Source organism: Pseudomonas sp. GM50, from assembly GCF_000282375.1.
GTDB lineage: Bacteria > Pseudomonadota > Gammaproteobacteria > Pseudomonadales > Pseudomonadaceae > Aquipseudomonas.
On the sequence record NZ_AKJK01000106.1, the window covers coordinates 1 to 40,573 of the forward strand.

Sequence of the window (40,573 nt, forward strand, 5' to 3'; positions counted from 1 at the left end):
GTCGCTGCCGGCGCGCACGCCGACCACTGCACCACCCACCGCTGGGCCGTCGGCACCGAGCACATCATTGCCCAACACATTACCGCTGACCGTCCCGCCCTCCGCCACCGAGACGGCATCGGCATGAGCGGTGGGTACGTCATCGACGATGTTGATCACGATGGTACTGGTGACGCTGTTGCCCAAGGGATCGGTCGCTTGATAGGTGAAACTTTCACTCAGGGTATTGGGCCCGTCGTTGGCGTGGGGAGTGGTGGTTGGTGGGGAGGTCAGGGTGTAGGTGTAGCTGCCGTCGGGGTTGAGCAGGATTTGCCCATAAGTCCCGGTGGCGCTGCCAACCAGGGTGTAAGTGATCGCGCCAGTGGTGCCCGTGACCGCACCGACCAGCGTACCGGAGCCGGTTTCACCGGTGTTGCCAGGCTCGCTGCCGGTGACCGTGCCCGCTACCAGGTCCTGGCCATCCTTGGTCAAATCCAGGGCTTTTTCGTGAACCGTTACGTCGCGATCGCTGGCCGCTACGAGGGTGCAGTCGGCCACGTTAATGGTGATGGTCGTGGTGCTTTCATCGCCATCGGCATCACGCACGGTGTAGGTGAACACGTCCGTGGCGCCCGGCGCGCTGACCGAGTTCGGGTTGCTGTGGTACACGGCATTGCCGTTGGCATCCAGAGTCAGGTAGCCATAGGTGCCGTTGATTTGCGTATTCAAGCCGCCGATGGCTGACGTCGAAGTGTCGCTGCCGGCGCGCACGCCAACCACCGCACCACTGAGTGCAGGGCCGTCGGCGCCACCGACGTCATTGTTCAGCACGTTGCCCGAGGCCGTTGCGCCCTCGGCTATCGTGGCGTGATCAGGGTTGGCGGTGGGCAAGTCATCGACGATGTTGACGTTGATTTGACCCAATGCCGTGCTGCCGTCGACGTCGGTGGCGACGACGTTGAGGTTCTCGATGATGCTGTTGGCGCCGTTGGCGTTCGGGTGGGTTTCGTTATCCGTCAGGGTGTAGCTGTAGCTGACTACACCGGTGGTGCTGTTGAAACCGCTGATGGTCAGCGTATTGCCGAGCGCAGTGACAATCGATTGCGGGAAACCTGCGGCCACGCCACCGGTGACCACCGCGATGCCGCCCACGGTCAGGGTTTGTAAACCGTCGAGGGCGGTGACGGTGAAGGTGCCGCTCTGGGTCAAGGCCGGGGTGTTGGGGTTGGTGCCGTCGCTGAGGTTTTTTTCGTAGACGGTGAGTTCGCCGCCGTCGACGTTCAGGCCATCGAGGGTCACTGGGTCATCGTTGTTGTGAATCTCCAGCACCAGGTTCGCGGTGCTGGTATCGCCGTCGGCATCCGTCAGGGTGTAGGTGAAGGTTTCCGTGGCACTGCCGTCGCCATGCAAGGCTTTGAAGTCGGCATCGCTGGTATTCAGGGTGTAGGTGTACGTACCGTTGGGGTTGAGCACCAGCGTGCCGTAAGTACCGTTGAACGTGCCGCCGATGATCGGCCCGCTGTCGGGGCCGGTGGCAACACGGTCGGCGCCCTGGATGTCATTGGGCAGCACGCTGCCGGTCAGGGTCAGCAGGGTTTCGGAGGCGGTATTGGCGTTGGTGTCGTCGATCGCTTTGGGTACATCGTCAGTGATGTTGACGTCCAGCGACCCGGTGGCGGTATCGCCGTTGCTGTCACTCGCGACCACCGTGAACTGTTCGCTGAGGCTGTTGGCGCCGTCGCCAGCCGAGTGCGTTTCGTTGCCAACCAGGGTGTAGCTGTAACTCACCACGCCGGTGGCCGGGTTGTAGCCGGTGATCGTCAGGGTGTTGCCCAGTTGAGTGGTGATCGACTGCGGAAAACCGGCGGGCACACCGCCACTGATCACGTTGATCCCGCCGATGCTCAGGCTGGTCAGCCCGTCAGCCGCAATGACGGTGAAGGTGCCGTTTTGAGTCAGCGCTCCGGGGTTGCTGGCCGAACCGTCCGCCAGGTTGGCTTCATTGAGGGTCAGTTCGCCTCCCGCCACCGCCAGGCCAATGAGGGTCACCGGGTTATTCGGCGTAGCTGCACCGCCTGCGCCGCCTGCACCGTTGTCGCCGTTGTCCGGATCCCGGCGCTCCAGGGGGAATTCGGGAATACCGTTGAAGCCTGCGGTGGGGAAACCAATGATGGGATCGACCCGGCCCGCCACTTCCTCCAGCAACACAAAACTGTGACCGCCGCCCAGTGCGCCACCGGTCCCGCCCGTTGCGCCCGGTCCGGCGGCAGTGGCTTCACCTGTTTGAGTCGGGTCGGCGCCGGCGGCAATGGCTTTTTGCAGTTGCTCGACATCGGTCAGTTGCGCCTGGCTCGGCGTTACCGCATCGGCGGTCTCCACGTGCGGGACCTGATGCGCCAGTAATTGGGCCGTCATCTGCAGGCTGCTGTCACGCCCCAGGGTCAGCTCCTGGCCATTTTGCAGTTGCACCGCCACCGCGCCTTCGGCCCCGGTGACCAGTTGCTCGCCGGCAAACAGCCGATCGCCCTCGACCAGGGTGCGTCGGGTGCCATCACCCGCCACTGCGTACACCTGACCGATGACCTTACTGACGATACCGATGAGCGTTGCCATGTGCATTTCCTCCGCTGCCAACTGCTGTCGGCATCCTGTTTGCGCAAAGACGTGCTCATGGTTCAGGCAGGTTGTCTGGCGGATTGTTTGCCGAGAAAGCGTTTACCTGAGGTAAACCGCTGCCTCCCGACGCTTTCGCCAGGCATGTCGCTCGCGAGGGGGATTTATGGATCGGGATAAAACCCTCTGCAATCAATGGCATCGGGGTCCACTTCCAAAATAACCGGCCTGCGAACAATGCGTAACGGTTTTGAATCACTCGAGCGACAAAAAATTGTCACCTGAAAACCGTCTCGCTTCCCTCCCCTCCAGCACTTCTTCGCCCTGTGTCGAAAAGTGAATGGAACTTTTCTAAAGCCCGTCGATGCTCTGAGAGCTCACAAAAACAAGGCTTTCGCATTGAACAATGTGCTGGATTTTTCAGAGCGCATAAGTTTTTTTCGGCATAAGACTTATGAGAAATCCTTCTTAGCTTCTCCTCAGGATGTTCTTAGCTCTGTTGTAACAAGCGTGAGACGGTTTCGCTTAAAAATAACGTCAAATATTTGGCGACCAAGTAAGTACCATCAGGAATCAGGGAGAGGCATCCATGCGCGTTTTAACCCCCCTCTGCAGCGCGATTTTGCTGGCCATGGCCTGCACTTCTCAGGCTCAGGCGATGTCATTGACCGAGGCGATCCAGAGCACCATTGCGACCCACCCGGAACTGGCGTCGCGGGTCGACGCCCGGCTCTCGGCCGACGAGCAGATTAAAGTCGCCAAAGGGGGCTTCTATCCATCGGTGGATTTGAACGCCGGCTACGGGCGCGGGTACAGCGATAACACCACCACTCGGGCGCAGGGCAATCACCACACCGAAATCCTCACCTACACCCAATCGGAACTGCGCCTGCGGCAGATGCTGTTCGACGGCTTCAACACCTCCAACGAGGTCGCGCGCACCAAAGGCGTGGCCAACTCGCGAGCCTATTACGCTCAGGGCACCGCCCAGGATCTGGCCCTGCGCACCATCGAGGTGTACCTCGAAGTGCTCAAGCGCCGCGAACTGGTGACCCTGGCCAAGAACAACCTGCAAGCGCACATGCGGGTCAACGACCAGATCGGCCTGCGCACCCAGCGTGGGGTCGGCAGCAACGCCGACTCCGACCAGTCCACCGCTCGCCGGGCGCTGGCGCAAAACAACCTCGACACCGCCGAAGTCGATCTGGCCGATGCCGAGACGAATTTCTACAGTGTCGTGGGGCGCATGCCCGATGAACTCGAAGCGCCGCCATCGACCCGTGGCGAATTGCCCGCCACCCTGCCGGAAGCCCAGCAGAGCATGGTGGAAAACAACCCGTACCTGAAATCCGCCCAGGCCGATGTGCAATCAGCCGAAAGCCAGTACGAAGTCGCCAAGTCGCCGTTCTACCCGCGTTTTGACGCTGAAGCAGCGGTGGGCGCGAATAATAATATTCAGGGTGATAAAGGCCACGACAACGAATGGCGAGTGGGTGTGGTGATGAACTACAACCTGTTCCGCGGTGGCAGCGACAAGGCCCGGCTGGCCTCCGATGCGCACCAGATCAACCAGGCGCTGGACATCCGCAACAACGCCCTGCGCCAGCTCAACGAGAACATCCACCTGGCCTGGAACGCCATGCTCAACGCCAAGAAACAAACCCCGACCGCCCGTGAATACGCCGAAACCACCACCCGTGTGCGGGCCGCGTATCAGGATCAGTTCGGCCTTGGTCAACGGACCTTGCTCGACTTGCTCGACAGTGAAAACGAACTCTACAACGCCAACCGTCGCTACACCGAAGTGCGCTACACCGAGGAGTTTTCGATGTACCGCGTGCTGGCGAACATGGGTCAGTTGTTGAGCAAACAACGGGTGGTGCTGCCCGCCGATGCGATCGCCGCCACCGAAGTGAAAAACGAAGCTCGCTTGCCTGAACTGAAATGAAGTAGCTCAACGTGACCAATTGTGGCGAGGGAGCTTGCTCCCGCTGGGTTGCGCAGCAACCCCGAACACCGATTGAAGATGAAGACAGTGTGAGTGCTGCGCACTCAAGCGGGAGCAAGCTCCCTCGCCACAGGCAATCAATATGACCAGCATGGAAACCGGCAATACGGGTGTCGATCCGCGTCTGAGCTTCGATGACCCGCTTCTGGACGGTCTGTTGATCCTCTGCAAACTTCATGGCGCCACGGTCAGTCGCGCCAGCCTGAGTGCCGGGCTGCCAATGGCACACCAACGTTTGAGCCTGGACCTGCTGCCGCGCGCAGCGGCCCGGGCCAGTTTGCAGGCACGTGTGTTGCGCCGTGAGTTGGGGGAAATTTCCGCGCTCAACCTGCCTGTGATGCTGATCCTCAACCATGGCCGCTGCGCAATCTTGCGTCGCTTCGGCGATGACGGTCAGGCGCTGATTCTGCCGAGCGAAGCCGACGGCGGAGAACAATGGGTCAGCACGGACGAGCTGACCGCCAACTACAGCGGCCAGGCCTTGTTCGCCCGGCCGCGGCATGAACTCGAAGACTTGCGCGCGCCGTTGGTGCCGCGAGTGGAGGCGTGGTTTCGCGACACGTTGAAGTTGTCGAAGTGGCTGTACAGCGATGCGATTCTGGCGAGTTTCCTGATCAACCTGCTGGGCCTGATGGTGCCGCTGTTCGTGATGCAGACCTACGACCGAGTGGTGCCAAACCAGGCCACTTCAACGTTGTGGGTGCTGTCGATCGGCTTGCTGATCGGCACCGGTTTCGAACTGGTGCTGCGGGTGGTTCGCGCGCACTTGCTGGACACCGCCGGGAAGAAAACCGACGTGATTCTTTCGGCGACGTTGTTCGAACGTATCACCGGCATGGCGATGAAAGCGCGGCCAGCAACCATCGGTGGTTTCGCCCAGAGCATTCATGATTTTCAGGGCCTGCGGGAATTTCTCACCGCCGTCACGCTGACCAGCCTGATCGACTTGCCCTTCGCGGTGTTGATGCTGGTGGTGATCGGCCTGCTCGGTGGCTGGCTGGTGGTGATTCCGCTGCTGGCCTTCCCCATCACGATCATCTTTGCCATGGTGATTCAGGCGCGCCTGCGCGACACCGTGCAGAAGAGTCTGAGCCTCGGCGCCGAACGCCAGGCCCTGCTGATCGAAACCCTCGGCGGCCTGGAAACCCTCAAGGCCTGCAGTGCCGAAAGCGAACGCCAGCACAAATGGGAAAGTACCCACGGCGCCCTCACCCGCCTCGACAGCCATGCGCGCAACCTCTCAGCGCTGGCCACCAACGGCACGCTGTTCATTCAGCAATTCTGCGGCATGGCGACCATCGTCGCCGGGGTCTACAGCATCATCGCCGGCAACCTCAGCGTCGGCGCGCTGGTGGCGACCTACATGCTCGGCAGCCGCGTGCTCGCGCCGCTGGGACAGATCGCCGGGCTGATCACCCGTTATCAGCAAGCACAATTGACCATGAAAAGCACCGATGCGCTGATGTCGCTGCCGCAAGAACGTGACGCCAAACAGCGGCCATTGGAGCGCACGCAACTGCAAGGCGCACTGGATGTCAGCGGCGTGACGTTTCACTACAACGGCCAGAATGCGCCGGCCTTGGCCAACGTCAGCTTCAGCATGAAACCGGGCGAACGGATCGGCATCATCGGCCGCAGCGGTTCGGGCAAAAGCACGCTGGCGCGGCTGGTGATGGGTTTCTATGCGCCGGAAGAAGGCCAGTTGCTGCTCGATGGCCTGGACCTGCGACAACTGGACGTCGCCGACCTGCGTCAACAGATCGGCTACGTCGCCCACGACCTGCCATTGCTGGCCGGCAGCCTGCGCGACAACCTGACCCTCGGCGCGCGCTACATCAGTGATGCGCGGATGCTTGAAGTTGCCGAACTGACCGGCGTCACCGAGCTGGCTCGCCAACATCCACAAGGCTTCGACCGGCCGGTGGGTGAGCGCGGTCAGTTGCTGTCGGGCGGGCAACGGCAAGCGGTGTTGCTGGCCCGCGCGTTGTTGCTCGATCCACCGATCATGCTGCTCGACGAACCCACCAGCGCCATGGACAACAGCAGCGAAGACGTTTTGCGGCAAAAACTCCACGGCTGGATCCAGGGCAAAACCCTGCTGTTGGTCACTCACCGCACCTCGATGCTCAGCCTGGTGGACCGGTTGGTGGTGCTGGACAACGGGCGGATCGTCGCCGACGGCCCGAAAGAAGCGGTCATCGATGCACTGCGCAAGGGCCGTGTCGGCTCTGCGACGGTTTAGGGGCACAAACACATGACCTGTGGTGAGGGGGCTCGCCCCCGTTGGGTCGCGAAGCGGCCCCAAAGCCATTCACCCCGTTGTATCAGACAGACCGAGTTGGCAGGTTTTACGACTGCTTCGCAGTCGAACGGGGGCAAGCCCCCTCGCCACAAAGCTCCATCGCCTCAGGTTTGTGTTCGGCTTTGTTTCTCTTAACTGACGGGTATTGCCCATGTCTGCTCAAACACCGGATTCAGCGGCCCGAAGCTACCTCGGCAGTTTCAGCAAAAGTGCCGAAAGCGAATTCATGCCGGAAACCGCCGGCGCCTCGTTGCAGGATTCGCCGCGCTGGTCGCGGATCACCGTGTGGCTGGCAGCGGCGCTGCTGATCACCGCACTGGTCTGGGCCAAGTTCGCCGTGTTGCAGGAAGTCACCACGGGTGAAGGCAAGGCGATTCCGTCGAGCAAGATTCAAGTGATCCAGAACCTGGAGGGCGGCATCGTCACGGAAATCTTCGTGCGCGAAGGGCAAATGGTGAACAAGGGCGACACCTTGCTGCGCCTGGATGACACGCGATTCCTGTCGAACAAGGGTGAAAGCGAAGCGGATCGCTATGCACTGACCGCGCAGGTCGAACGGCTGTCCGCCGAAGCGGAAGGCCGGCCATTCAAGCTGTCCGCGGAAGTCATCGCCAAGGCGCCGCAAGTGGCCGAGGACGAACGCTCACTGTACGAACAACGTCAGCGCCGACTGGCCAGCGAACAACGCACGTTGACCGAACAACTTCGGCAGAAAACCCAGGAGCTGGCGGAATTCCGCTCCAAACAGGGGCAGTTCAGTTCAAGCCTGGCGCTGCTGCAACAAGAGATGAACATGTCGGCGCCACTGGTGGGCACCGGAGCGGTTTCGCCGGTGGAAATCCTGCGACTCAAACGCAGCGCGGTGGAAATCCGCGGCTCGCTGAATGCCACGACACTGGCGATTCCCCGTGCCGAATCGGCGATCAATGAGATCAAAAGCAAGATCGACGAGTCCGAACAATCCTTCCGTTCGGACGCGGCAAAAGAGCTGAATGAGAAACGCACCGACCTGTCGAAAATCACTGCGACGAGCATTGCCATCGACGACCGGGTGACGCGCACCACCGTGGTGTCACCGGTTCACGGCATCATCAAAGTGCTGAAGGTCAACACCATCGGCGGCGTGGTCCAGCCGGGCAACGACATGGTGGAAATCGTGCCGCTGGAAGACAACTTGCTGATCGAAGCCAAGGTCCGGCCTCAAGACGTGGCGTTCCTGCACCCGGGCCAGAAAGCCATGGTCAAGTTCAGCGCTTATGACTACACGATTTACGGGGGGTTGAGTGCGAAGCTGGAGCTGATCGGGGCGGACACCATCACCGATGACAAGGGCAACAGCTTTTATCTGATTCAGGTGCGCACCGACAAAAATCACTTGGGCGGGGATGTGAAACCGCTGCTGATCATTCCGGGGATGGTGGCGACGGTGGACATTATTACCGGGGAGAAAAGTGTGCTGGATTATCTGCTTAAACCGGTGTTGAAAGCTCGGACCGAGGCGATGCGCGAGCGATAGTGATAGTGATAATCCAGATACTGCGGTGATTGGTCCGGCCTCTTCGCGGGCAAGCCTCGCTCCTACAGGTTATTTGTCGTGTTCAACGTTTGCGACCACACAAATCCTGTAGGAGCGAGGCTTGCCCGCGAAGAGGCCCTCAGAAACAACAACTATTTCGGCCCATGATTGCGCTGAAAAACCTCCTCCCCCATCGCCGCAATCTGCCCCTCGATCAACGCCTCGAACGGTTTTAACAACGGCTCAAAACTGACGGGTGACTCAAGCGTCTGCAACGCCTGCACAATCGCCTCCACCGTCGACAACGCCCCAGGCCCCGGGGCCTTGCGCAAGCGATAACGCGACACCCCGCCCTCGGCCAATGTCACTCTGGGCAACGCCGCCAACAACGGATTGAGGTGCAGCATTTTGCGCGCCTTGCGCCAGGTGCCGTCCGGGACCACCAGCAATAGCGGTTCATCATTGGTGGTGTAAGCCTGCAACGGTTGCGCATCCTCGGCGGGAAACAGCAGCCGCGCCTGATAGCCCGGCTGATTCAACAGCGCCGGCAAATCATCGAACACCTCGCCGACGATCAACTCGGCATTCTTCAACCCCAACGCGGCCAACCGCGCGGTGTTCAGCGCGTGGTTCACTTCGCTCGGATGCTGAAGCAGCAACACCCGAGTGCGGCTGTCGAGGCTCGGGATCAGCGGGCACAGGCAATGGGTTTGTGGACGCAGGCAGCGTGGACATTGGATTCTGGACATCGTCTCAAGCCTGATTCAGTTGTGCTTTAAGCAGATCACGAAAGGTCTGGATCAGCGGTTCGCGGCTGCGGCCACGGCGCACGATCATCGAGAACGGCGCCTGATAACCGAACGTCGCCGGCAGCAGCACCCGTAAATCACCTTTGTCGGCCCACGCCTGGGCGTAGTGCTCCGGCAGGTAACCGATGTAGGCGCCGGACAGCACCAGAATCAGCTGGGCTTCCATACTTTCCACGGTCGCCGCGCTGTGTTTGAAACCGTGGCGGGCCAGTTCGGCCTGGCTCCAATAGCCGCGACCGACCATGCGCTGTTGGGTGATGACTTGCTCGGGAATACGCCGCTCGGTGAACAGCGGATGGCGACTGCTGCAATACAGCCAATGTTGCTCGCGGTACAGCGGCATGTAGACCAGACCGCTCATGCGCGTGGAAAAGGCACCGATGGCCAGGTCGAGGCGGTTGTCCTGCACGCCCAGTTGCAACTCGTAAGGGCTCATGACCGACAGATGCAAATGCACCGCCGGGTGCTCCTGACTGTAGGCGCCAATGGCTTCGGCGAAGGGCAAGGCCTTATCGCTGACGGTGGAGTCGATCACGCCCAGGTTCAAAGTGCCACGCAGCTCGCCTTTGAGGGCGGCGGCGTATTGTTCGAAACCTTCGAGTTCCGCCAATAGACGCAGGGTTTCCTGATGGAACAGCTCACCCTTGCTGGTCAGACTGAAACCACCGCGACCGCGATGGCAAAGCACCAGGCCCAAGGCCGCTTCGAGCTGGCTCATGTAAGTGCTGATCGCCGAGGTCGAGAGGTTGAGCTCTTGCTGGGCGTTGGCGAACCCCTGATGGCGAACCACGCTGACGAAGATGCGCAATAGTTTCAGGTCGGGTAAAGCGTTGGCCATGGAGACTCCGGTTGCAAGGTAACGCGCGAGGCTTTTGTGGCAATGGAGATCACTGTGGCGAGGGGGCTTGCCCCCGTTGGGTCGCGAAGCGGCCCCAAAACCATTCACCCCGGTGGAATCAGACAGACCGAGTTGGCAGGTTTTACGACTGCTTCGCAGCCGAACGGGGGCAAGCCCCCTCGCCACAGGGGGTCTGTGCACGACGGCAAGTCTATCGCCACCCTCGCCATTAGTTTAGAAAAATCTGAACTAAGTATTTGCCCGTAGCGATTCTTCCCGGTCACTACATTTCGCAGAATCGGCCCACAGCGGTGCCCGTCTCTCCCCGAGCGCGCAACCGACATAAATAAAACAACGACGATGAGGCCTTACCCGTGGACAAGATTCTTCACCAACCACTGGGCGGCAACGAAATGCCGCGCTTCGGCGGCATCGCCACCATGCTGCGACTCCCCCATTTGCCATCTGCTGCTGGCCTGGACGCTGCCTTTATCGGCATCCCACTGGACATCGGCACCTCCCTGCGCCCCGGCACCCGTTTCGGGCCGCGTGAAATCCGCGCTGAATCGGTGATGATTCGCCCGTACAACATGGCCACCGGCGCCGCGCCGTTCGACTCGCTGTCGGTTGCCGACATCGGTGACGTGGCGATCAACACGTTCAACCTGCTGGACGCCGTGCGGATCATCGAAGAGGCCTACGACAATATCCTCGAACACGATGTGATCCCCATGACGCTCGGCGGCGATCACACCATCACCCTGCCGATCCTGCGTGCCATCCATAAAAAGCACGGCAAGGTCGGCCTGGTGCACATCGACGCCCACGCCGATGTGAACGATCACATGTTCGGCGAGAAGATCGCCCACGGCACGACCTTCCGTCGCGCTGTAGAAGAAGGCCTTCTGGATTGCGACCGCGTGGTGCAAATTGGCTTGCGCGCTCAGGGTTACACCGCTGATGACTTCAACTGGAGCCGCAATCAAGGTTTCCGTGTGGTTCAGGCTGAAGAATGCTGGCACAAATCCCTGGCACCGCTGATGGCCGAAGTTCGCGAGAAAGTCGGCGGCGGTCCGGTGTACCTGAGTTTCGATATCGACGGTATCGACCCGGCCTGGGCACCAGGCACTGGCACCCCGGAAATCGGCGGTCTGACGACCATTCAGGCGATTGAAATCGTGCGCGGCTGCCAAGGCCTCGATCTGGTCGGCTGCGATCTGGTAGAAGTCTCGCCAGCGTACGACACCACCGGTAACACCTCGCTGTTGGGCGCCAACCTGCTGTACGAAATGCTCTGCGTACTGCCGGGCGTGGTCCATCGCTGAGGATCGGTCATGAGCGAACGTGATCAGGTACTCAACGCCGCCGCCGAGCTGGTATCGGCCTTTGCCTGTAACGATCGCGAAGCTTACTTCGGCGCATTCAGCGTTGATGCCAGCTTCGTGTTCTACACCCTCGAGCAGCCCCTGCTGTCGCGCGATGCCTATCAGGCGTTGTGGGACACCTGGCGCGCCGAGGACGGCTTCGAGGTGCTGTCATGCACCTCGAGCAACGCCTTCGTCAGCCTGCAAGGTGACGTGGCGATTTTCATCCATGACGTAGCCACCGAGCTGCGTATGCAAGGGGAGCAACACTTCAGCCAGGAACGCGAGACGATTGTTTTCAAGAAACAGACGTCTGGCCAAGAACAACAAGGCCTATGGCTGGCCTGCCACGAACATTTGTCCGCAATGCCGGAAGGGCTGCCACCCCCTTAGCCAAACAGGTGACGCTCACACACGATGAGCGCGCCTTTATGATCGGAGCAGATCATGAATAACAACAACAAAGACCAAAGCCTTACGCAAATCGAAACCCACGGGGTCGAACAGATCCCGGACAACGAACGCACCGCCGGCCCGACGGACTTGTTCCGGATGATCTTCGGCGGTTCCAACACCTTTGCCACCGCCGTGCTCGGCAGTTTCCCGGTGCTGTTCGGCCTGTCTTTCCAGGCGGGCGTCTGGGCGATTGTGCTGGGCGTGTTGCTGGGTTCGCTGATCCTTGCGCCGATGGGCCTGTTCGGTCCGCTTAATGGCACCAACAACGCCGTGTCGTCCGGTGCACACTTTGGCGTGCATGGGCGGATCGTCGGTTCGTTCCTGTCGCTGCTGACCGCCATCGCCTTCTTCTCGCTTTCGGTGTGGAGTTCGGGCGATGCGTTGATCGGTGGCGCGAAGCGCTTGATCGGCCTGCCGGAAACCGACCTGACCCTGGGCCTGGCCTACGGTCTGTTCGCGATCCTGGTGCTGACGGTGTGCATCTACGGTTTCCGCTTCCTGCTGTGGGTCAACAAGATCGCGGTGTGGAGTGCCAGCCTGTTGTTCCTGCTGGGCATCTTCGCCTTCGCCGGTCCTTTCGATGTGAACTACGCCGGCAGCGTCAGCCTCGGTCAACCGGGTTTCTGGGCGGCCTTCATCGGCGCTGCGCTGGTAGCGATGAGCAACCCGATTTCCTTCGGGGCGTTCCTCGGCGACTGGTCGCGCTACATCCCGCGTGACACCTCCAAGCGCCGGATCATGGCTGCCGTGGTGATCTCGCAGGTCGCCACCTTCATCCCGTTCCTGTTCGGCCTCGCCACCGCCACCATCGTGGCGATCAAGGCGCCGGACTACATCGCGGCCAACAACTACGTCGGCGGTCTGCTGGCGGTGTCGCCGAGCTGGTTCTTCCTGCCGGTGTGCCTGATTGCGGTGATCGGCGGCATGTCCACCGGCACCACGTCGCTGTATGGCACCGGGCTGGACATGTCCAGCGTGTTCCCGAGAGTGCTGTCGCGGGTCAAGGCAACGTTGCTGATTGGCGTGATGTCGATTGCCTTCATCTTCATCGGGCGCTTTGCGGCGAACCTGGTGCAGAGCGTGTCGACCTTCGCCGTGCTGATCATCACCTGCACCACCCCGTGGATGGTGATCATGATCATCGGCCTGCTGGTGCGTCGCGGCTTCTACTGCCCGGATGACCTGCAAGTGTTCACCCGCGGCGAGAAAGGTGGCCGCTACTGGTTCACCCACGGCTGGAACTGGCGCGGCCTGGGTGCATGGATCCCGAGCGCGCTGGTGGGTTTGTGCTTCGTGAACCTGCCGGGGCAGTTTGTCGGCGTATTGGGTGATCTGGCCGGGGGCATCGACATCTCCCTGCCGGTGACACTGGGCCTGGCCTCCGTGGTGTACCTGACGCTGCTGAGCCTGTTCCCGGAATCGTCTGCGGTGTTCGGCCCCAGTGATCCACGCAGCAAGGGCGCACGCACCATCGCAAAACCTGAAATACGTCAGCCAGCCTGACACCGACACCCCTGTGGGAGCGAGCCTGCTCGCGATGACTGCGGCACATCCGACATTGATGTGACTGATAAATCGCTATCGCGAGCAGGCTCGCTCCCACAGGGGCCGGTCCACAGAACCATCTTTGTTTCACCATAAAAAAGACAATCGGAGACACGCCATCATGGCTTTGGATTTATTCGTCGTACTCATCTACGCCGCCGCGATGCTGATACTCGGCTACTACGGCATGCGCAAGGCCAAGACCAACGAAGACTTTTTGGTCGCCGGTCGTAACCTCGGCCCGAGCCTGTACATGGGCACCATGGCCGCTACCGTTCTGGGCGGCGCATCTACCGTCGGCACCGTGCGCCTGGGCTACGTCCATGGCATCTCCGGTTTCTGGCTCTGCGCGGCCCTCGGTTGCGGGATCGTGGCGCTGAACCTGTTCCTCGCCAAACCGCTGCTGAAACTGAAGATCTACACCGTTACCCAGGTGCTGGAAAAACGCTACAACCCGATGGCCCGCTCCGCGAGCGCGGTGATCATGCTGGCGTATGCGCTGATGATCGGCGTGGTCTCGATCCTGGCCATTGGCACCGTGCTGCAAGTGCTGTTCGACCTGCCATTCTGGCTGTCGGTATTGGTCGGCGGTGGCGTGGTGGTGATCTATTCGGCGATCGGCGGCATGTGGTCCCTGACCCTGACCGACATCGTCCAGTTCGTCATCAAGACCGTGGGCCTGATGTTCATCCTGTTGCCAATCTGCCTGTACCGCGTCGGTGGCTGGGATGAGTTGGTGTTGAAACTGCCGGCAACCGCCTTCAGCTTCACCACGATTGGCTGGGACACCATCATCACCTACTTCATGATCTACTTCTTCGGGATCCTGATCGGCCAAGACATCTGGCAGCGTGTGTTCACCGTCAAGAGCGCCAAAGTGGCTCAGGTCGCCGGTACATTCGCAGGCTTCTACTGCATCCTTTACGGACTGGCCTGCGCCCTGATCGGCATGGCCGCTCATGTGCTGATCCCTGACCTGGACAACGTCAACAACGCCTTCGCCGCCATCGTCAAACTGTCCCTGCCGGACGGTATCCGTGGCCTGGTGATTGCGGCTGCCCTGGCGGCCATGATGTCCACCGCCAGCGCCGGCCTGCTCGCCGCCGCCACCACCCTGACCGAAGACCTGCTGCCGAAACTGCGCGGCGGTAAACAGTCGAGCCTGGCGGTCAACCGCCTGTTCACCCTGCTGACCGGCATCGCCGTGCTGGGTATCGCGCTGGTGGTGAACGACGTGATCAGTGCCTTGACCCTGGCCTACAACCTGTTGGTGGGCGGCATGCTGATCCCGCTGATCGGTGCAATCTTCTGGAAACGCGCAACCACCGCCGGCGCTATCGCCAGCATGGGCATGGGCTTTGCCACCGCGCTGCTGTTCATGGTCAAGGACGGTATGGACGCCAACACCCCGATCTACTATAGCCTCGGCGTAGGTCTGGTGAGTTTCGTGGCGGTCAGCTTGCTGTCCCGTCGCCCGGCAGTGGTGGCGAGCGCCGCCTAAGCTTTCCATGACGACTTGATGCTTTCTTCGACGGGTGTGGTGTCGGTTGCCACACCCGTTTTTTTTCGCCTGAAGGAATCTGCTTATGAAGATCGTCAGCCGCGATCAGTGGTTCGAGGTCAAACAGCTCAGCGACGGCATCCGCCTGATTCACGAGCCTTACATTCGGCCCTTTTACCGCTGCAACCTCTGGCACATTCAGGGGCGTGACAAGGATTTGCTGCTGGACAGCGGTTCCGGGCTGGTCAGCCTGCGCGAGCAATTGCCGTGGATCACCGAACGACCGCTGGTGGCAGTGGCCAGCCATTGCCATTTCGACCACATCGCCGGGCATCACGAATTCCCCGAACGGCTGGTGCACCCGGCCGAAGCACAGATCCTCGCCGAGCCCGACGGCGACAATACCCTGAGCAAGGCTTTCGTCGGTGACGACATGTTCGAGGCTCACCCCGATTGCCCGTTGTGCTACGCCGAATACCGGGTCAAGGCCGCACCGGCCACGGGTTTGATTGAAGAAGGCGACGTGCTTGATCTCGGTGATCGGGTCCTGCAAGTGCTGCACACACCGGGGCATTCACCGGGCGGCATCAGCCTGTTCGAGGCGGCGACCGAAACCCTGTTCAGCGGCGACATCATTTATGACGGGCCGCTGATCGAAGACGCCTACCATTCCAACCTCGACGACTACGCCCGCAGCCTGCAACGCTTGCGCGCACTGCCGATCCGCACGGTGCACGGTGGGCATTTCGGGAGTTTTTCCGGGGAATATTTGCGCACGATGATTGACGAGTGGCAGCGCCGACACGCCTGAAGCCTGCTGTACTCAGCACCAGGGACAACAACAATAACGCCCTCGAAGAACAATCATGACAAGAGACGCCGTTCGTACAGCCGTGCACCGCCTCATCAGCCGTCTGCTGGAGGGCCGGGAAGACTTCGACGACAACACCCGTCTGGTGCAGTTGGGATTGGATAAAGAAGATATCGAAGATCTGATTTTCCATCTGGAAGATCAGCTGGGTTTGACGGCGTCCACCGCCGAAGAAGACCGAATGCTCAAGACTGCGACGACCGTCGACGACTTGAGCCGGTTTTTGATTGAGATCGGGCGGTATTGAGACCGGTTGCCATATACATCTTTTGTGGCAGATGCAGTCACCCGTGGCGAGGGGGCTTGCCCCCGTTGGGCCGCGAAGCGACCCCAAAACCATTCAGCCTGGTTGAATCAGATAGACCTCGTCAGCAGATTTTACGACTGCTGCGCAGTCGAACGGGGGCAAGCCCCCTCGCCACAAGCAAGCCCCTCGGGCAAGTCTCCTTGCCACGGCAAGCCCGCTTGCCAGACAGGTTCAGGCGTTTACCGGCGGCGCTGCTGGCGGCGACGTTGTTCGTCGTCGGTGCGAATGGGTATGGGTTGCAGAGGCGGTTCGATCAAACCGAGTGCGACACCCAGGTCATGCAGCCAGTTTTGGATTTTCTCTTTCATGATGCCCCCCTTCAGGGTCGTGCCGAGCGGCCGAAGTTCTGTAGCCCCTTCGCACTGATAATAGTCCGAAGTCCTACGCAATGCTCGCCCAAGATCGCAATGATCTGTTACTAAATTGATCCAAATCCCAGACCGCCCGTTCAAGCGATTGCCTGGGCCTGAATCGCTGCCGACGGATACACCGCCTGCTGCTGCTCGATCCATGCATTCAGGTTGGCCCCGACCATGCCTTTGCGCCACATCAGCCAAGTGGTCGCGCTGGCGAACGGCTCGGCCAACGGGTGCACTGCCACGCTTTCGCGCCCCGGCAGGCTGGCGAGCATCGACTCCGACATCAGCGCCACGCCGGAGCCGGCAATCACACAGGCGAGCATTCCCGGATAGGACTCGATCTCCATCGCCCGGCCCATGGCCGCGTGATCATGGGCGAACCAGGCTTCCAGACGCATCCTGTAGGAGCAGCCCTGGCGAAACGTGAACACCGAACGTCCTTCGACATCCAGTGCGCTGCGTACGGGCGGATGATCGGCCTCGCTGATCAACACCAGCCGTTCGTCGCACAACGGCACGCCGTCGAGCCCGGCCAGTTCCAGCGGACCGTCCACCAGCGCCGCATCGAGGCGCCCGGTGAGCAGACCTTCGAGCAATTCGCCGCTGGGGCCCGATTGCACTTGCAGGTTCACCGCCGGATAGCTGCGGTGATAACGCGCCAACAGCTCTGGCAGGTGAATTGCGGCGGTGCTGTACATGGTGCCCAGTACGAAATCCCCGGCCGGTTGCCCGCCCTGCACTGCCGCATGGGCTTCGTCGTGCAAGGCGAACAGCTTGGCGGTGTAGTCCAAGAGGACTTTTCCCGCAGGTGACAACTGCAAACGCTGACGCTCACGTACGAACAGTTCGACACCGAGTTGCTCTTCGAGCTGCTTGAGCCGGGTCGACAGGTTGGACGGCACGCGATGCAAGCGTTCAGCAGCGCGGGTAATGGAGCCCTCCTGCGCCACCGCCTGGAAGATCCGCAATTGGCTGAATTCCACGCCATTCTCCAAATAAGAACAAGTTTCTCACTATTATTCATTTTTAAAGAAAGTCAATCAGTCCTAGCCTGACGGTCATTGATCCTCGGAACGGAACTCAGACCATGTCCCCTCTGATTCGCTTAACCGCCAGCTTCATCGCCCTGATGATGGCCATGGGCATCGGGCGTTTCGCCCTCACCCCACAACTGCCGCACTTGCTCAGCGAAGGCCAGATCGACCTGACCGCCGCTGGTCTGATTGCCGCCGCCAACTACCTCGGCTACTTCGTCGGCGCGGTGGATGCGATGTTCGCCCGTCGTCCCGATCAGGTTCGTCGACGCTTGTTTGGCGGATTGTGGCTCTGTGTGCTGCTGACCCTGGCCTCGTTCTGGGCCGACGGGTTCTGGTCGCATCTGGTGCTGCGTTTCGGCACGGGCGTGGCCAGCGCCTGGGTGCTGGTGATGATTACCGCATTGAGTCAACCGCTGGCAGCGGCGGCCGGTCGTCCACGGCTCGGCGCGCTGGTCTTTGCCGGGCCGGGTCTGGGGATTTTTCTGACGGGATTGCTGGCCCTGGGCTCGAACCTGCTGGGGCAGACGTCCGCGACCTTGTGGCTGGTGTATGCCGGTGTGGGGCTGGTGATGCTGCTGGGAATTCTGCCGTTCCTGCCGCAACCGGCCGCCCTTTCTACGGCGACCCTGTCTGCCGTCACATCGGGTGCCCAAGGTGTCGGACGTTTACCGGTGATCTATGGGTTATACGGTTTGGGCTACATCATCCCGGCCACTTTCCTCTCGCAAATGGCCAGCGCGCAGTTTCATGGGCAATGGCAAGCCGATCTGTTCTGGCCATGCTTCGGCCTGGCGGCGGCAATCGGGGTGGTGTTGGTGAGCCTGCGTCGGCACAACCCGAATGCCACTCGCCATTGGCTGATGGCAACGTTGTGGCTGCAGGCGGCCGGGGTCTTCGCCTGCCTGTTGGGCAGCGGTGCCGGCCTGACGTTGGGGGTGATCTTGTGTGGCGGACCGTTCCTGGCCTGCATGCAACTGGTGATGCAACGCTCCCGGGAACTGGCGCCCCATGCCACCCAGCGCAACGCCGGGCTGCTGACCGCGTGCTTCGCCGTGGGTCAGCTCAGCGGGCCGTTGCTGGCCGCGCTGAGCAGTCATTTCAGCGGTGGATTGCAACCCGCGCTGGTGATCGCCGGCAGCGGTTTGCTCATCGCAGGAGGTTTGTTGCTGCGCCCGGTCAGGGTTGCCCAAGCGCTTTGCGCAAACGACGGCGGACCCACTGTTCTGCACTCACAAAAGTGATCCCGAGCAGCACCAGCACCGCGCCGATCACGAAGTTCAGGCTCAGTTCTTCGCCCAGCAGCACCACGCCGAACGTAACGCCGAAGAGCGGCGTCATGAACGAAAACACCGCCAGGTTCGCCGCCAGATAACGGCGCAGCAGCCAGAACCAGGTCAGGTAACTGAAGAACGACACCACCAACCCTTGGAACAGCACGCTGGCCACGGCAACAGTGGTCAGGCTGACATGGGTGACCTGCCCGCTGAGGATCGCGATCAACAGCAGGCCGACGAAGCCGACAATCAGTTGATAAAACAGCGTCAGGGTCACCGGCGCTTCCGACAGACGCGAGGCGCGCACCACTACGGTGGTCGCGCCCCACGACGCGCCGGCCAGCACGCCCAACGCATCGCCCATCAGCATGCGGTGGTCGAGGTTGTCCCACGACACGCCACCGGCAAACGCAATGGCAATGCCGATGAAGGCGAGAAAAATACCCAGCCACTGCACCGGTCTTAAACGCTCACTCGGCAGCAGCCAATGCACGCCCAGCGCGGTGAAAATCGGCGCGGTATAGAGGAACACCGACATGTGCGCCGCCGTGGTCAATTGCAGGCCTTCGGAAATGAAAAAGAACTCCAGGCCAAACAACGCACCCGCCAGCAAGCCGCCGCGCCAGGTACTGCCGACCTGATCCCAACCGCCCTTCCAGCAGATCAACAATCCTACGAGCAATGCGGAAATACCCGACCGCCCCGCTGCTTGCATGACCGGCGCGATGTCGGGCGCGGCCCATTTGATCATCACCTGCTGCACGCCCCAGATCAGGCATAACCCGACCATCACTTGCAGGGCAAACCCATCGGCGCTACGCCGGGTGGCGCTCACCGGAACACCTCGACAACACAATCCATGGCAGTGACTCGACAGTAAAAGCAAAGCCCCGACCTTCTGGCTGAGCAGAGTGCCGGGGCGAAAAATTATGCCGTCGATTATTAACCAGATGGACAGAAAAAGGTGTCTGCAAAAGACCTTTAAATCGCCGCTTGCGTCATCCCGCTACGACCAGCGCCGCCGACTGCTGTGCCTGCTCGCGCTTGGCCAGCGCGAAGTACAGGACGCCGCCGAGAAAGCAGCCCGTGAACCAGGCAAAATTGGCCATTGGCTGCAGAACTGGAATGAAGGTGATCGCCACGCCCATCAGGGTGGCCGGAATCAACGCCTTGACCGCCGTCCAGTTGATCCCGCCGCTGTAGTAATAACGTCCGCTCGGGCCGTCGTTAAACAGCGCATCGACGTCGATCTGCTGTTTTTTGATCAGGTAGTAATCCACCAACAGAATCCCGAACAGCGGCCCGATGAACGCCGCCAGCACGTCGAGGGTGTAGTGAATCACTTCGGGGTTGTTGAACAGGTTCCACGGGGTGATGAAAATCGAAGCCACGGCGGCGATCATGCCGCCGGCGCGCCAGCTGATTTTGCTCGGGGCGACATTGGCGAAGTCGAACGCCGGGGACACGAAGTTGGCGACGATATTGATGCCGACGGTCGCGGTGACGAAAGCAAAGGCGCCGAGCAGCACCGCTACGCTGTTGTCGATGCGTGCCACGGTGGCGATCGGATCGTGAAGCATTTCACCGAACACCGGCAAGGTGCCGGAAACGATCACCACGGTCACCAGCGAGAACGCCAGAAAATTCACCGGCAGCCCCCAGAAATTGCCACGCCGCACGTCGTTCATGCTGCGGCAGTAGCGACTGAAATCGCCGAAGTTCAGGGTCGGACCGGAAAAGTACGACACCACCAATGCCGTTGCCACGATCACTTGGCCGAAAGCTTCCCAGCCAGACAGGGATTTTTCCGCCAGGGTGAAGCTAATGTTGCTCCAGCCGGCCTGCCAGACGATCCAGCCGGCGAGCAGGAACATCACGCCGTAGACCACCGGGCCAGCCCAGTCGATGAAGCGGCGGATCGACTCCATGCCAGTCCAGAACACCAGCGCCTGAACGAACCACAGACTGAGGAAACCGAACCAACCGAGGTAGGACAAACCGGCAAAGTGCGGTTCGGCGTAGGCCGCCATTGAAGGAAAAAAGCGCAGCACGACAATGATCAGGGCACTGGACGCCAGGTACGTCTGAATCCCGTACCAGGCCACCGCGATCAGGCCGCGGATGACCGCAGGAATATTCGCCCCGAACACACCGAATGCCAGTCGGCAAATCACCGGGTACGGCACCGCGGCTTGCTGACTCGGCTTGGCCACCAGGTTGGCAATCAATTGCACGATGCAAATCCCGCCCAGCAACGCAATCAATACCTGCCAACTGGCCAGCCCAAGCGCAAACAGGCTGGCGGCGAAAACATAGCCGCCGACGCTGTGCACGTCACTCATCCAGAAGGCAAAGATGTTGTACCAATTCCATTTCTGCGGCAGCGGCCCCAGGTCCTGGTTATACAGGCGTGGGCTGTAGCCGTTGGGCAATTGCTCGGTCATCGCAGGGCTCCTCGAAAGTACAGGCGCGGCCCCCGAGATTGATGTGGCGACCACACTGCGTACGGGAGCCTGCATGGTTTGTATACGAGTTGCTACGCAGAATGCGTGCCATACGTTCGAAAAATGCGACAAATCAGGCCTTAAACTCTGTTCAGAGCAAAGCCTTTAAGACGTAGAGGGGGTGATAATGCCCATGAACAGGGCGTCAGCGCCTGCAAACGGTGCAGGACGTTATGTATACAAAGAGATGGGGGACTGCTGCGCAGTCAATCGCGAGCGGGCTCGCTCCCACATTGGATTTGTGGTGAGCCCGGGTGTTTGCACCCGACGCATATTGTAGGAGCTGCCGCAGGCTGCGATCTTTTGATCTTGATCTTTTAGAGTCAAAAGATCGCAGCCTGCGGCGGCTCCTACAGGGGCCGGCGTAAGGTCAGCTGAGCTCGATACGATCAGCGTGAATGACGATCTGGCCGTTCTTGTACAACGCACCGATGGCCTTTTTGAAGTTGCCCTTGCTGACGCCGAACATACTGCTGATCAGCGTCGGGTCGCTCTTGTCGCTGACGGGCAGAGTGCCGTTGTTGTCGCGCAACTTGGCAAGAATCTTCGAGTTCAGGCTGGTGGCGGCTTCTTCGCCCACCGGTTGCAAGCTCAGGCTGATCTTGCCGTCGGCGCGGACTTCTTTGATAAAGCCCTTCTCTTCTTTACCGGCGCGCATGAACTTGAAGATTTCGTTCTTGTGGATCAGGCCCCAGTGCTTGTTGTTGATGATTGCCTTGAAGCCCATATCGGTCGCTTCGGCCACCAGAAAATCAACTTCCTGGCCAGGCGTGTAGTTCGCCGGGGTCTTGTCCAGGTAGCGATCCAGACGTGCCGTCGCGGTGATGCGTCGCGTGTGTTTGTCGAGGTAGACGTGCACCACGACATACTCGCCGGCCGTCATCTGGCGCTTTTCTTCGGAATACGGCAGCAGCAGATCCTTCGGCAAACCCCAATCCAGGAACACGCCGATGCTGTTGACTTCAACGACTTTCAAACTGGCGAATTCACCGACCTGAACTTTCGGCTTTTCGGTGGTGGCGATAAGTTTGTCATCGCTGTCCAGATAAATAAAAACGTTGAGCCAGTCTTCATCTTCGCTGGGAATATCTTTGGGGATATAACGGTTAGGCAGGAGGATTTCACCCTCCGCGCCACCGTCCAGATATAAACCGAAGTTAGTGTGTTTAACCACTTGCAAACTGTTGTAGCGCCCGACTAAAGCCATGTCCAATACCCTCATTGCGTGGGCGGCATTCTACCCGGTTTTGCGGGCGGCGTTCGGCGGCCGGCCCGGTGGCGCAAGAAAATCCGTCGAAGGCCTTAATTTTCCTGGGTTTTGCCCGTGTGCGTTTGGCCGCTCGTCAGGCCGTTCGGCTGGTTTCCCCCTCACCAGCCCATCCGAAAAACGCTTTTTCTTCACTTGGGTTCTTAGTTAAAACAGCAGCTTAGGGGAACATTGCGAATAACAACTTGCGATAAATTGCGTTTCTCCGAGGTGTATTTCGGGAGGATATTTACCAAGCAATTGTCAAGTATTTCCTGTACGATGCCTGGCCAAGTTAATTTCTACAGGTTAATGGCCGCCATGCGTGTAAAAGCATCCAACAGCAAAGCAAAGCCAGCTCCAGCCGTTGAAACCAGCGAATCGATCAACAACCAGATCGCTGCGTTCCTCAAGTCCGGCGGAGAGATCCAGCAAATTGCCAAAGGCGTCAGCGGCCAGACGTTCGGCCCGTCCAAGCAGATCACACTGGGCAAGAAGTAATCCCCCCTGTGTTAACTGGTCCGTAAGCGCTTTGAGCTTCGAAGCGCTTGGACTGGAACCCTCCCGCAATACCCCATCAAACAAATCAATATTTCAAAAATCGACGAACGGCCCTCGATGCCGAGCATTCGCCGGTATGCTTGCACACGTCTAGATCAAGCGTTTCAGTAGGTTTCAAGGACCTGCTCCTCGCTGTTCATGGAGTGACGCATGCTCAAGCCCTCTTTTTTCCTGCTCTGCAGCGTGCTGTGGTGTTCAGACGCCAATGCGCAAGTCTTCCAGCGCGAACTGGGCGACTTCGATCTCAAACTCGCCACCACCCCCAGCCGCAGCATGGCCCAAGGGCTGGTCAAGCCCTCGACGACCGGCTCGTTCCACGGTGGCCTCGACCTGAGCCACGACAGCGGCTTCTATGTGGGTCAATGGTCCCCCAGCATGGGGCTGAGCCCATCCAGCAACCTTGAAGTCGATTCCTACATGGGTTTTAAACAGCCCTTCGATCAATCCCTCGGCTACGAAGTGGGCATGATCCGTTACAGCTACCCGAAAGCGGACACCCTCGACAGCCAGGAGCTGTTCGGCGGCCTGACCCTGCTGGGCAGTCGCTTCGGCGCGGCCTTCAGCAACGACCCCGACAAACAGAACAGCACCCTGTTCGCCGACCTCAGTGGCAACCAGCCGTTCGGCATCGGGATCAGCCTGAAATACACCACTCACCAACTCAACACACCGGTGTCGGTCGACGATGGGTATGTCGGCAGCTTTACCGACTGGTCAGTGAAATTGTCCCGGCCGTTCATGGGCATCGATCTGGACTTGATCTACAGTGATTCAAACCTGAGCGGCAGCGATTGTTCCGCTTACTCCGGCCACAATAGCGAGTGCGACGGCCTGGTTACCCTCAAAGCTGCGCACAGCTTCTATTAATCGGCTGAACTGCCGGGCTGATCCTGCGATCACATAAAAGAACCCGTAAAGAAACCAGGTCTTCGCAAGGACTCGCCATGTCGCACTGGTGGAAACAGCTCGGCGTCATCATCACCCTCAGCCTCACCGTCGCCGCGTGCAGCCGCGTGGGCCTGGCTTACCGCAACCTCGACGTGATCATTCCCTGGACGCTCAGCGATTACCTGGAAATGAACCACGAACAAAAAGACTGGTTCAACGAGCGCCTCAAAGAGCACCTGAGCTGGCACTGCACCACGCAATTACCCGGCTACCTCGATTGGCTGGATCGTTTACAGACCATGGTCGAGACCAATCAAATCACCGACGCCGCACTGCAAACCCGCACCCAGGAAGCCAAACAGGCCATCGCCGAAACCGCCCGGGAAATCACCCCGTCGGCCATCGAGCTGTTGCAGGGCCTTGATGACAAGCAAGTCGCGGAAATGAACGACGCCTTCGCCAAGGACCAGCGTAAACGCCAGGAGGCTTACCTCAAACCGTCTCTGGAGCAACAGATCAAAGAGCGGAGCAAGCGTATGGAGAAACGCCTGAATGACTGGCTCGGTCCACTTAGCCCAACCCAACAGCAACGGGTAATAGCCTGGTCGAATGCCTTGGGTGATCAGAACAAACAATGGATTGCCAACCGCGCCCATTGGCAACGGCAATTCAGCGCAGCAGTCGCGCAGCGGCAGAGTCCAGAATTCCCACAACGAATCGAGACACTTCTGGTGAATCGCGAGAGTTTGTGGACGCCAGCTTACCGCGAAGCCTACGCCAACACCGAAGCCCAGGCTCGAGCGTTGTTGGTGGACGTGATAGCCGAGAGCACGCCGGTTCAGCGTGAACGGTTACTGCAGAAGATTGAAGGCGTGCGCAAGGATTTCACTGATTTGAAATGCCTGAAGGCGGCGCGGAAGGTATAGGTTCTAAAGATAAAAGCTTCGCGGGCAAGCCTCGCTCCTACGGATAAGCGTCGTTCACACATTTTGTGAACAACACAAAACCCGTAGGAGCGAGGCTTGCCCGCGAAGCTGTTTACGCTATCAGGCAATCTGGGCCTTCGACGCCAACTCATCAAACGTCAACTCATCCAGCGCATCTTCCTGCTCATCCAGCACCTCGCGCGGATGCTCATTACCCGGAATGCTGCTGTCAATCAGGCTCAACAAACTCGAGCCCCGAGGCGTCAAAATGTAGTTCTCGCCATTGCCGCCCTGATCTTCTGGCCGAGGCTCGATATAGCCCCGCAGCAGCAGTAATTTTTCGTACTCACCAGCCACCGTTTTCAGGTGATCCAGGTTCTCAAACGGCTCACCCGCGGCAGCTTTCGCCGCCGCATACTGTTCGGCATAAGGCCGTGGAGTGAAGTTGTGGCCAGCGCCGTTCTGCACTTCATGCAGCAAGCGCTCCATCAAATCCCAGTTATAAGTCGTCATCCTGATCAACCTCCAGAGCCCGTGTGTGAAATGGCCTTCATAGGTTGTGACCGACAGGGAGGGCGGCCGTTCAGCCGAGGTATTTCGCCCTACCGACCGGCGGTATGTCGAATAGGGCACAGGCCAAACGACTAGGCTGTGTAAGACGGTTTACCCCTCTGCGCGGATCGACTTTCGCCAAAGCATGCAGGAGAAATCACCATGAACATTCAGAATCATCCGGTCGTGTCCCGGGAAGAATGGCTCACCGCCCGCAAACAACACTTGGTCCACGAAAAAGCCTTCACCAAGGAACGAGACAAACTCAGCGCCGAACGCCGCGCCCTGCCTTGGGTGAAAATCGACAAACGCTACCGCTTCCAGGGCCCCGACGGCGAACTGAGCCTGGCCGACCTGTTCGGCGGTCGCAGCCAATTAATCATCTATCACTTCATGTTCGCCGCAGGCTGGGACGAAGGCTGCCCGGGATGCTCGTTCCTCTCCGACCATATCGACGGCGCCAACCAACACCTGGCCCATCACGACGTGGCCGTGGTCGCGGTTTCCCACGCACCGTTCGCCGAATTCCAGCCTTTCAAACGGCGCATGGGCTGGACATTCGACTGGGTGTCGTCCGAAGGCTGCGACTTCAACTACGACTTCGGCGTCTGCGCCCGGGTCGAAGACGTCGCCGCCGGAAAAGCTACCTACAACTACGAGAAATCCGACGGGGCTGAAGAAGAACTCCCCGGGCTCAGCGTGTTTTATCGCAATGAAGCGGGGGAGATTTTTCACACCTATTCGACTTATGCACGAGGCCTGGATCTGCTGGTCGGTGCCTACAACTACCTCGACCTCACGCCCAAGGGGCGTAATGAAGAGGAAATCATGGATTGGGTGAGGCACCACGACCGGTATGAGGACAAGGCAGCGGCCAGTTGCTGCCATGGGGGGTAGACCGCAGCCATCGCGGGCATTGGCTCGGGTTGAACACAAAATCCGTGAACACCACAAATCCCCTGCTCGCGATGACTGACTAACATTCAACATTGATGTCGACTGATACACCGATTTCGCGAGCAGGCTCGCTCCCACAAGGTTGCGTGGTGTTCTGTAGGTACATGCTGTTGCCTGACTGCAACTGGGGCAAACGCCCTACACCAACCTCGGAATCTGGCACCTTGCACCGCTGGAACGATGAAGCTTATAGTCCGCCCGTCGCCCACATGGCGACCGGGTTTGGCGACCTGACGAACGAGTGCGAGAGCTGTCTGCTTATTTGCAGGCGCCTCCGCATCCGCAAAACTGTTTTTATGGCAGTTGTGCGCGGGAGACCTTCGGGTCTGCCGGTTACTCGTTTCCGGTTCGCCAACCTGCGTACAGCTGCCACCCATTTCGTTTGGCGACGAACTGCTGGCAGTCTCAGCAAACTAAACGAGGCTTCAACTATGGATAGATACATGCCCCTCACCGGAATCGACCTGGTCCCGGCATCTCTGCTTATTGATACCCAAGCGCCACTCGACGTCCTGCACGCCATGGCGGATTACCGCATTCGCACGGTCACTCAGGTACTGGAAAACATCGCCTTTCGTGCCGAGATTGGTTGCGACACGGTGGTGCTTTCAGACTTTTCCAAACTGCTGGCCATTCCGTTGCGTGATGGCTGTGATTTGATGGATGTGATTGGTCGGCGGTTGCGGGCGCAGGCTGCTGAGTGAATGAAAACGGGCGGCCTGTGGGTCGCCCGTTTCTGTCACTGAACTTTTTTCGCCCTTCAGCCCTCAACCGGATAACCCGCCTTAACCGGAACCGAGGCCTGACTTTATGAAAACCCTGCTCAAGCTCACCCTCGCCGCCACCCTCACCTGTGCCCTCCCCGTTTGGGCCTGCCCTCCTGACGAAGCCACCGCCAAGCGCGAACAACTGGCCAAGGAGGTCGCCAAGATCACGGAGCAGAACCCGGTCAAGGCCAAGGAGATCAATGATGAGTTGCAGAAAATGGACCTGGAGACGGCCAGCAAGGATTTGCCGGACAAGTGCCAGTTGATCGATCAGCGTCTCAAGGAGCTGGAATCGGCGGAGAAGAAAGCCAAGAGTTAACGACAAGATCAAAAGATCGCAGCCTTCGGCAGCTCCTACGGGACGAACGCCGATCCTGTGCAGGAGCTGCCGAAGGCTGCGATCTTTTGACGCAAAAAAAACCCGGACACTGTCCGGGTTTTTTATTGGAACGCTACGGCGCCTTACTCAGCAGCCGGCGCTTCCGGCTTGCGACGCTTGAGCGGGGCCATGCCGTCCTTGCTGACCAGCGACAGGGCGTCGGTCTTTGGGCGGTTGGCGATCTTGCGCTTGGTCGGGGCCTTGGCGCCGGTTTTCTTCTTGTCGCCCTTGGCGTCGACCTTTTTCTTCTTCACGCCAACGGCTTTGCCCGAGGCCTTGACCTTTTTCGGCCCGCCGTAGGTGCCTTTGACTTCCTTGATGGTGCGGCGCTCGAAGCTCTGCTTGAGGTAGCGCTCGATGCTCGACATCAGGTTCCAGTCACCGTGGCAGATCAGCGAGATGGCCAGGCCATCGTTGCCGGCGCGACCGGTGCGACCGATGCGGTGAACGTATTCGTCGCCGCTGCGCGGCATGTCGAAGTTGATCACCAGGTCCAGGCCTTCCACGTCCAGGCCACGGGCAGCGACGTCGGTGGCCACGAGGATTTTCACGCCGCCTTGCTTCAGACGGTCGATGGCCAGCTTGCGGTCTTTCTGGTCTTTGTCACCGTGCAGCACGAACGCTTTGTATTCCTGCGCCACCAGACGGCCGTAAATACGGTCGGCCATGGCCCGGGTGTTGGTGAACACGATGGCCTTCTGATAGGTCTCGTTGGCCAGCAGCCAGTTCACGATCTGTTCTTTGTGCTGATTGTGGTCGGCGGTGATGATCTGTTGACGAGTGGTGGCGTTCAGATCGCTGACGTTGTTCAGCTGCAAGTGTTCAGGGTTGTTCAGGACCTTGGCGACCATCTCGCGCAGGCCCGAACCGCCAGTGGTGGCGGAGAACAGCATGGTCTGCTGACGGTTGGTGCACTCTTCCACCAGACGCTGCACGTCTTCGGCAAAGCCCATGTCGAGCATGCGGTCGGCTTCGTCGAGCACCAGCACTTCGACTTCCTTGAGGTCGAGGTTGCCGGCGTTCAGTTGCTCGATCATCCGGCCCGGCGTACCGATCAGGATGTCCGGAACCTTGCGCAGCATGGCGGCCTGGACCTTGAAGTCTTCACCGCCGGTGATCAGGCCGGACTTGATGAACGTGAACTGAGCGAAGCGCTCGACTTCCTTGATGGTCTGCTGGGCCAGCTCGCGGGTCGGCAGCAGGATCAGGGTCTTGATGCTGACGCGGACTTTGGCCGGGCCGATCAAGCGGTTGAGGATCGGCAAAACGAATGCAGCGGTTTTGCCGCTACCGGTTTGCGCTGTCACCCGCAGGTCACGCCCCTGGAGCGCCAGCGGAATGGCCGCTGCTTGCACAGGCGTTGGCTCGACAAATTTAAGCTCGGCCACGGCTTTGAGCAGGCGTTCGTGCAGGGCGAATTGGGAAAACACGGGTGCTACCTCGAAGAAATACAAAAAACAGCTGCATAGGGTAACGGTTTCGAGCGCGAAGGCCGAGTTTCTTTATACAAACGGCTGCAAACAGTGGTTTTTTTGTTGCCTGTTTTGTCTCAAAACGTCATCCGGAACGTCTTAAATGCTCTAATCGCCCCGTCGCGTCCTACAGAAGAACCGTTTTCACCCATGGATATTAAACAGCTCTGGCTCAACGCCCAAGACCTCTGGGGTGCCCTCGATCAGCACCCGCTCCTGCATTCCACGCTCGCGCTGATGTTGCTGCTGGTGGTGGCGCTGGTGCTCGGACGAGTGGCGCGTTACCTCATTCTTCATGCGACCAAAATGCTCGGTCGCCAGCCCTCGTTGCACTGGATCACCGATTTTCGCCACAACAAAGTGTTTCATCGTCTGGCGCAGATGACGCCCTCGCTGGTGATCCAGTTCGGCCTGCACCTGGTGCCGGAGTTGGGCAAGACCAGCCTGAACTTCCTCGGCAACGTGGCGCTGGCGTTCACCATTCTGTTCCTGGTGCTGGCCGTCAGCGCATTGCTCAATGCCCTGCTAGACATCTATGCCCGCACCGAACACGCCCGCACCCGCTCGATCAAAGGCTACGTGCAACTGGCGAAAATGGTGTTGTTCGTGTTTGGCGCGATCATCATCGTCGCCACGTTGATCGACCGTTCGCCGCTGTTGCTGCTGTCGGGTCTGGGCGCCATGTCGGCGGTGATTCTGTTGGTCTACAAAGACACCTTGCTGTCGTTCGTCGCCAGCGTGCAACTGACCAGCAACGACATGCTGCGGGTCGGCGACTGGATCGAGATGCCGCAAGTCGGTGCCGACGGTGACGTGGTGGACATCACATTGCACACGGTCAAGGTGCAGAATTTCGACAAGACCATTGTGTCGATCCCGACCTGGCGCCTGATGTCCGAGTCGTTCAAGAACTGGCGCGGCATGCAGCAGTCCGGCGGGCGCCGGATCAAGCGCAGCTTGTTCATCGACGCCAGCGGCGTGCGGTTTATTCGCAATGATGAAGAGCTGAAGCTGTCCCAGGTACATCTGCTGACCGATTACATGGGCCGCAAGAAAGCCGAGCTCAAGGCCTGGAACGAAGCCCAGGGCAACGTCGCGGCGATGTCGGCCAACCGTCGACGGATGACCAACATCGGCACCTTTCGCGCCTATGCGCTGGCGTATCTGAAGAGTCACACGGAAATCCAGCCGAACATGACCTGCATGGTTCGCCAGATGCAAACTACCGCCCAGGGCATTCCGTTGGAAATCTACTGCTTCACCCGCACCACCGTGTGGGCCGATTACGAGCGGATTCAGGGGGATATTTTCGATTACCTGCTGGCGGTATTGCCGGAGTTTGGCTTGAGCCTTTATCAGCAGCCGAGCGGCGGAGATTTGCGGTCGGGGTTGCTCCCGGCGGTGTTGGGCGCGAGCCACATTCCCGAGCCCGAGAAACACATTATGTAGCACCACATATCCCTTTGTGGGAGCGGGCTTGCTCGCTCCCACAAGGGATTAGTGTGCAACCGCCGGCCGGCGTACACCCAACCGACTAATCCACACCGCCATCAGAATCACCGATCCGCCAAACAACAACCGCCCCAGCTCTTCATGCTGATTCCAGATCAGCAAGTTGATCAGTAACCCCACCGGCACATGCAGGTTGTTCATCACCGCCAGCGTCCCGCCGTTCACCAGGCACGCGCCCTTGTTCCACCAGTACAAACCCAGCGCGGTCGAGACGAGGCCGAGGAACAGCAGCACGCCCCATTGCAGCGGTGCTTCGGGCAGGAAGTTCTGTTTGCCGAACAGCAGGAACGCCGGCAACGCCACCGCCAACGCGCCCAGATAGAAGTAGCCGAAACGTCGGTAGTGCGGCAGATCACTCGGATGGCGGGCCACCAGATGTTTGTAGAGCACCTGCCCGGCGGCGTAGGTGAAGTTGGCCAGTTGCAGCAACAAAAAGCCCATGAAGAAATCCGGGTTGATCCGGTCATAACGAATCACCGCCGCGCCCGCCACTGCCACCAGTGCAGCAATCAAGGCCCACGGATTGAAGCGGCGGTTCAGCGCGTCTTCGATCAGGGTCACGTGCAGCGGCGTGAGGATGGTGAACAGCAACACCTCCGGCACCGTCAGCACTCGAAAGCTCAGGTACAGGCAGACGTAAGTCACGCCGAACTGCAACGCGCCGATCAGCAACATTCCCCGCATGAACGCCGGTTCCACCGAGCGCCAGCGCGTCAGCGGAATGAACACCAGCCCCGCCAGCAGCACCCGCACCAGCACCGCGAAGTAACTGTCGACATGCCCGGCCAGGTATTCGCCGATCAAGCTGAAGGAAAACGCCTGGATCAGCGTGACAAAAAGTAGATAGCCCATGGTCGCCTCATTTCGAATGGCGGCGACGATAGCGGGTTTTGCCCGTCATCGCGAACAGTCAGCCCATGCCCCCCCTGTGGGAGCGAGCTTGTGTGGCGAGGGGGCTTGCCCCCGTTCGGCTGCGAAGCAGTCGTAAAACCATTGTATGCGGTGCACCTGACACACCTCGATTGCAGGTTTTGGGGCCGCTTCGCGACCCAACGGGGGCAAGCCCCCTCGCCACAGGAACTCGGTTCCTACAGCCCCTCATGCGAGCCATCAAATCGCAGGCAAAAAAAAGCCCGATCTCGCAATGCGTTCAATCGGGCTAGAGCACTCAGGAGCAACAAGTGCAAAGGGAGGTTCGATGCGCGTACAGCTTGAAGGGTTACGCCAGGTCACTAGACCATCCAGCGATTATCTGGCGATTAACGTGTCAGGCGACCTGGGAAAGCTTCGCGTTGGCCTGGTTCAAGCCTTTCTCCTGGAAGTCACCGCCCAGGTTCATGCCTTCGGCGTGAATGAACGTTACGTCGTGGATGCCGATGAAGCCCATGACCTGACGCAGGTAGGGTTCCTGGTGATCCGCGGTGCTGCCGGCGTAGATCCCGCCGCGAGCGGTCAGCACATAAGCACGCTTGCCGTTGAGCAAACCTTGTGGGCCGGTTTCGGTGTACTTGAACGTCACGCCGGCACGCAGCACGTGGTCGAGCCAGGCTTTCAAAGTGCTCGGAATGGCAAAGTTGTACATCGGCGCAGCCATTACCAGTACGTCGGCGGCCAGCAGCTCATCGGTCAGCAGGTTGGAGCGCTCCAGCGAAGCCTGCTCGATGTCGTTGCGTTGTTCGGCAGGTTTCATCCAGCCGCCCAGCAAGTTGATGTCCAAATGCGGCACCGGGGTGGTGGCCAGGTCACGAACGGTGATCTGGTCGGCCGGGTGTGCGGCTTTCCATTGGCTGATGAAGGTCTGGGTCAGTTGGCGGGAAACCGAGTCTTGCTGACGGGCGCTGCTTTCGATGATCAGAACGCGGGACATGGGATGTAGCCTCCATCTGAGAATGCTGTAGGTCGATGGAGTGAAGGTTAAACGGAGCCATATCGATGAAAAAGCGCAAATAACTGCTATAAAGCATCGATAAATTCGTTTATAAGCGAAGCATGCCCTGTGGGAGCCCTGTGGCGAGGGGGCTTGCCCCCGTTTGAGTGCGTAGCGCTCACAAGATCCTTGGTATATCAGATTTTTGGGGCTGCTTCGCAGCCCAACGGGGGCAAGCCCCCTCGCCACAGCCCGCCCCCACAGGGTTGTAAAGTCATTTCGGGGTGCAGGTCAGGTTGATACGCATCTTGATGATGGTACGGGTGAACTTGGCAGTGGCGTTTTTGTGTTTACCGGCGGGCACTTCGATTGTGCGGTTACGCGGCGCTTCCGGGCCATTGTTGAAAACCACCTTGCAGATCGCATCGGTGCTGCCGTAGTTGTTCACCTGAATGGAGGCGATATCGGCATCTGTATCAAAGGCGTTGTAGTCGATGCTCAAGCCGTTCAATTGCTTTTGAACGTCGATCGGATAAGCAAACGCAGTCAACGGCAACATCGCCAACACTGCACAACCCGCCATCACACAACAAAGTTTTTTCATTCAGCAGCCTCCAATAAGGACTGCCAGCTTAGGACAAGAGGAGCTCAACATGAAAGCGCCCCGCGTGACCCTTGATCAATGGCGAACATTGCAGGCCGTGGTCGATCACGGCGGTTTCGCCCAGGCCGCTGAAGTGCTGCACCGCTCGCAATCGTCGGTCAGCTACACCGTAGCGCGCATGCAGGACCAGCTCGGTGTACCACTATTGCGCATCGACGGCCGCAAAGCGGTGCTCACCGAGGCCGGCGGCGTACTGTTGCGCCGTTCCCGGCAACTGGTGAAACAGGCCAGCCAACTGGAAGACCTGGCCCATCACATGGAGCAAGGCTGGGAAGCCGAAGTGCGGCTGGTGGTCGACGCCGCCTACCCCAGCGCCCGCCTCGTTCGTGCACTGACCGCGTTCATGCCGCAAAGCCGTGGCTGCCGGGTGCGTCTGCGCGAAGAAGTGTTGTCGGGTGTCGAGGAAGTGCTGCTCGAAGGAGTGACCGATCTGGCCATCACCGGGCTCAGCATTCCCGGGTATCTGGGCGCAGAATTGAGCGACGTCGAATTTATCGCGGTCGCCCACCCCGAGCATCCCTTGCATCGCCTGAACCGCGAACTGAACTTCCAGGACCTGGAGACCCAGATGCAAGTGGTGATCCGCGACTCCGGCCGCCAGCAACCGCGAGACGTCGGCTGGCTCGGCGCCGAACAGCGCTGGACCGTCGGCAGCCTGGCCACCGCCGCGACTTTCGTCAGCAGCGGCCTGGGCTTCGCCTGGCTGCCCCGGCACATGATCGAGCGCGAATTGAAGGAAGGCACGCTCAAGCTGCTACCGTTGGACCAGGGCGGCAGCCGCAACCCGAGCTTCTTTCTGTATTCGAACAAGGACAAACCCTTGGGCCCGGCCACGCAGATTCTCATCGAACTGCTGCGCACCTTCGATACCGCGCCGCTGGACGCGCCCTTCGCAGCCCCAGAGCAAGCCTGACACGGAGTGTACCCATGGCCTATTTCGAACATGAAGGTTGCAACCTGCACTATGAGGAATATGGCCACGGCACGCCGTTGCTACTGGTCCACGGGCTAGGCTCCAGCACCCTGGACTGGGAAATGCAGATCCCGGCGCTCTCGGCTCACCATCGGGTGATCGTGGCGGATGTGCGCGGCCACGGGCGCTCCGACAAACCCCGCGAGCGCTACAGCATCGCCGGGTTCAGCGCCGACCTGATTGCGTTGATGGAACACTTGAATCTTGGCCCTACACATCTTGTCGGGCTTTCGATGGGTGGCATGATCGCTTTTCAATTGGCCGTCGATCAGCCGCAACTGCTCAAGAGCCTGTGCATCGTCAACAGCGCACCCGAGGTCAAACGGCGCAGCCGCAACGATTACTGGCAATGGTTCAAGCGTTGGAGCCTGATGCGCGCGCTGAGCATGGGCACGATCGGCAAGGCTCTGGGTGCCAAGCTGTTTCCCAAGCCCGAGCAAGCTTCGCTACGACAAAAAATAGCGGCGCGCTGGGCAAAAAACGACAAACATGCTTATCTCGCCAGCTTCGATGCGATCGTTGGCTGGGGGGTTCAGGAACGACTTTCCAGGGTCTCCTGTCCAACCCTCATCGTCAGCGCCGACCGTGACTACACCCCGGTCGCGCTGAAGGAAACCTATGTAAAACTGCTGCCCGATGCGCGGCTGGTGGTGATCGCCGACTCGCGGCACGCCACTCCGCTGGATCAACCCGAACGCTTCAACCAAACGCTGCTCGAGTTTCTCACCGCAGTCGACACCACCACTCAGGATCACTGACCCATGCTGAAAAAAATCGCCCTCGTCGCCGGCTCCGTTCTGTTTGCCGCCAACCTGATGGCCGCCACGCCCGCCAAGGCGCCGCACGTGCTGCTGGAAACCACCAACGGCCAGATCGAAATCGAACTGGACCCGGTCAAGGCGCCGATCAGTACCAAGAACTTCCTTGAGTACGTCGACAGCGGCTTCTACAACAACACGATTTTTCACCGTGTGATTCCTGGCTTCATGGTCCAGGGCGGCGGTTTCACTCAACAGATGCAGCAAAAAGAAACCAAGGCGCCGATCAAGAACGAATCCAAAAACGGCCTGCATAACGTGCGTGGCACGCTGTCCATGGCCCGTACTTCCGTGCCTGATTCAGCCACCAGCCAGTTTTTCGTCAACGTCAAAGACAATGACTTCCTCGATCAGGGCGACGGCTACGCGGTGTTCGGTAAAGTCGTGAAAGGCATGGATGTGGTGGACATCATCGTCAATTCGCCAACCACCACCCGTGGCGGCATGAAAGACGTGCCGGCCGACCCTGTCTTCATCAAGTCGGCCAAGCGCATCGACTGAGAGTAAGCTGGACAGGGAGTCTTGAGCGGCCGCCGGTGCTTCCGGCGCCGCTCATATCGTTTGAAGGAGAGCCCGTGCGCGGGCGGAGAACCGATGCTTTATCGCCGTTTTGAAAAACTGATCGACATTTTCCGCGATGCACCGACGGCGGCTCCGCCGGATCGGGTTCTCCCCTTCTATACCTATTACCTGAAGCAGGTCTGGCCGAGTTTCGCCGTCCTGCTGATCGTCGGCCTGTTCGGCGCGCTGATCGAAGTGGCGCTGTTCAGCTACCTGAGCCGCATCATCGATCTCGCCCAAGGCACGCCCAACGTCAATTTTTTCAAGGAACACGGCATCGAACTGGCCTGGATGGCGGTGGTTGCGCTGGTCCTGCGCCCGATGTTCGTTGGCCTGCATGACCTGCTGGTGCACCAGACCTTGAGCCCCAGCCTGACCAGCCTGATTCGCTGGCAGAACCACAGTTATGTGCTCAAACAGAGCCTCAATTTCTTCCAGAACGACTTTGCCGGGCGCATCGCCCAACGCATCATGCAGACCGGCAACTCGTTGCGCGATTCGGCTGTGCAAGCGGTGGACGCGCTATGGCACGTGCTGATCTACGCGATCAGTTCGCTGGTGCTGTTCGCCGAAGCCGACTGGCGCCTGATGATCCCGCTGCTGACCTGGATCGCCGCCTTCATCGGCGCCCTCTACTACTTCGTGCCACGGGTCAAGGAACGCTCGGTGGTGTCGTCCGATGCGCGCTCCAAGCTCATGGGTCGGATCGTCGATGGCTACACCAACATCACCACCCTGAAGCTGTTCGCCCACACCAATTTCGAGCAGCAATACGCCCGCGAAGCGATCAAGGAACAAACCGAAAAAGCCCAACTGGCCGGCCGTGTGGTGACCAGCATGGACGTGGCCATCACCAGCATGAACGGCCTGCTGATCGTCAGCACCACTGGCCTCGCGCTGTGGCTGTGGACGCAATCGCTGATCACGGTGGGTGCCATTGCCCTCGCCACGGGTCTGGTGATCCGCATCGTCAACATGTCTGGCTGGATCATGTGGGTGGTCACTGGCATTTTCGAAAACATCGGCATGGTTCAGGACGGTTTACAGAGCATTTCCCAGCCGGTCAGCGTCACCGATCGCGAGCAGGCCAAGCCTTTGAATGTGGCGCGTGGCGAGGTGCGTTTCGATCACGTCGATTTCCACTACGGCAAGAAAAGCGGGGTTATCGGCGACCTCAACCTGACCATCAAACCCGGTGAGAAAATCGGTCTGATCGGCCCGTCCGGTGCCGGCAAATCGACGCTGGTCAATCTGCTGCTGCGTCTCTACGACGTGCAGGGCGGGCGGATTCTCATCGACGGCCAGAACATCGCCGAAGTCGGTCAGGAAAGCCTGCGTGAACGCATCGGCATGATCACCCAGGACACTTCGCTGCTGCACCGCTCGATCCGCGATAATTTGTTGTACGGCAAACCCGATGCCACCGACGCCGAACTCTGGGAAGCGGTGCACAAGGCCCGGGCCGACGAATTCATCCCGTTGCTGTCGGACTCCGAAGGCCGCACCGGTTTCGATGCTCACGTCGGTGAACGCGGCGTGAAACTCTCCGGTGGCCAGCGTCAGCGGATTGCCATCGCCCGGGTCCTGCTCAAGGACGCGCCGATCCTGATCATGGACGAAGCCACCTCGGCACTGGACTCGGAGGTCGAAGCGGCGATTCAGGAAAGTCTCGAAACCCTGATGCAAGGCAAGACCGTGATCGCCATCGCCCACCGCCTCTCGACCATCGCGCGGATGGACCGCTTGGTAGTGCTGGAAAACGGCAAGATCGCCGAAACCGGCAGCCACGCCGAACTGCTGGCCCATGGCGGTTTGTATGCGCGGTTGTGGCAGCACCAGACCGGCGGGTTTGTCGGGATCGATTGAGGCTTGTGAATCAACACCGGCCCACACTGGATCTGGGCCGGCCGCGGGTTACAGCGTCAACACCATCTCATGCCACGCCATCCCGCCATGGTCGGACGCCGAAGGCTTGATGTAGGTAAAGCCAAACCCGGCATAGAGTGGAATGTGCCGCTCTTTGCACATCAGGTGGATGCTGGCCTTGTTCAGTGCGCGCATGCGCTGGATAAACTCACCCATCAAACGTTTCGCCAAGCCCTGCCCTTGGTAGTCCGGATGCACCACCACCGACATGATCACTACGTGCGGGCCGGCCGGGTCATGACCGATCAGCTCCTTGAACGCCTCGTCCGACATCTCCACCTCGAATGCAGCACCGGAATTGATGAAACCGGCTACGACGCCATCCACTTCGGCGACAATGAAGCCCTCGGGCCAGGTGGCGATGCGGGTGGCGATTTTCTCGCGGGTAGCGGCTTCATCGCCTTCGTAGGCAACGGTTTCGATGGCATAGCAACGGTCCAGGTCAGCGGGGCTGACGTGGCGGATGACGGTGTTCATGGCAGCTCGGAATCGGCGTGGGAAAGGTTGGGGATCATAAATCAATAAGGTGTTGATATCGATCAGAGCGGCGGACCGACGATCCGCCGCTTGACCCGCTCATTACACTTTTAGCGGCAGCCAGATTTCCAGCACGCCGGTATTGAGCTTGGGGTTGAAATCGTCGCTGTAGCGTTCGAAATCCGGAGCGTCCGCCGCTTCATGACCGGACTTCGGCAACCAGGTTTTCCAGATGTATTGAAAGGTCTGGGGCAAGGTGTCCAGAGAGCCTTTGTGTTCGAACACTGCATATTTCTGAGGCTGAACTTCGATCCAGCGGTATTTCTCGGGCAGGTCGTCGAGCTTGCTGATCTCGACGCCGGCGATGTATTCGAAACCGCCCTTGCCGTCGGGATTACAGCAAACACCGTAGGTCACTTCGCCCTGTTGGCCGGGCACATTGCCGAGGTGGGGGACGAATTTTTCCCACAGCTTGGGAATCTGCTTTGGGGCCGTCTCTTGGGTAAATCGTCCGCCAAGCCCTGCGATGAGCATGAAGTGCCCGTTTTCGAAGCGTGGTTCAGCTGTTTCGACGCCTGTTTGCTCATCCATGACTCAACTCCTGGTTCAAAAGGTGGGTTCGGCTGGGAGTATAGAAGCCAAACCCGATTCGCCAAATTACAGTGCGTGCAACTGTTCGATGGCGCGTGGACCGATGAACTCGTTATAACCCGATAGGATCACGTAGACCGCGAAATAACAGAAGATCGCTGCCGATGCCATGTAGGAATAACGCAGCAGTTTGTCACCAAGCAATTTGCCGCCGTGGCTCGCAGCGAAGCACAGACCAATACACCAGAGCACCCCGGCGCACAAGAAACCGCCGAGAAACAGCGCCGAACTGAGCGCGCCACCACCGCCGGAACGGGCAATCAGCGTGCCGCCCACCGCGGCGAACCAGAGAATGGCGCTGGGTGATGACATGGCGAGAAAAATCCCGCGGAAAAACTCACGACGGTGTGAGTTGTGCCCCACTTCCGGGGTTTGCGCCAACAGCGCTTCATGGTGAATCGCCGAATAGATCATCTTCGCCGCGAAATACACCAACAGCGCCGAGCCGCCGATCCACAACACCCAGCGCACGGTTTCGTACTGCAGCAATACGGTCATGCCGGCCAATGCCAGCACCGCGTAAATCAAGTCGCCGACACAGGTCCCCAGCCCCAGGGCAAAGCCTTGAAAATAGCCGCGCTGCATCGCCAGCGTGATCATCGCGATATTGGCCACGCCGATGTCCAGGCACAGCGAAAGGCTCAACAAGAAGCCACTGGTAAATTCCATCGACCATATCCTTGGGGAAAATTTATTGATGCGCAGGCTAGACAGTTTGCCACGACTGCCCTTACATTCCGCCACAGGCCACCGCAGTGGCCAGCGTCGCTCGGACGGTTCCGGGCGCTTACGTTATCCGAGGCAACAATGGCCGAACAAGGTTCGCCGCGCCGCTTTGCGCGCATAGATCGACTCCCCCCTTACGTTTTCAACATCACTGCCGAGCTGAAGATGGCCGCCCGTCGTCGTGGCGAAGACATCATCGACTTGAGCATGGGCAACCCCGACGGCGCCACGCCGCCGCACATCGTCGAAAAACTCGTCACTGTTGCCCAGCGTGAAGACACCCACGGCTACTCCACGTCCAAAGGGATTCCGCGCCTGCGCCGGGCGATTTCCAATTGGTACAAGGATCGCTACGAAGTCGACATCGACCCGGAAACCGAAGCCATCGTCACCATCGGCTCCAAGGAAGGTCTGGCGCATTTGATGCTGGCCACCCTCGATCAGGGCGACACCGTGCTGGTGCCAAACCCGAGCTACCCGATTCACATCTACGGTGCCGTGATTGCCGGCGCCCAAGTGCGCTCGGTGCCGCTGATTCCTGGCGTGGATTTCTTCGCCGAGCTGGAACGGGCGATTCGCGGCTCAATCCCGAAACCGAAAATGATGATCCTCGGCTTCCCGTCCAACCCCACCGCCCAGTGCGTGGAGCTGGATTTCTTCGAGCGAGTGATCGCCCTCGCCAAACAGTACGACGTACTGGTGGTGCACGACCTGGCCTACGCCGACATCGTCTACGACGGCTGGAAAGCCCCGTCGATCATGCAAGTGCCCGGCGCCAAGGACATCGCGGTGGAGTTTTTCACCCTGTCCAAGAGCTACAACATGGCCGGCTGGCGCATCGGTTTCATGGTCGGCAACCCGGAGCTGGTCAACGCCCTGGCGCGGATCAAGAGCTACCACGACTACGGCACGTTCACCCCGCTGCAAGTCGCGGCCATTGCGGCACTGGAAGGCGATCAGCAGTGCGTCAAAGACATTGCCGATCAGTATCGGCAGCGGCGCAACGTGCTGGTCAAAGGCCTGCATGAACTGGGCTGGATGGTCGAAAACCCGAAAGCATCGATGTATGTCTGGGCCAAGATTCCCGAGGCTTACGCACACATGGGCTCGCTGGAATTCGCCAAGAAACTGCTGGCCGAGGCCAAGGTCTGTGTCTCGCCGGGTGTGGGATTTGGCGAGTATGGGGATGATCATGTGCGCTTCGCGCTGATCGAAAACCAGGACCGGATTCGTCAGGCCGTGCGCGGGATTCGCGGGATGTTCCGGGCGGATGGGTTGGTTCAGAAAACCAGCGCCAGTTAAATCGCCTTCGCGGGCAAGCCTCGCTCCTACAGGTTCATACCATTCCTGTAGGAGCGAGGCTTTCC

General features: G+C 59.7%; 38 protein-coding genes. 22 read left to right on the top strand and 16 right to left on the bottom strand.

Features of this window, described 5'->3' with window-relative positions:
• Nucleotides 1–2,592 (bottom strand): retention module-containing protein (locus tag PMI30_RS05050; RefSeq protein WP_008013534.1); only part of this gene is annotated, 2,592 nt, incomplete at its 3' end.
• Nucleotides 2,593–3,181: 589 nt separating this feature from the next.
• Here PMI30_RS05050 and PMI30_RS05045 point away from each other — a divergent pair.
• From PMI30_RS05045 to PMI30_RS05035, 3 genes are all read left to right on the top strand, one after another.
• A complete protein-coding gene (locus tag PMI30_RS05045) occupies nucleotides 3,182–4,540 on the top strand; it encodes a TolC family outer membrane protein (protein WP_008013536.1) in 1,359 nt (452 codons plus the stop codon).
• A 142-nt stretch (nucleotides 4,541–4,682) separates the two neighbouring features.
• Nucleotides 4,683–6,842 (top strand): type I secretion system permease/ATPase, encoded by a 2,160-nt coding sequence (locus tag PMI30_RS05040; RefSeq protein ID WP_008013537.1) that lies wholly within the window; start codon nucleotides 4,683–4,685, stop codon nucleotides 6,840–6,842.
• A 211-nt stretch (nucleotides 6,843–7,053) separates the two neighbouring features.
• Nucleotides 7,054–8,418 (top strand): HlyD family type I secretion periplasmic adaptor subunit, encoded by a 1,365-nt coding sequence (locus PMI30_RS05035; RefSeq protein ID WP_008013538.1) that lies wholly within the window; start codon nucleotides 7,054–7,056, stop codon nucleotides 8,416–8,418.
• A gap of 152 nt (nucleotides 8,419–8,570) precedes the next feature.
• On the opposite strand, the gene PMI30_RS05030 is transcribed toward PMI30_RS05035, so the two are convergent.
• Together PMI30_RS05030 and PMI30_RS05025 are read right to left on the bottom strand one after the other, a co-directional pair.
• Nucleotides 8,571–9,167, bottom strand: coding sequence for a tRNA-uridine aminocarboxypropyltransferase (locus PMI30_RS05030; protein ID WP_008013539.1), 597 nt, complete (start codon nucleotides 9,165–9,167; stop codon nucleotides 8,571–8,573).
• 4 nt (nucleotides 9,168–9,171) lie between these two features.
• Nucleotides 9,172–10,065, bottom strand: coding sequence for a LysR family transcriptional regulator (locus tag PMI30_RS05025; RefSeq protein WP_008013540.1), 894 nt, complete (start codon nucleotides 10,063–10,065; stop codon nucleotides 9,172–9,174).
• 374 nt (nucleotides 10,066–10,439) lie between these two features.
• Here PMI30_RS05025 and speB point away from each other — a divergent pair, with 374 nt between their 5' ends.
• From speB to PMI30_RS04995, 6 genes are all read left to right on the top strand, one after another.
• Complete coding sequence (gene speB / locus PMI30_RS05020; RefSeq protein WP_007905133.1) at nucleotides 10,440–11,390, top strand: agmatinase; 951 nt, start codon at nucleotides 10,440–10,442, stop codon at nucleotides 11,388–11,390.
• 9 nt (nucleotides 11,391–11,399) lie between these two features.
• Nucleotides 11,400–11,822: a YybH family protein gene (locus tag PMI30_RS05015; RefSeq protein ID WP_008013541.1), complete on the top strand. Its 423-nt coding sequence runs from the start codon at nucleotides 11,400–11,402 to the stop codon at nucleotides 11,820–11,822.
• 54 nt (nucleotides 11,823–11,876) lie between these two features.
• The gene (locus tag PMI30_RS05010; protein WP_008013542.1) at nucleotides 11,877–13,388 is read left to right on the top strand and encodes a purine-cytosine permease family protein; all 1,512 of its coding nucleotides are present in this window, start codon (nucleotides 11,877–11,879) and stop codon (nucleotides 13,386–13,388) included.
• Between the two features lie 163 nt (nucleotides 13,389–13,551).
• Nucleotides 13,552–14,931: a sodium:solute symporter gene (locus tag PMI30_RS05005; RefSeq protein WP_008013543.1), complete on the top strand. Its 1,380-nt coding sequence runs from the start codon at nucleotides 13,552–13,554 to the stop codon at nucleotides 14,929–14,931.
• Between the two features lie 85 nt (nucleotides 14,932–15,016).
• Nucleotides 15,017–15,742 carry an MBL fold metallo-hydrolase gene (locus PMI30_RS05000; RefSeq protein ID WP_008013544.1) on the top strand — a complete coding sequence of 242 codons (726 nt, stop codon included), beginning with the start codon at nucleotides 15,017–15,019 and terminating at the stop codon, nucleotides 15,740–15,742.
• Nucleotides 15,743–15,797: 55 nt separating this feature from the next.
• Nucleotides 15,798–16,049, top strand: coding sequence for a hypothetical protein (locus tag PMI30_RS04995; protein WP_008013545.1), 252 nt, complete (start codon nucleotides 15,798–15,800; stop codon nucleotides 16,047–16,049).
• Between the two features lie 239 nt (nucleotides 16,050–16,288).
• On the opposite strand, the gene PMI30_RS31940 is transcribed toward PMI30_RS04995, so the two are convergent.
• Both PMI30_RS31940 and ptrR read right to left on the bottom strand, forming a co-directional pair.
• Nucleotides 16,289–16,417 carry a PA1414 family protein gene (locus PMI30_RS31940; protein WP_007905120.1) on the bottom strand — a complete coding sequence of 43 codons (129 nt, stop codon included), beginning with the start codon at nucleotides 16,415–16,417 and terminating at the stop codon, nucleotides 16,289–16,291.
• 140 nt (nucleotides 16,418–16,557) lie between these two features.
• Nucleotides 16,558–17,451: a putrescine utilization regulator PtrR gene (ptrR, locus tag PMI30_RS04990; RefSeq protein WP_008013546.1), complete on the bottom strand. Its 894-nt coding sequence runs from the start codon at nucleotides 17,449–17,451 to the stop codon at nucleotides 16,558–16,560.
• A 104-nt stretch (nucleotides 17,452–17,555) separates the two neighbouring features.
• Between ptrR and PMI30_RS04985 the strand changes: the two genes are divergently transcribed.
• A complete protein-coding gene (locus PMI30_RS04985) occupies nucleotides 17,556–18,746 on the top strand; it encodes an MFS transporter (protein ID WP_008013547.1) in 1,191 nt (396 codons plus the stop codon).
• On the opposite strand, the gene PMI30_RS04980 is transcribed toward PMI30_RS04985, so the two are convergent.
• The 3 genes from PMI30_RS04980 to PMI30_RS04970 form a co-directional block, all read right to left on the bottom strand.
• Nucleotides 18,682–19,614 (bottom strand): DMT family transporter, encoded by a 933-nt coding sequence (locus PMI30_RS04980; protein WP_008013548.1) that lies wholly within the window; start codon nucleotides 19,612–19,614, stop codon nucleotides 18,682–18,684. The genes PMI30_RS04985 and PMI30_RS04980 overlap by 65 nt on opposite strands.
• Before the next feature lie 163 nt (nucleotides 19,615–19,777).
• Nucleotides 19,778–21,223, bottom strand: a complete 1,446-nt coding sequence (locus PMI30_RS04975) for an NCS1 family nucleobase:cation symporter-1 (RefSeq protein ID WP_008013554.1) — start codon at nucleotides 21,221–21,223, stop codon at nucleotides 19,778–19,780.
• Nucleotides 21,224–21,653: 430 nt separating this feature from the next.
• Nucleotides 21,654–22,490, bottom strand: a complete 837-nt coding sequence (locus PMI30_RS04970) for a CvfB family protein (protein ID WP_008013557.1) — start codon at nucleotides 22,488–22,490, stop codon at nucleotides 21,654–21,656.
• 351 nt (nucleotides 22,491–22,841) lie between these two features.
• Here PMI30_RS04970 and PMI30_RS0129965 point away from each other — a divergent pair, with 351 nt between their 5' ends.
• From PMI30_RS0129965 to PMI30_RS04960, 3 genes are all read left to right on the top strand, one after another.
• The gene (locus PMI30_RS0129965) at nucleotides 22,842–23,030 is read left to right on the top strand and encodes a hypothetical protein (protein WP_017337097.1); all 189 of its coding nucleotides are present in this window, start codon (nucleotides 22,842–22,844) and stop codon (nucleotides 23,028–23,030) included.
• Between the two features lie 210 nt (nucleotides 23,031–23,240).
• Nucleotides 23,241–23,957, top strand: a complete 717-nt coding sequence (locus PMI30_RS04965; RefSeq protein ID WP_007905112.1) for a TorF family putative porin — start codon at nucleotides 23,241–23,243, stop codon at nucleotides 23,955–23,957.
• Nucleotides 23,958–24,034: 77 nt separating this feature from the next.
• A complete protein-coding gene (locus PMI30_RS04960; protein WP_008013561.1) occupies nucleotides 24,035–24,904 on the top strand; it encodes a DUF6279 family lipoprotein in 870 nt (289 codons plus the stop codon).
• A gap of 120 nt (nucleotides 24,905–25,024) precedes the next feature.
• On the opposite strand, the gene PMI30_RS04955 is transcribed toward PMI30_RS04960, so the two are convergent.
• Nucleotides 25,025–25,417 (bottom strand): hypothetical protein, encoded by a 393-nt coding sequence (locus tag PMI30_RS04955; RefSeq protein ID WP_008013563.1) that lies wholly within the window; start codon nucleotides 25,415–25,417, stop codon nucleotides 25,025–25,027.
• Between the two features lie 201 nt (nucleotides 25,418–25,618).
• Here PMI30_RS04955 and PMI30_RS04950 point away from each other — a divergent pair, with 201 nt between their 5' ends.
• The 3 genes from PMI30_RS04950 (at nucleotide 25,619) to PMI30_RS04940 (ending at nucleotide 27,499) form a co-directional block, all read left to right on the top strand.
• Entirely contained in the window at nucleotides 25,619–26,353 is a 735-nt protein-coding gene (locus PMI30_RS04950) for a DUF899 domain-containing protein (RefSeq protein WP_008013565.1), read from the top strand.
• A 491-nt stretch (nucleotides 26,354–26,844) separates the two neighbouring features.
• On the top strand, nucleotides 26,845–27,117 hold the full coding sequence (locus tag PMI30_RS04945; protein ID WP_008013568.1) for a hypothetical protein: 273 nt from the start codon (nucleotides 26,845–26,847) through the stop codon (nucleotides 27,115–27,117).
• A 106-nt stretch (nucleotides 27,118–27,223) separates the two neighbouring features.
• Nucleotides 27,224–27,499 (top strand): hypothetical protein, encoded by a 276-nt coding sequence (locus tag PMI30_RS04940; RefSeq protein WP_008013570.1) that lies wholly within the window; start codon nucleotides 27,224–27,226, stop codon nucleotides 27,497–27,499.
• A gap of 143 nt (nucleotides 27,500–27,642) precedes the next feature.
• Here the strand turns inward: PMI30_RS04940 and PMI30_RS04935 are convergent, their stop codons facing one another.
• Entirely contained in the window at nucleotides 27,643–28,989 is a 1,347-nt protein-coding gene (locus PMI30_RS04935) for a DEAD/DEAH box helicase (RefSeq protein ID WP_008013572.1), read from the bottom strand.
• Nucleotides 28,990–29,181: 192 nt separating this feature from the next.
• Here PMI30_RS04935 and PMI30_RS04930 point away from each other — a divergent pair, with 192 nt between their 5' ends.
• Nucleotides 29,182–30,480: a mechanosensitive ion channel family protein gene (locus PMI30_RS04930; RefSeq protein WP_008013575.1), complete on the top strand. Its 1,299-nt coding sequence runs from the start codon at nucleotides 29,182–29,184 to the stop codon at nucleotides 30,478–30,480.
• A 48-nt stretch (nucleotides 30,481–30,528) separates the two neighbouring features.
• Here PMI30_RS04930 and PMI30_RS04925 read toward each other — a convergent pair whose 3' ends face one another.
• The 3 genes from PMI30_RS04925 to PMI30_RS04915 all read right to left on the bottom strand — a co-directional run bounded on the left by PMI30_RS04925 (nucleotide 30,529) and on the right by PMI30_RS04915 (nucleotide 33,014).
• The gene (locus tag PMI30_RS04925) at nucleotides 30,529–31,395 is read right to left on the bottom strand and encodes a carboxylate/amino acid/amine transporter (RefSeq protein WP_008013578.1); all 867 of its coding nucleotides are present in this window, start codon (nucleotides 31,393–31,395) and stop codon (nucleotides 30,529–30,531) included.
• A 415-nt stretch (nucleotides 31,396–31,810) separates the two neighbouring features.
• Nucleotides 31,811–32,410, bottom strand: coding sequence for an FMN-dependent NADH-azoreductase (locus tag PMI30_RS04920; RefSeq protein WP_007902473.1), 600 nt, complete (start codon nucleotides 32,408–32,410; stop codon nucleotides 31,811–31,813).
• A gap of 274 nt (nucleotides 32,411–32,684) precedes the next feature.
• Entirely contained in the window at nucleotides 32,685–33,014 is a 330-nt protein-coding gene (locus tag PMI30_RS04915) for a hypothetical protein (protein WP_007902470.1), read from the bottom strand.
• Between the two features lie 49 nt (nucleotides 33,015–33,063).
• On the opposite strand from PMI30_RS04915, the gene PMI30_RS04910 reads away from it, so the two are divergent.
• From PMI30_RS04910 to PMI30_RS04895, 4 genes are all read left to right on the top strand, one after another.
• Entirely contained in the window at nucleotides 33,064–33,987 is a 924-nt protein-coding gene (locus PMI30_RS04910) for a LysR family transcriptional regulator (protein ID WP_008013580.1), read from the top strand.
• 14 nt (nucleotides 33,988–34,001) lie between these two features.
• The gene (locus tag PMI30_RS04905; RefSeq protein ID WP_008013581.1) at nucleotides 34,002–34,805 is read left to right on the top strand and encodes an alpha/beta fold hydrolase; all 804 of its coding nucleotides are present in this window, start codon (nucleotides 34,002–34,004) and stop codon (nucleotides 34,803–34,805) included.
• A 3-nt stretch (nucleotides 34,806–34,808) separates the two neighbouring features.
• Nucleotides 34,809–35,366 (top strand): peptidylprolyl isomerase A, encoded by a 558-nt coding sequence (locus tag PMI30_RS04900; protein WP_008013582.1) that lies wholly within the window; start codon nucleotides 34,809–34,811, stop codon nucleotides 35,364–35,366.
• Between the two features lie 93 nt (nucleotides 35,367–35,459).
• Nucleotides 35,460–37,292, top strand: a complete 1,833-nt coding sequence (locus PMI30_RS04895) for an ABC transporter ATP-binding protein (RefSeq protein WP_008013583.1) — start codon at nucleotides 35,460–35,462, stop codon at nucleotides 37,290–37,292.
• Nucleotides 37,293–37,340: 48 nt separating this feature from the next.
• On the opposite strand, the gene PMI30_RS04890 is transcribed toward PMI30_RS04895, so the two are convergent.
• From PMI30_RS04890 to PMI30_RS04880, 3 genes are all read right to left on the bottom strand, one after another.
• The gene (locus tag PMI30_RS04890; protein WP_008013584.1) at nucleotides 37,341–37,829 is read right to left on the bottom strand and encodes a GNAT family N-acetyltransferase; all 489 of its coding nucleotides are present in this window, start codon (nucleotides 37,827–37,829) and stop codon (nucleotides 37,341–37,343) included.
• 102 nt (nucleotides 37,830–37,931) lie between these two features.
• Nucleotides 37,932–38,420, bottom strand: coding sequence for a GyrI-like domain-containing protein (locus PMI30_RS04885; RefSeq protein ID WP_007902456.1), 489 nt, complete (start codon nucleotides 38,418–38,420; stop codon nucleotides 37,932–37,934).
• A gap of 66 nt (nucleotides 38,421–38,486) precedes the next feature.
• Nucleotides 38,487–39,149, bottom strand: a complete 663-nt coding sequence (locus PMI30_RS04880) for a LysE family translocator (RefSeq protein WP_008013586.1) — start codon at nucleotides 39,147–39,149, stop codon at nucleotides 38,487–38,489.
• 138 nt (nucleotides 39,150–39,287) lie between these two features.
• On the opposite strand from PMI30_RS04880, the gene alaC reads away from it, so the two are divergent.
• Complete coding sequence (gene alaC / locus PMI30_RS04875; RefSeq protein WP_008013588.1) at nucleotides 39,288–40,508, top strand: alanine transaminase; 1,221 nt, start codon at nucleotides 39,288–39,290, stop codon at nucleotides 40,506–40,508.
• Nucleotides 40,509–40,573 lie beyond the last annotated feature (65 nt).

Coding starts and splice junctions, on each gene's coding strand:
- PMI30_RS05045 (WP_008013536.1), top strand. CDS start 3,182: ATGCGCGTTTTAACCCCCCTCTGCAGCGCGATTTTGCTGGCCATGGCC.
- PMI30_RS05040 (WP_008013537.1), top strand. CDS start 4,683: ATGACCAGCATGGAAACCGGCAATACGGGTGTCGATCCGCGTCTGAGC.
- PMI30_RS05035 (WP_008013538.1), top strand. CDS start 7,054: ATGTCTGCTCAAACACCGGATTCAGCGGCCCGAAGCTACCTCGGCAGT.
- PMI30_RS05030 (WP_008013539.1), bottom strand. CDS start 9,167: ATGTCCAGAATCCAATGTCCACGCTGCCTGCGTCCACAAACCCATTGC.
- PMI30_RS05025 (WP_008013540.1), bottom strand. CDS start 10,065: ATGGCCAACGCTTTACCCGACCTGAAACTATTGCGCATCTTCGTCAGC.
- PMI30_RS05015 (WP_008013541.1), top strand. CDS start 11,400: ATGAGCGAACGTGATCAGGTACTCAACGCCGCCGCCGAGCTGGTATCG.
- PMI30_RS05010 (WP_008013542.1), top strand. CDS start 11,877: ATGAATAACAACAACAAAGACCAAAGCCTTACGCAAATCGAAACCCAC.
- PMI30_RS05005 (WP_008013543.1), top strand. CDS start 13,552: ATGGCTTTGGATTTATTCGTCGTACTCATCTACGCCGCCGCGATGCTG.
- PMI30_RS05000 (WP_008013544.1), top strand. CDS start 15,017: ATGAAGATCGTCAGCCGCGATCAGTGGTTCGAGGTCAAACAGCTCAGC.
- PMI30_RS04995 (WP_008013545.1), top strand. CDS start 15,798: ATGACAAGAGACGCCGTTCGTACAGCCGTGCACCGCCTCATCAGCCGT.
- PMI30_RS31940 (WP_007905120.1), bottom strand. CDS start 16,417: ATGAAAGAGAAAATCCAAAACTGGCTGCATGACCTGGGTGTCGCACTC.
- PMI30_RS04985 (WP_008013547.1), top strand. CDS start 17,556: ATGTCCCCTCTGATTCGCTTAACCGCCAGCTTCATCGCCCTGATGATG.
- PMI30_RS04975 (WP_008013554.1), bottom strand. CDS start 21,223: ATGACCGAGCAATTGCCCAACGGCTACAGCCCACGCCTGTATAACCAG.
- PMI30_RS04970 (WP_008013557.1), bottom strand. CDS start 22,490: ATGGCTTTAGTCGGGCGCTACAACAGTTTGCAAGTGGTTAAACACACT.
- PMI30_RS0129965 (WP_017337097.1), top strand. CDS start 22,842: ATGGCCGCCATGCGTGTAAAAGCATCCAACAGCAAAGCAAAGCCAGCT.
- PMI30_RS04965 (WP_007905112.1), top strand. CDS start 23,241: ATGCTCAAGCCCTCTTTTTTCCTGCTCTGCAGCGTGCTGTGGTGTTCA.
- PMI30_RS04960 (WP_008013561.1), top strand. CDS start 24,035: ATGTCGCACTGGTGGAAACAGCTCGGCGTCATCATCACCCTCAGCCTC.
- PMI30_RS04955 (WP_008013563.1), bottom strand. CDS start 25,417: ATGACGACTTATAACTGGGATTTGATGGAGCGCTTGCTGCATGAAGTG.
- PMI30_RS04950 (WP_008013565.1), top strand. CDS start 25,619: ATGAACATTCAGAATCATCCGGTCGTGTCCCGGGAAGAATGGCTCACC.
- PMI30_RS04945 (WP_008013568.1), top strand. CDS start 26,845: ATGGATAGATACATGCCCCTCACCGGAATCGACCTGGTCCCGGCATCT.
- PMI30_RS04940 (WP_008013570.1), top strand. CDS start 27,224: ATGAAAACCCTGCTCAAGCTCACCCTCGCCGCCACCCTCACCTGTGCC.
- PMI30_RS04930 (WP_008013575.1), top strand. CDS start 29,182: ATGGATATTAAACAGCTCTGGCTCAACGCCCAAGACCTCTGGGGTGCC.
- PMI30_RS04925 (WP_008013578.1), bottom strand. CDS start 31,395: ATGGGCTATCTACTTTTTGTCACGCTGATCCAGGCGTTTTCCTTCAGC.
- PMI30_RS04920 (WP_007902473.1), bottom strand. CDS start 32,410: ATGTCCCGCGTTCTGATCATCGAAAGCAGCGCCCGTCAGCAAGACTCG.
- PMI30_RS04915 (WP_007902470.1), bottom strand. CDS start 33,014: ATGAAAAAACTTTGTTGTGTGATGGCGGGTTGTGCAGTGTTGGCGATG.
- PMI30_RS04910 (WP_008013580.1), top strand. CDS start 33,064: ATGAAAGCGCCCCGCGTGACCCTTGATCAATGGCGAACATTGCAGGCC.
- PMI30_RS04905 (WP_008013581.1), top strand. CDS start 34,002: ATGGCCTATTTCGAACATGAAGGTTGCAACCTGCACTATGAGGAATAT.
- PMI30_RS04900 (WP_008013582.1), top strand. CDS start 34,809: ATGCTGAAAAAAATCGCCCTCGTCGCCGGCTCCGTTCTGTTTGCCGCC.
- PMI30_RS04895 (WP_008013583.1), top strand. CDS start 35,460: ATGCTTTATCGCCGTTTTGAAAAACTGATCGACATTTTCCGCGATGCA.
- PMI30_RS04890 (WP_008013584.1), bottom strand. CDS start 37,829: ATGAACACCGTCATCCGCCACGTCAGCCCCGCTGACCTGGACCGTTGC.
- PMI30_RS04885 (WP_007902456.1), bottom strand. CDS start 38,420: ATGGATGAGCAAACAGGCGTCGAAACAGCTGAACCACGCTTCGAAAAC.
- PMI30_RS04880 (WP_008013586.1), bottom strand. CDS start 39,149: ATGGAATTTACCAGTGGCTTCTTGTTGAGCCTTTCGCTGTGCCTGGAC.
- alaC (WP_008013588.1), top strand. CDS start 39,288: ATGGCCGAACAAGGTTCGCCGCGCCGCTTTGCGCGCATAGATCGACTC.